52 protein-coding genes and 1 pseudogene (2 of these 53 cut by a window edge) are annotated in these 56641 nt (G+C 64.9%); 20 read left to right on the forward strand and 33 right to left on the reverse strand.

Annotated elements, in window-relative coordinates:
- The 3 genes from ltrA (ACVMDN_RS07900) to ltrA (ACVMDN_RS07910) form a co-directional block, all read left to right on the forward strand.
- Positions 1-259: the final stretch of a group II intron reverse transcriptase/maturase gene (ltrA, locus tag ACVMDN_RS07900; protein ID WP_456835857.1), read on the forward strand. Its footprint begins 1124 nt before the window's first position; the window shows 259 of its 1383 coding nt (coding positions 1125-1383); its start codon lies beyond the left edge, outside the window; it ends in the stop codon at positions 257-259.
- Between the two features lie 537 nt (positions 260-796).
- Positions 797-2173: a group II intron reverse transcriptase/maturase gene (gene ltrA, locus ACVMDN_RS07905; protein ID WP_456835305.1), complete on the forward strand. Its 1377-nt coding sequence runs from the start codon at positions 797-799 to the stop codon at positions 2171-2173.
- Between the two features lie 517 nt (positions 2174-2690).
- Positions 2691-4073 carry a group II intron reverse transcriptase/maturase gene (ltrA, locus tag ACVMDN_RS07910; protein ID WP_456835857.1) on the forward strand — a complete coding sequence of 461 codons (1383 nt, stop codon included), beginning with the start codon at positions 2691-2693 and terminating at the stop codon, positions 4071-4073.
- Positions 4074-4215: 142 nt separating this feature from the next.
- On the opposite strand, the gene ACVMDN_RS07915 is transcribed toward ltrA (ACVMDN_RS07910), so the two are convergent.
- From ACVMDN_RS07915 to ACVMDN_RS07930, 4 genes are all read right to left on the reverse strand, one after another.
- Complete coding sequence (locus ACVMDN_RS07915) at positions 4216-5250, reverse strand: LLM class flavin-dependent oxidoreductase (RefSeq protein ID WP_456835379.1); 1035 nt, start codon at positions 5248-5250, stop codon at positions 4216-4218.
- A gap of 212 nt (positions 5251-5462) precedes the next feature.
- Positions 5463-6386, reverse strand: coding sequence for a glutathione S-transferase family protein (locus ACVMDN_RS07920; protein ID WP_456835378.1), 924 nt, complete (start codon positions 6384-6386; stop codon positions 5463-5465).
- A 109-nt stretch (positions 6387-6495) separates the two neighbouring features.
- Positions 6496-7254: an SDR family NAD(P)-dependent oxidoreductase gene (locus ACVMDN_RS07925; RefSeq protein ID WP_057015277.1), complete on the reverse strand. Its 759-nt coding sequence runs from the start codon at positions 7252-7254 to the stop codon at positions 6496-6498.
- A 37-nt stretch (positions 7255-7291) separates the two neighbouring features.
- Positions 7292-7861, reverse strand: a complete 570-nt coding sequence (locus ACVMDN_RS07930; protein ID WP_057015234.1) for a TetR/AcrR family transcriptional regulator — start codon at positions 7859-7861, stop codon at positions 7292-7294.
- A gap of 104 nt (positions 7862-7965) precedes the next feature.
- Here ACVMDN_RS07930 and ACVMDN_RS07935 point away from each other — a divergent pair, with 104 nt between their 5' ends.
- Positions 7966-8754 (forward strand): crotonase/enoyl-CoA hydratase family protein, encoded by a 789-nt coding sequence (locus ACVMDN_RS07935; RefSeq protein ID WP_456835377.1) that lies wholly within the window; start codon positions 7966-7968, stop codon positions 8752-8754.
- Positions 8755-8760: 6 nt separating this feature from the next.
- Here ACVMDN_RS07935 and ACVMDN_RS07940 read toward each other — a convergent pair whose 3' ends face one another.
- Complete coding sequence (locus tag ACVMDN_RS07940; RefSeq protein WP_168857948.1) at positions 8761-8997, reverse strand: hypothetical protein; 237 nt, start codon at positions 8995-8997, stop codon at positions 8761-8763.
- On the opposite strand from ACVMDN_RS07940, the gene ACVMDN_RS07945 reads away from it, so the two are divergent.
- Positions 8996-9781 carry a division plane positioning ATPase MipZ gene (locus ACVMDN_RS07945; protein ID WP_456835376.1) on the forward strand — a complete coding sequence of 262 codons (786 nt, stop codon included), beginning with the start codon at positions 8996-8998 and terminating at the stop codon, positions 9779-9781. The two genes, ACVMDN_RS07940 and ACVMDN_RS07945, sit on opposite strands and share 2 nt — an antisense overlap.
- Before the next feature lie 15 nt (positions 9782-9796).
- Here the strand turns inward: ACVMDN_RS07945 and ACVMDN_RS07950 are convergent, their stop codons facing one another.
- From ACVMDN_RS07950 to ACVMDN_RS07965, 4 genes and pseudogenes are all read right to left on the reverse strand, one after another.
- Complete coding sequence (locus ACVMDN_RS07950) at positions 9797-11302, reverse strand: hypothetical protein (RefSeq protein ID WP_456835375.1); 1506 nt, start codon at positions 11300-11302, stop codon at positions 9797-9799.
- A 57-nt stretch (positions 11303-11359) separates the two neighbouring features.
- A pseudogene (locus ACVMDN_RS07955) lies at positions 11360-12222 on the reverse strand (sugar phosphate isomerase/epimerase family protein).
- 3 nt (positions 12223-12225) lie between these two features.
- On the reverse strand, positions 12226-13572 hold the full coding sequence (locus ACVMDN_RS07960; protein ID WP_057015237.1) for an MFS transporter: 1347 nt from the start codon (positions 13570-13572) through the stop codon (positions 12226-12228).
- Positions 13573-13712: 140 nt separating this feature from the next.
- Complete coding sequence (locus ACVMDN_RS07965) at positions 13713-14585, reverse strand: phytanoyl-CoA dioxygenase family protein (protein ID WP_057015238.1); 873 nt, start codon at positions 14583-14585, stop codon at positions 13713-13715.
- Between the two features lie 98 nt (positions 14586-14683).
- On the opposite strand from ACVMDN_RS07965, the gene ACVMDN_RS07970 reads away from it, so the two are divergent.
- Positions 14684-15694 (forward strand): LacI family DNA-binding transcriptional regulator, encoded by a 1011-nt coding sequence (locus ACVMDN_RS07970; RefSeq protein ID WP_316398694.1) that lies wholly within the window; start codon positions 14684-14686, stop codon positions 15692-15694.
- 210 nt (positions 15695-15904) lie between these two features.
- On the opposite strand, the gene ACVMDN_RS07975 is transcribed toward ACVMDN_RS07970, so the two are convergent.
- The 8 genes from ACVMDN_RS07975 to ACVMDN_RS08010 form a co-directional block, all read right to left on the reverse strand.
- Positions 15905-16438 carry an NADH-quinone oxidoreductase subunit B family protein gene (locus ACVMDN_RS07975; protein WP_057015240.1) on the reverse strand — a complete coding sequence of 178 codons (534 nt, stop codon included), beginning with the start codon at positions 16436-16438 and terminating at the stop codon, positions 15905-15907.
- Positions 16439-16450: 12 nt separating this feature from the next.
- Positions 16451-17962, reverse strand: a complete 1512-nt coding sequence (locus ACVMDN_RS07980; RefSeq protein ID WP_456835374.1) for a hydrogenase large subunit — start codon at positions 17960-17962, stop codon at positions 16451-16453.
- An 18-nt stretch (positions 17963-17980) separates the two neighbouring features.
- Positions 17981-19429, reverse strand: coding sequence for a hydrogenase 4 subunit F (locus ACVMDN_RS07985; RefSeq protein ID WP_057015242.1), 1449 nt, complete (start codon positions 19427-19429; stop codon positions 17981-17983).
- Positions 19426-20088, reverse strand: coding sequence for a hydrogenase-4 component E (locus tag ACVMDN_RS07990; protein WP_229192882.1), 663 nt, complete (start codon positions 20086-20088; stop codon positions 19426-19428). The genes ACVMDN_RS07985 and ACVMDN_RS07990 overlap by 4 nt, the downstream gene beginning before the upstream one ends.
- The gene (locus tag ACVMDN_RS07995) at positions 20088-21044 is read right to left on the reverse strand and encodes a respiratory chain complex I subunit 1 family protein (RefSeq protein WP_456835373.1); all 957 of its coding nucleotides are present in this window, start codon (positions 21042-21044) and stop codon (positions 20088-20090) included. The genes ACVMDN_RS07990 and ACVMDN_RS07995 overlap by 1 nt, the downstream gene beginning before the upstream one ends.
- Positions 21035-23050, reverse strand: a complete 2016-nt coding sequence (hyfB, locus tag ACVMDN_RS08000; protein WP_456835372.1) for a hydrogenase 4 subunit B — start codon at positions 23048-23050, stop codon at positions 21035-21037. Before hyfB ends, ACVMDN_RS07995 begins: the two co-directional genes overlap by 10 nt.
- The gene (locus ACVMDN_RS08005; protein WP_253603054.1) at positions 23047-23319 is read right to left on the reverse strand and encodes a helix-turn-helix domain-containing protein; all 273 of its coding nucleotides are present in this window, start codon (positions 23317-23319) and stop codon (positions 23047-23049) included. The genes hyfB and ACVMDN_RS08005 overlap by 4 nt, the downstream gene beginning before the upstream one ends.
- A gap of 165 nt (positions 23320-23484) precedes the next feature.
- Complete coding sequence (locus tag ACVMDN_RS08010) at positions 23485-24384, reverse strand: CHAD domain-containing protein (RefSeq protein WP_233475682.1); 900 nt, start codon at positions 24382-24384, stop codon at positions 23485-23487.
- A 310-nt stretch (positions 24385-24694) separates the two neighbouring features.
- Here ACVMDN_RS08010 and ACVMDN_RS08015 point away from each other — a divergent pair, with 310 nt between their 5' ends.
- From ACVMDN_RS08015 to ACVMDN_RS08025, 3 genes are all read left to right on the forward strand, one after another.
- Complete coding sequence (locus ACVMDN_RS08015) at positions 24695-25120, forward strand: MarR family winged helix-turn-helix transcriptional regulator (protein ID WP_168857975.1); 426 nt, start codon at positions 24695-24697, stop codon at positions 25118-25120.
- Between the two features lie 86 nt (positions 25121-25206).
- Positions 25207-25974 (forward strand): enoyl-CoA hydratase-related protein, encoded by a 768-nt coding sequence (locus tag ACVMDN_RS08020; RefSeq protein WP_456784206.1) that lies wholly within the window; start codon positions 25207-25209, stop codon positions 25972-25974.
- Between the two features lie 111 nt (positions 25975-26085).
- A complete protein-coding gene (locus ACVMDN_RS08025; protein WP_456835371.1) occupies positions 26086-26955 on the forward strand; it encodes an aldose 1-epimerase family protein in 870 nt (289 codons plus the stop codon).
- A 12-nt stretch (positions 26956-26967) separates the two neighbouring features.
- Here the strand turns inward: ACVMDN_RS08025 and ACVMDN_RS08030 are convergent, their stop codons facing one another.
- From ACVMDN_RS08030 to ACVMDN_RS08045, 4 genes are all read right to left on the reverse strand, one after another.
- Positions 26968-27168 (reverse strand): hypothetical protein, encoded by a 201-nt coding sequence (locus ACVMDN_RS08030; RefSeq protein WP_456835370.1) that lies wholly within the window; start codon positions 27166-27168, stop codon positions 26968-26970.
- Between the two features lie 83 nt (positions 27169-27251).
- Positions 27252-28253: a tryptophan--tRNA ligase gene (gene trpS, locus ACVMDN_RS08035; protein WP_456835369.1), complete on the reverse strand. Its 1002-nt coding sequence runs from the start codon at positions 28251-28253 to the stop codon at positions 27252-27254.
- Between the two features lie 227 nt (positions 28254-28480).
- Positions 28481-29329 (reverse strand): Npun_R2479 family HD domain-containing metalloprotein, encoded by an 849-nt coding sequence (locus tag ACVMDN_RS08040; RefSeq protein WP_076824479.1) that lies wholly within the window; start codon positions 29327-29329, stop codon positions 28481-28483.
- 1124 nt (positions 29330-30453) lie between these two features.
- Complete coding sequence (locus ACVMDN_RS08045; RefSeq protein ID WP_456835368.1) at positions 30454-31188, reverse strand: SDR family NAD(P)-dependent oxidoreductase; 735 nt, start codon at positions 31186-31188, stop codon at positions 30454-30456.
- A 196-nt stretch (positions 31189-31384) separates the two neighbouring features.
- Here ACVMDN_RS08045 and ACVMDN_RS08050 point away from each other — a divergent pair, with 196 nt between their 5' ends.
- The 3 genes from ACVMDN_RS08050 (at position 31385) to ACVMDN_RS08060 (ending at position 34028) form a co-directional block, all read left to right on the forward strand.
- The gene (locus tag ACVMDN_RS08050; protein WP_016843084.1) at positions 31385-31798 is read left to right on the forward strand and encodes a DUF3830 family protein; all 414 of its coding nucleotides are present in this window, start codon (positions 31385-31387) and stop codon (positions 31796-31798) included.
- Position 31799: 1 nt separating this feature from the next.
- Complete coding sequence (gene puuE / locus ACVMDN_RS08055; protein WP_057015251.1) at positions 31800-32738, forward strand: allantoinase PuuE; 939 nt, start codon at positions 31800-31802, stop codon at positions 32736-32738.
- Positions 32739-32876: 138 nt separating this feature from the next.
- Positions 32877-34028 (forward strand): mechanosensitive ion channel family protein, encoded by a 1152-nt coding sequence (locus tag ACVMDN_RS08060; RefSeq protein WP_456835367.1) that lies wholly within the window; start codon positions 32877-32879, stop codon positions 34026-34028.
- Between the two features lie 13 nt (positions 34029-34041).
- Here ACVMDN_RS08060 and ACVMDN_RS08065 read toward each other — a convergent pair whose 3' ends face one another.
- The 5 genes from ACVMDN_RS08065 to ACVMDN_RS08085 are packed head-to-tail and all read right to left on the reverse strand — an operon-like array spanning position 34042 to position 39417.
- Positions 34042-35574 carry an ABC transporter ATP-binding protein gene (locus tag ACVMDN_RS08065; protein WP_456835366.1) on the reverse strand — a complete coding sequence of 511 codons (1533 nt, stop codon included), beginning with the start codon at positions 35572-35574 and terminating at the stop codon, positions 34042-34044.
- The gene (gene biuH / locus ACVMDN_RS08070) at positions 35571-36254 is read right to left on the reverse strand and encodes a biuret amidohydrolase (protein ID WP_456835365.1); all 684 of its coding nucleotides are present in this window, start codon (positions 36252-36254) and stop codon (positions 35571-35573) included. The genes ACVMDN_RS08065 and biuH overlap by 4 nt, the downstream gene beginning before the upstream one ends.
- A 19-nt stretch (positions 36255-36273) precedes the next feature.
- Complete coding sequence (locus ACVMDN_RS08075) at positions 36274-37200, reverse strand: ABC transporter permease (RefSeq protein ID WP_018270387.1); 927 nt, start codon at positions 37198-37200, stop codon at positions 36274-36276.
- Position 37201: 1 nt separating this feature from the next.
- Positions 37202-38311, reverse strand: coding sequence for an ABC transporter permease (locus ACVMDN_RS08080; protein WP_092082494.1), 1110 nt, complete (start codon positions 38309-38311; stop codon positions 37202-37204).
- A complete protein-coding gene (locus tag ACVMDN_RS08085) occupies positions 38308-39417 on the reverse strand; it encodes a BMP family ABC transporter substrate-binding protein (protein WP_456835364.1) in 1110 nt (369 codons plus the stop codon). The genes ACVMDN_RS08080 and ACVMDN_RS08085 overlap by 4 nt, the downstream gene beginning before the upstream one ends.
- A gap of 373 nt (positions 39418-39790) precedes the next feature.
- Between ACVMDN_RS08085 and ACVMDN_RS08090 the strand changes: the two genes are divergently transcribed.
- The 3 genes from ACVMDN_RS08090 (at position 39791) to ACVMDN_RS08100 (ending at position 42871) form a co-directional block, all read left to right on the forward strand.
- A complete protein-coding gene (locus tag ACVMDN_RS08090) occupies positions 39791-41062 on the forward strand; it encodes an allantoate amidohydrolase (RefSeq protein WP_456835363.1) in 1272 nt (423 codons plus the stop codon).
- Between the two features lie 199 nt (positions 41063-41261).
- The gene (locus ACVMDN_RS08095; RefSeq protein WP_456835362.1) at positions 41262-42500 is read left to right on the forward strand and encodes an ATP-binding protein; all 1239 of its coding nucleotides are present in this window, start codon (positions 41262-41264) and stop codon (positions 42498-42500) included.
- 149 nt (positions 42501-42649) lie between these two features.
- A complete protein-coding gene (locus ACVMDN_RS08100; protein WP_038377517.1) occupies positions 42650-42871 on the forward strand; it encodes a hypothetical protein in 222 nt (73 codons plus the stop codon).
- Here ACVMDN_RS08100 and ACVMDN_RS08105 read toward each other — a convergent pair.
- On the reverse strand, positions 42819-43790 hold the full coding sequence (locus tag ACVMDN_RS08105; RefSeq protein WP_057015258.1) for a LysR family transcriptional regulator: 972 nt from the start codon (positions 43788-43790) through the stop codon (positions 42819-42821). The genes ACVMDN_RS08100 and ACVMDN_RS08105 overlap by 53 nt on opposite strands.
- Before the next feature lie 86 nt (positions 43791-43876).
- Here ACVMDN_RS08105 and ACVMDN_RS08110 point away from each other — a divergent pair, with 86 nt between their 5' ends.
- Positions 43877-44947, forward strand: a complete 1071-nt coding sequence (locus ACVMDN_RS08110) for a YeiH family protein (protein WP_141340943.1) — start codon at positions 43877-43879, stop codon at positions 44945-44947.
- 63 nt (positions 44948-45010) lie between these two features.
- On the opposite strand, the gene ACVMDN_RS08115 is transcribed toward ACVMDN_RS08110, so the two are convergent.
- Positions 45011-46024, reverse strand: coding sequence for a formamidase (locus ACVMDN_RS08115; protein WP_028339439.1), 1014 nt, complete (start codon positions 46022-46024; stop codon positions 45011-45013).
- A 224-nt stretch (positions 46025-46248) separates the two neighbouring features.
- Between ACVMDN_RS08115 and ACVMDN_RS08120 the strand changes: the two genes are divergently transcribed.
- On the forward strand, positions 46249-46926 hold the full coding sequence (locus ACVMDN_RS08120) for a cysteine hydrolase family protein (protein WP_076824447.1): 678 nt from the start codon (positions 46249-46251) through the stop codon (positions 46924-46926).
- Here the strand turns inward: ACVMDN_RS08120 and ACVMDN_RS08125 are convergent.
- The 4 genes from ACVMDN_RS08125 to ACVMDN_RS08140 form a co-directional block, all read right to left on the reverse strand.
- The gene (locus ACVMDN_RS08125; protein WP_456784217.1) at positions 46923-47747 is read right to left on the reverse strand and encodes a carbohydrate ABC transporter permease; all 825 of its coding nucleotides are present in this window, start codon (positions 47745-47747) and stop codon (positions 46923-46925) included. The genes ACVMDN_RS08120 and ACVMDN_RS08125 overlap by 4 nt on opposite strands.
- On the reverse strand, positions 47744-48595 hold the full coding sequence (locus tag ACVMDN_RS08130; protein ID WP_229191509.1) for a carbohydrate ABC transporter permease: 852 nt from the start codon (positions 48593-48595) through the stop codon (positions 47744-47746). The genes ACVMDN_RS08125 and ACVMDN_RS08130 overlap by 4 nt, the downstream gene beginning before the upstream one ends.
- Before the next feature lie 164 nt (positions 48596-48759).
- Positions 48760-50082: an ABC transporter substrate-binding protein gene (locus ACVMDN_RS08135; protein WP_028339434.1), complete on the reverse strand. Its 1323-nt coding sequence runs from the start codon at positions 50080-50082 to the stop codon at positions 48760-48762.
- 115 nt (positions 50083-50197) lie between these two features.
- A complete protein-coding gene (locus ACVMDN_RS08140; RefSeq protein WP_456835361.1) occupies positions 50198-51052 on the reverse strand; it encodes a VOC family protein in 855 nt (284 codons plus the stop codon).
- A 77-nt stretch (positions 51053-51129) separates the two neighbouring features.
- Between ACVMDN_RS08140 and ACVMDN_RS08145 the strand changes: the two genes are divergently transcribed.
- The 3 genes from ACVMDN_RS08145 (at position 51130) to ACVMDN_RS08155 (ending at position 55259) form a co-directional block, all read left to right on the forward strand.
- Complete coding sequence (locus ACVMDN_RS08145; protein ID WP_456835885.1) at positions 51130-52497, forward strand: NAD(P)/FAD-dependent oxidoreductase; 1368 nt, start codon at positions 51130-51132, stop codon at positions 52495-52497.
- A 213-nt stretch (positions 52498-52710) separates the two neighbouring features.
- Positions 52711-53898, forward strand: a complete 1188-nt coding sequence (locus ACVMDN_RS08150) for a 6-phosphofructokinase (protein ID WP_456835360.1) — start codon at positions 52711-52713, stop codon at positions 53896-53898.
- A gap of 215 nt (positions 53899-54113) precedes the next feature.
- Positions 54114-55259: a fructose 1,6-bisphosphatase gene (locus ACVMDN_RS08155; protein ID WP_456835359.1), complete on the forward strand. Its 1146-nt coding sequence runs from the start codon at positions 54114-54116 to the stop codon at positions 55257-55259.
- A gap of 16 nt (positions 55260-55275) precedes the next feature.
- On the opposite strand, the gene ACVMDN_RS08160 is transcribed toward ACVMDN_RS08155, so the two are convergent.
- A protein-coding gene (locus ACVMDN_RS08160) for an ABC transporter ATP-binding protein (protein ID WP_456835884.1) crosses the window boundary here: on the reverse strand, positions 55276-56641 show its 3' portion. 260 nt of this gene lie beyond the right edge of the window; 1366 of the gene's 1626 nt are visible here — the last part of the coding sequence; its start codon lies off the right edge, out of view; its stop codon occupies positions 55276-55278.

Raw genomic sequence — 56641 nt, forward strand, 5'->3', positions numbered from 1 at the left:
GATCAGTGACCAGGCCGATGAAATCAACCTCGTCCTGCGCGGCCACTATGGCTATTACGGCGTCGCCGGAAATCTCCGGAGCCTCGTAAAAGTCTATCGGGCCGTGGAGCGTTACTGGCGCGGAATGCTGCGCAGCCGCAGCTGGGCAGGCCGACGCCTCACTTGGGACGCCTTCAACCAAATCAAAGAACGGACACCGTTGCTGAAGCCTAAGCTGCGCCTCCCTTATCGGGAGCTGCAAGCGCTTGCAGTGCTGTGAACCAACTGTCGAAGAGCGTCGGTGCGGGAAATCCGCACGCCACGTTCTGTGGGAACCGGGGGCGGGCGACCGCCTCCGGTGACCCGGTGGGAGAGTCGCGAGACTCCCCCTATCCCGATTGTGCCGAGTATGAACGACAGCTTGGAGGTGGAAGTCCTCTATCCAGCCTGATGACGGCGAAGGATTAGCGAAGCGCAAGGGCGTCATCGCGAGGTGGGGTCTGAAGACAGCGTGGAGCAAAGCCGCGGCTCGATGGACAATTACCGGATAACGAGGCCTACCCGGCCGGACGAGCGAGCATGTGATCGCGAAGTCCATAGTCATCAAGGGTCGGGGTGGTAAATCCGGCGAGCGTGCGGTGAAGGCGGTCGGTCTTACCTCGGGAGGTCTGTGCTGTGTCCCGGTAACGGGACTGAGGTCGTCGTAAGGCGACTTGACCGCAGCGCAGAAGTCAGCAGCGGGCATAGTAGGCGGTGGCGTGCCGTCGAAGGCCCAAACGGTGGAAGTGGCCAGTAGAACGGTGATCTCGCGCGAGCCATGCGGCAGAAGAATCAGGTCGAGCTGAACTTGGGCACCGGAGCGAAGGGTGAAGCCCCGAACGCCGCCGCCCAAGAGTCCGAAGCGCGCGCGGCGGCCACCGCCCTCGAACGCCCGGCGGCCGCAGGGCCGTCGATGGAAGCGGTAATCGAGCGTGAGAACCTGAAGACGGCGTTGGCGCAAGTGACGCGCAACAAGGGCGCGGCGGGCGTCGATGGGATGACCGTCGATGAGTTGCCGGCCCACCTGAAGGAGCACTGGCTAGCGATCCGAGCCCAGTTGCTTGAGGGCACCTACAAGCCGCAGCCGGTGCGGCGGGTGGAGATACCGAAGACGTCGGGCGGCCTGCGGCCGCTCGGCATCCCGACGGTGCTCGACCGCTTGATCCAGCAGGCGGTGATGCAGGTGCTGCAGGCGGATTGGGACGGGACGTTCTCCGAGACCAGCTTCGGCTTCCGGCCGGGGCGCTCGGCGCATCAGGCGGTGGAACGGGCGCAGACGTACATTGCGGCCGGCCGCAGCTTCGTGGTGGACATCGACCTGGAGAAGTTCTTCGACCGGGTCAACCACGACATCCTGATGAGGCTCGTTGCCAAGCGGGTGACTGACAAGCGCCTCCTGAAGCTGATCCGCGGATTCCTGAATGCGGGTGTGCTGGAGAGAGGGCTGGTCAGTCCGACGGAAGAGGGTACGCCGCAGGGCGGTCCGCTCTCGCCGCTATTGTCGAACCTGATGCTGGATGTGCTGGACAGGGAACTGGAAAGACGCGGCCATCGCTTCGTGCGCTACGCCGATGACTGCAACATCTATGTGCGCAGTCGGAAGGCGGGCGAGCGGGTGCTGGCGGGCATCGAACGGTTCCTCGAAAAGCGCCTCAAGCTCAAGGTCAACAAAGCCAAGAGCGCGGTCGCCAAACCGAGCGTTCGCAAGTTCTTGGGCTTCAGCTTTATCGGTGGGAAAGAACCGCGTCGGCGCATCGCGCCGCAGGCACTTGCCCGCTTCAAGGCGAAGGTCCGAGGACTGACACGACGCACCTGCGGCCGAAGCCTCGCGCAGATTGCCAAGGAACTATCGCGCTATCTGATCGGATGGCGCGGCTACTTCGGCATCTGCCAAACCCCGTCGGTGTTGCGCACACTTGACGAATGGCTCAGGCGGCGGTTGCGCGCCATCGCCTGGAAACAATGGAAGCGCGGTGACACTCGCTTTGCCGAGCTGCGACGCTGCGGCGTCGGCCGGGATCTGGCGGCACAAACCGCCGGCAGCCCGCATGGCCCTTGGCGGCTCGCGAACAGCCCCGCGCTCACCATCGCCATGCCAATCGCGTTCTTCAGGGCACTCGGCTTGGCTTCCGTCGCGGCACAGCAGCCCGCATAATCCACCGAACCGCCGGATACGGACCCGTATGTCCGGTGGTGTGGGAGTTGCGCCTTGCAAGCGCGTTGAAGTCTGCCGTCTGAGATGACGGCCGCGGCAAAGCCTAGCGAGCAGCCGCGAACCGAGTCTTGCGTGGCGTCCGGTAACGGCCGTTGCGAAGCGTAGACAGGGAGGTTGTAGGCCGGAATGAAGTGAACGGGAAAATAGCCCCGAAATCGAACGTGATCGGAGTAGCCGACCCTGTCTCTCAAAGGGGAAGGCGGAACCGCAGGCCGCGACAACGCGAGCGGTCAGAGGTGCTCCCGGGGTTCGTACCGCCAGCATGCAATCAAAGGAAGCAGCGTGAACAAGGGAGATCCATCCGGTTCAAGCGCAAGCTTGTAAGACCTGCCAAGCCGCTGAGGTGAGAAGGGTCTGACGACCGGGTGGAAGTCAGACTGACCGATAGTACTCCGAGGACGGGAGAGCCGGCCACATGGGGAAGCGGTCAGCGGTAGTTGAATTGTTCTTGGGCGACATGGGCTCCATTCAACGGGAGTTACGGCCTTCTATGCAAAGAGAAGATCAGCTGACCATGGAAACGAAACTTGAACAAATAGCAGTGAAAGCTCGGCGCGAGACAAATCTTCGCTTCACCTCGTTGGCCCATCACATCACGCGCGACCGAGTGCAAAAGAATCTATTACAGATTCCGAAGCGCTCCGCCGCCGGGGTGGACGGACAGACGGTGGAGGCGGCGAAGGAGAGCTTCGAGGACTGGATAGGGCCAATGCTCCAATCCATCCATCGCCAGGGATATCGGGCGCCGAACATTCGGCGGGTCTATATCCCCAAGCCCGGTAAGACGGAGAAGCGCCCCCTCGGGGTTCCAACTGTCGCCGACCGGGCGCTCCAGCGCAGCACGGCTGAGGTGCTGGCCGCTATTTACGAGCAGGACTTCTTACCCTGCTCGTTCGGCGGCAGGCCGAAGCTCAGCGCCCATCATGCCTTGGCGACCCTCAATGAGGTGATCGCCGGCGGCATGATCAGCTGGGTGTTGGAGGCGGATTTGAAGAACTTCTTCGGGAGTCTCGATCATGATCGGGTCCTCCGGTTTGTCGAACATCGAGTCGGTGATCCGCGCCTGATCAGCTTGATCCGGCGCTGGTTGAAAGCGGGCATCCTGGAAGACGGAGCGGTGCACCCGAGCGAACAAGGAACGCCACAAGGCGGATCGATCAGTGTGCTTTTGAGCAACCTCTACCTTCATTACGTTCTCGACCTCTGGTTCGAACGCGTGGTGAAGGGTCGGTTGCGGGGCGAAGCCCGACTGGTGCGCTATATCGACGACTTTGTGATCTGCTTCCAATATCGATCGGACGCCACCCGCGTACAGGAGGCCTTGCGTCTTCGGTTGGGGAAGTTCGGCCTCACTCTAGAGCCGACCAAGACCAAGTTGGTCGAGTTTGGTCGGTTCGCGCAAAGACATGCGGGCAAACGCGGCAGAAACCGCCCGGAAACAATCTACTTTCTGGGGCTGACGCTCTATTGCACGCGAAACCAAAAAGGCAACTTCAAGGTTGGGATGCGCACCGAGAAATCTCGGCTAAAGCGCAGCCTTATGTCTCTGCAGGAGCTGATGCGGCAAATACGGCATTACAAGATCAGTGACCAGGCCGATGAAATCAACCTCGTCCTGCGCGGCCACTATGGCTATTACGGCGTCGCCGGAAATCTCCGGAGCCTCGTAAAAGTCTATCGGGCCGTGGAGCGTTACTGGCGCGGAATGCTGCGCAGCCGCAGCTGGGCAGGCCGACGCCTCACTTGGGACGCCTTCAACCAAATCAAAGAACGGACACCGTTGCTGAAGCCTAAGCTGCGCCTCCCTTATCGGGAGCTGCAAGCGCTTGCAGTGCTGTGAACCAACTGTCGAAGAGCGTCGGTGCGGGAAATCCGCACGCCACGTTCTGTGGGAACCGGGGGCGGGCGACCGCCTCCGGTGACCCGGTGGGAGAAGCCGCGAGGCTTCCCCCTATCCCGATTGTCATGCCGGTTCTGGCGCGTCACGCGGCCAGCATCTCGCGCACCATCGGCGCCACCTCGCGGCCATAGAGCTCGATGCTCTTCATCAGCTTGTCGTGCGGCAGCGGGCCCGCCGAGTATTTCAGCTGGAAGCGCGCCGCGCCGAGCGCCTTGACGGTCGCCGCGATCTTGCGAGCAACGGTTTCCGGCGCGCCGACATAGAGCGAGCCGTGCTCGGCCTCGGCCACGAACTCGTCGCGGCCCATCGGCGGCCAGCCGCGCTCCTTGCCGATACGGTCGCGCATGACCTTGTAGTCCGGCCACAGCTCCTCGCGTGCCTGCGCGTCCGTCTCGGCGACATAGCCCGGCGAGTGCACGCCGATCGGCTTCGGTTCGCGGCCGAACTGCTGGTAGGCCCGCTGGTGCAGGTCGACATAAGGTGCAAAGCGCTTGGGATCGCCGCCGATGATGGCAAGCATCAGCGGCAGGTCGTAATGCGCCGCGCGCACCACCGATTCGGGACTGCCGCCGACGCCGATCCAGGTCTTCAGCCGGCCGTGCTCGACCGGTGGATAGACCGACTGGTTCTTGAGCGGTGGCCGCAGCTTGCCCTGCCAGGTCACCGGCTCCTGCTTGAGCAGTTCGGTGAACAGATCGAGCTTCTCCTCGAACAGCTCGTTGTATTGCCTGAGGTCAAAGCCGAACAGCGGGAACGACTCGGTGAAGGAGCCGCGGCCGAGGATCACCTCGGCGCGGCCGTTCGAGACCGCGTCGACCGTGGCGAAGCGCTGGAAGACGCGGATCGGATCGTCCGAGCTCAGCACGGTCACCGCCGAGCCGAGGCGGATGTTTTGGGTGCGTGCCGCGATTGCCGCCAGCACGGTCTCGGGCGAGGAGATCACAAAATCGGCGCGGTGGTGCTCGCCGAGCCCGATGAAATCGATCCCGAGCTGATCGGCCAGCACCGCTTCGTCGACGACGTTGCGGATCACCTGGGCATGGGGCAGCGGCGTGCCGGCGGCGTCGTTGGTGACGTCGCCAAACGTATCAAGCCCGAATTCGACGGAGGTCGTCATGGTCAGTCCGGTTGTCGGCGTGGCGGAGATCCGCCACGGGCCACCCATCGCACGCAGGCCGAAAGGCCGGGTTGCTGCGGATCGATCCGCAAGCCTGCGCTGTGGAGCCTTGGGTTGGAGATAACGGGGAGCTATTGCCGGTTCAGCGGGCCGGCAAGGTCACGCCGCGAAACGCAGCGTTTCCAGGCCCGATATAGAGCAGCCCGCGGCAATCAGCCCGGGACCACCAGGAAGCCGGCGCGCGGGAAATGCACCACAACCTCGCCGACGCGCTCATCCGACCGGCGGATCGCGATGTGTTGCGCCGACAGCGAAACGATCTCGCCACGCACCGGGATCTTGCCGTAGTCATCCGGCATCACGGCAACGACGTCGCCGGGCTTGCGACCGTTCGGGTCGCTGGGGTCGCCGAACACGGGCGACTCCGGCCGCGCCTTCGCCGCGATCTCGAGCGCGTCGGCCGACGACATCTCGGTGCGCGTGCCGTGGCCGATGGCGCGGATGCGCTCCTCCCAAGCCGCAACGCGCGGAAAGGAATTCATGATCTCGTCCATCGTGGCGAGGCTCTGCCGCGCATACCACACGTTCATGTAGGCGCTGACGTCCGCGAGGCTGAACTCGCCGAACAGCCACGGCCGGCCGTCGCCGAGTTGCGCCTCGATCCAGTCGATATTGGCGCGGAACTGGTCGCGCATCTGCGGCAGCGCCGCGGTCATGGCGGCGACGTCGAACTTGCCGCCGCGCAACTTCTCGCGATCCTCGATGAAATCCCGCGGGACCCTGTCGCCGACGAAGCCGAACACGAGGTTGACCGTGTTCTGGAAGAACGGCCGGTCGGCCCACATGCCGAGCGCCCAGGGCACGCCGGCATTGCCTGCCGGAAACAGCGTCGGCGTCGGGTAGCGCCGCTCCAGCTCGCGGATGATGATCTGGGTGTCACAATAGATGTCGGCGCCGATCTGCATCGTCGGCGTGCGGCGATAGCCGCCGGTCATCGGCATCAGGTCCGGCCGCGGCATGATCCGCGAGATCCGCACCGAGCTCCAGGCGAGCTTCTTGAATCCGAAGATGATGCGGATCTTCTCGGAGAACGGCGATTGATCGAAATGGTGCAGGATCGGCGTGGGCTGCGACATGGCCTTCTCCCGGGACAGGGTGCGATCTCGACGGACCTTGCCGCATAAGCTGACAAGATTCCGGCCGATCGCAACCTATATTCACGGGCGGGAGGGCGGCGCAGCGCGTTCAGAACTGCTCCGCCCACGGCCGCAGGTCGAGCTCCAGCGTCCAGGCGCTGCGATGCTGGTGATGCAGCACCCAATAGGCGTCGGCGATGGCCGCGATGTTGAGCATGCCGTCCGGCCCGCGCTCGTCCTTCAATTGCGGACGCATGTTCAGCAGGCGGTCGCCCTCGATCCCGCCATCGACCACGACATGGCCGACATGGATGCCCTGCGGCCCGAATTCCCGCGCCACGCTCTGCGCCAGCGCGCGCAGCGCGGCCTTGGCGGCGGCGAACGGTGAGTAGTTGGCCTTGCCGCGCAGCGAACCGCTGGCGCCCGTAAAGACCAGCGTGCCGCCGCCGCGCGCAAGCAAAGCGGGGATCGCGGCCTGTGCCAGCTGGAAACCGCCGAGCGCGTGTTCGCGCCAGTGCTCCTCGAAGCGCTGCTCGCTGACCTTCAGAAACGGTGCCGGCCGGTTGGAGCCTGCATTGTGCACAGCCATCGCGAGCGGTGCGAGCCGCTCGGCCGCCGCGACGAAGCGCGCGACGTCGGCCGCCGTGGAGGCGTCGCCGACCACATGCGCGACCGTTGCGCCGCTTGCGGCCAGCTCGGCCGCGGTCGCGGCGAGCTTGTCGGCGTTGCGGCCGGCGATCGCGACGGGATAGCCGCCGGCGGCAAAGCGACGCGCAATCGCGGCGCCGAGGCCGTTCGACGCGCCGACGCCGGCAATCAGCACGCTTCCTTGTACGGCGGTCGGCTCGAGGGCGGATCGGTCGTTCATGGCTTGCTCCATCAAGGTGCCCGCGGCGCGGGCGAAATCATTCGTCGGACGCCATCGCGATGATGCTGTCGCGCACGGTGCGCAGGACGGCATCGGACCGCTTCTGGTCGGTGAGGACGCGCGAGATCGCCAGCGCCCCGACCATCGCACTCACCGCGAGGATTGCGTTGCCGTCGTCATCGTCGCCGAACGTCTCGGCGACCTTGGCGATGAAGGATTCGATGTGCGGCTCCATCACCGCGCGGCACTGCGCATCGGCGCGACCGACATCCGAGATCAGCGCGCCGATCGCGCAGCCCGACTTGGGCGAGTCGCGATGGGCGCGGCTGAGATAGCTCCGCACCAGTGTGTTGATATTGCCCGGCTTGTCGGGATCGCGCGCCGCGTGAGCCGACGCTTCGCCTGCGTGCAGCGCTTGTTCCAGAGCCGCGGCGATCAGGTCGGAACGCGAGGCGAAGTGCCCATAGAAACCGCCATGGGTCAGCTTCACCTGCTGCATCAGGCCGCCGATGCTGAGCGCGTCGAGGCCCTTGTCGCGGATCTGCGTCGCAGCCTCGTTCAGAATACGCTCACGGCTCCTGGCCTTGTCGGCCTGGGAATGGCCCATCTCGCCTCGCCCCTGTTTGACTCTCTTTCTGGATTATGACCATCATGCATCTGGATGACAACCATCATCCAGAAATTATCCAGTCACAAAGCAGGGAGGAACTGATGTCCGGCAGCGCGAGCGAAGGGCGGGTCCGCCACGAGCGGCACGACCACATCCTCAAGATCATCATCGACAATCCCGCGAAGAAGAATGCCTTCAGTCCGGAAATGATGGCTGAGCTTTCCGACGCGCTGACGCTGCTCGACAATGACGACGGCCTCTGGGTCGGGGTGCTCTGCGCCGCCGGCGGCAGTTTCACCGCGGGTCTCGACATGCCGAAATTCTTCGGTCCGACGGCGACGCGCAAGCCGCTGCCGGAGGGCAACGTCGACCCGTTCGGATTGTCGAAGCGCTGCCGGAAGCCGATCGTCACGGCGGTGCAGGGTATCGTGTTCACCGTCGGCATCGAGATGATGCTGGCCGGCGATATCGTGATCGCCGCGGACGACAGCCGCTTCTGCCAGATGGAAGCCAAGCGCGGCATCGCGCCGCTGGCGGGCGCGCATTTCCGCTATATCAGCCGCGCCGGGTGGGGCGATGCGATGTATCACCTGTTGCTGTGCGACGAGTTCACCGCCGCCGAGGCGCATCGGATCGGTCTCGTGCAGGAAGTCGTGCTGGCGGGCCAGCAGGTCGAGCGCGCGATGGCGCTCGCGGAGATCATCGCGCGCAATGCGCCGCTTGGAATCCAGGTGACCAAGGAGGCGGGCCGCAAGTTCATCGAAGCCGGCGAGCAGGCGGCAATCGCGATCATTCCGCAGATCCGCGAACGTGTGCTCAACACATCAGATGCGGCCGAGGGTATCAAGTCGTTCGTTGAGCGCCGCGCCGCGGTGTTTCAGGGACGCTAGTTGCGTTCACGATACGTGCTCGAAGAAGCTGTGACAATGATGTCGCAGCTTCTTGATTTCGATCACGACAATGTAGCAGCGACTCTTGTCGAGATTCATCGAATCAGGGAGATTCGATCCATTCATTAAATTCTGTTTCGTCCTGCTTTCACTCAAGCGTCCGGTATGGATTCCCATGACAAACGCACGAGTAATAGTTGTCGGAAATAACAAGGGCGGCTCGGGCAAGTCGACAATTGCCATGCATATCGCCATCGCGCTGATCAAGGCGGGTCAGCGCGTCGCTACCATCGATCTCGATAACAAGCAGAAGTCGCTGACGCACTACGTCGAGAACCGGCAGGACTGGGCGCGGGAAACCTCGCTGGATCTCGGCGTTCCCGCGCATATGTGCTTCGAGACGGTGAGCGGCAGGAGCGGCGAGGTCGAGACGCTCGGGCGCAGCGCGCTTGCCGAGATCGTCGAGCGGCTCGGCCGGTCGCACGATTTCGTCGTCATCGACTGTCCCGGCCATGACACCTATCTGACGACGTTCACGCATTCGCTGGCGAACACGTTGATCACGCCGCTCAACGACAGCTTCCTCGATTTCGACGTGCTCGGCAGCGTCGATCCGAACGAGTTCAAGGTGACCGGCATCAGCCACTATTCGAAGATGGTGGAGGAGGCGCGGCGCCAGCGCAGCACACACGATCAGCCGGCATTCGAGTGGGTGGTGCTGCGCAACCGCCTCTCCACGCTTGGGTCACGCAACAAGCGCTTGGTCGGCGAAGCCTTGAGCGAATTGGCCAAGACGCTGAATTTCCGCCTGGTCGATGGCCTGGCCGAACGCGTGATCTTCCGCGAATTCTATCCGCGCGGACTGACGGCGATCGACGACGTCAGCCAGCTCGCACTCGGTAGCCGGCCGACCATGTCGCATGTCACCGCGCGGCTCGAGATGGAGCGGCTGATGACTGCCATCATGCTCGGCCATCTGGTGGCGCGCCCGCCGGAATCCTCCGACGCCAGCCGCGACGCGGCGTAAGGCGACGTCGGGCCGCTACCGGCAATTGGCGTTGCCGGCGTCGGCGACGATCAGGAACGTGATCGTTCTGGGTGCGAAGACGATCGTTCCGGCGACAGCCGCGTCGCTGTTGAGGGCCGGGATACGGTCAGAGGTCCCGAGCAAGAGCGTCGCGCCATTGAGCTGAACGTTGCCGTCGGCAGGCTTTTCGCTCGCGAGCGTATAACGTTGCGAGGCGGCCGACAGCGTGAGCTTGTGCCGCATCCGCCGGTCATTGTTGATGACGAGCAGGGCTATTCCATCAGGCATGTCGCGCGCGCAATGCGCATAGACATGGAAGCCGTGACGCTCCGCGATACCGGCATCGAGCACAATGGTGCCCATCAACCGCCGCCACAGCAGCGCAGCCCAATAGTTCGGCCGCGGCAGATGCGTGCGCTCGTCCAGCAGCCCGTAGTCGCTCGCCGCAAGCGTGTTGTGCATCACCACCTGGACGCCGGCCTTGGCCAGCCGTCCGAGTTGATCGAGGTAACGGAACGTGTCGGCGAAGGTTGCGGCCAGGCGATTGCCGCCGCATGCGGTCTCGGCCGTCTCGGTCAGCCAGATCGGCTTGCCCGGCGCAAGCTGGTCGCGCAGCGTCTCGTAGAGGGCGAGGCTCTCGCCGGTTCGCGCCAGCCATTCGTCCGACAATGCATGCCTTGCCCTGCGATCACCGCCGCATCGCGCCGACAGCGCGCCATAGTGATGATAGGAGACCGCGTCGACGCCGGCTGCCGATACGGCGAAAAGCGCTTGGGCCTCAGCGCCGGTGCCGATCGTGCCGGGGCCGAGGATCGTCACGTCGGGCGCGGTGTCCTTCATGAAGGCGCGGAACGCTGCAAAATCCCGGCCGTAGGCCGCAGCATCGTAGCGGTTAGGGGCGCTGCCGATGGTCGGCAGATCGGGCTCATTCATGAACTCGGCTGCGGCGATACGCCCGCCGGCCGATCGCGTGAAAGCGAGAAGTTGCCGGGCCTGCTCGGGGCTCCATTGCCCCTCGGCGTCACGCGCGCCCGCGCTGATCGCAAAGGACGTGACGATCGGAGCGTCGACGGCACGCGAGAACTCGATCACGTCCCGCCACTGCCGTCGCGTCAGCACGCCGTTGAAGCCGGCCGGCGGTGCAGCCGGTGGCGTTTCGGAATCTGCAAAGAACGTGCTGTTGGCCCAGGTCCCGCTGACGCGCAGATAGGCAGGGGAGAGCTCGGCGGCGAGCTTGCGCAGCCTGCCATCGTGCAGGTCGATCGGAGTGCGAGCTGCGAACCGCTCCGTCTCTGCACGCCGACGCGTGGCGGCGGTTGCATAGGGCTTCCAGAACCGTCCGCCGGTCACCTCGACCATCTCGATGTTGTAGGACTGAAAACGCGGGTCGATGGTCGCGACGCGCGGCAGGGTCGCGACATTCAGGGCGAGCTCTGCCGCGGCCGCTTTCGTATGCGCGAAGGCTGCCATGGCCGAGACGGCGGCGAGGCATCGAAGCGGATAAGCCCAGCGGTCGCGCACAAGTCCTCGCGGCGTTCCGGATTGTGGCGTTCAGGATGCCGCCGTGGCTTGCTTGAATCAATGCGGGAGCGCGCCTTGCGGCTCGTTCGCGATACGATCCCACAGCGCGCGGATCATGTCCTTCATGACCAGCGCATCCTGCCCCAGCGGTCGGACAGTTCCCTGCCGTCGGGCCCGGTGATGGCATAGGGCGGGGGACCGAGCTCGCACAGGAAGGTCAGGGTCGCGTCGGGACCGGCGCGCTTGCGCCAGGAGCGGATACCGTAGTCCCACCAGCCCATGAACAGCGACACCCAGCCCTGGTGTTGCGGAAAGCCGAGCGAGATCTGCACCTGCTCGCGGCTCGCGATACGGCCATGGATGCCCCAGGCATTGTCGAGGATGCGATGGATCATCGCGTGGTTGACGTCGTCGACCGGCCAGGCGAATTCGCGGCCGACCAGATAATGCGAGAGATCGGCGGTGAGCCGCAGATCGGGAAAGCAGTCGAGCAGGTCGAGCATGAAGAACAGGTCGGTCGTCATGCGGTCGCGATGGGTCTCGACATGCACGGCGATGCCGGCCTCGGCAGCAAGCCACCGCCAGCCTTCGAGCAGGGGAATGCAATCCGCGAGCCGGCGCGGCCGAACGTCCGGCTGCAGATTGACGTGATCGGCGCCGAGCCGGGCGACCAGCTCGAGCACCGGTTTCAGGTCGCCGACGCTCTTCGGGTAGCATTGCGCCTGCCAGATCATGCCATGCGCGCGAAGGAAGCTCGTCGCCTCGCGCGCAAAGACAGGATCGATGAAGCGCACGCCGGCGCCGTCAAACCCGGCATCGCGGATCATCGCGAGCTGGGTTTGCAGCGGCCATTCGCCCTCATCGGCCAGCCGTCGCTCCATCGCCCAGAGCGACTGCAGGACGCGCAGTTGCTGCGCCACCGATCAGGCCCGCGCCGGGATCGCCGCGGGAAGCTCGGCCTGTTCGCCTTCGTCGGCGGCGATGTTCTCCTGGTAGGTCTCGGGCCCGATCCAGATCGCGACGACGGTGCAGGCGGACAGGAACATCGCGTAACAGGCGACCGGCCACCAGGTGCCATAGGCTGCCACAAGTGCGGTGGCGACGAACGGCGCCGGACCACCCGACAGCAGCGAGCCGAGCTCGCGGGCGAAGGCAAAGCCCGCGAAGCGGCGTTGCGGCGGGAACAGCTCGGCGAAATACGCCGCCTGCGGCCCGAACATCGCCGCCGTCACCACGGCGCGCGCCAGGATGAAGGCGAGCGCGATCATGATCCACTCCTTGGTGCCGACCATCCAGAAGAACGGGAAGGCGAGCGCCACGCCGGCCAGCGCGCCGAACATGTAGACCGGCCGCCGTCCGATCCGGTCCGACAATGCCGCGAAGCCGAGGATCGCAAACAGTTCGACCGTGAATGCCAGCATCAGCGCGCTGAGCGCCTCGGCTTTCGGCACGCCGAGCGTGGTGATCACGTAGCTCAGCCCAAACACCGGGAAGAAATAGCCGAGCCCGTTCTCGGCCATGCGGGCGCCGAGCACGACGAAGAAGTTGCGCGGGTGTCGGCGCAACGCTTCCATCGCCGGATTGCTCTCGACCTTGCCGCGCGCGACCACCGCCTCGGTGTAGACCGGCGTCTCGGTGATGCGCATGCGGACGAAGATGCCGACCACGATCAGGAGGAAGCTCGCCAGGAAGGGCAGGCGCCAGCCCCAGCTCATCAAATCCTCGCGCGGCAGCATGGTCACCAGCGCGAAGGCGCCGGCCGCAAGCAGGTTGCCGACGGAGACGCCGAGCGGCGCGAAGCCGCCCCAGAAGCCGCGATGCTTCGGCGGTGCGTTCTCGACCAGATAGATCACCGCGCCGCCATATTCGGCGCCGGCGCCAAGGCCCTGGATGACGCGCATCGCGACCAGGAGGATCGGCGCCCAGATCCCGATCTGCCCATAAGTCGGCAGGAAGCCGATCGCGGTGGTGCCGATGCCGATCATCAGGAGCGTGGAGACCAGCACCGGCTTGCGGCCATAGCGATCGCCGAGGATGCCGAACAAAAGGCCGCCGAACGGCCGCACCACGAAGCCGACGCCGAAGGTCAGGAACGACAACAGCGTGCCGACCACCGGATCGCTCTTCGGAAAGAACAATTCGCCGAACACCAGCGCCGCTGCGGTGCCGTAGAGGAAGAAGTCGTACCATTCGAGCGCGGAGCCGATGCTTGCGGCCAGGATCACACGCAGGCGCGATGTGCGAGCGCCATCTCTTGCCATCTCGGTCATTCGTTTCCCCGTTATGTCTGTTTTTATGGTCGTCTTGATCGGGCACGATCTCCGCGCAAACACGTGCTGTGTTGTCGCGGGGGATCGTGCTCGTGAAAGCAACAATGCCCGCGGCCTGGCCGCGGGCATTGTCTCAGGTCTCAAGCGGCGCGCGTGAAGTAAGATTTCTTCGACGCCGACTGTGTCTCGTAGATCGATCCCTGCCGTTTCGCCGGCGGCAGTGGCATCCGCACCGGTACGTCGGTGAGCCGCGGCGCGACCACCGGCGGCCCCGCCAGCAGGCGGCTGTTGAATTCGTCGAAGTCCTTGACGCCCATCAGCGGCCAGGCGTCGCTCGCGGCCACTTCATAGAGCAGCAGGTTGCGCGGCCGGTTCGACGTGTTGGTTGCCGAGCCGTGCAGCGCGCGCACGTGATGGAACGACATGCTGCCGGCCTTGCCCATGCAGGGCACCGCGCGCTTGATGTCGTCCTGAATCTGGTCCGGATCGATCAGGCCTGCGAAGTGGCCGTCCTCGCCGTGATGATCCCACATCGTGGCGCCGGTGTGCGACCTCGGCGTCACCAGCATCGGACCGTTCTCGATATCGCAATCGTCGAGCAGCACGCCGATCGCGAGGATGTCGTCATTGGTGTGCGGATAGAATGCCCAGTCCTGATGCCACTCAACCGGCGAGCCGTATTGCGCCGACTTCATGTTGAGCTTGGAGCCGTGCAGGCGAAGGCCGGGGCCGATCAGCTTGGTGAGGATCGAGATCACGGCGGGGCTGCGCACGATCTCGTCGAAGATCGGGTGCACCTTGTGCGGCGCCTTGATGCGGCGGACGCGCGGATTGTCAGGCGAATGGCCCGGCTCGAGGTCGTAGACGTCGGTGTGCTCGCTCACGCTGGCGGCGCCGGCCACGAGCTGCGCGAGTACGGTGCGCACCTTCGCCAGGGTTTCCTGGTTGAGCACCTCGGGGACCACGATCACCCCGTCGCGCTTGTAAGCCTGGGCCTGTTCGTCCGAAATCATGCCGCTTCTCCCTTTTTGTTCCATGTTAGCGCTAACATGAGGTAATGCTAGCGCTAACATCATGGCTTGGCAACCCGGAATCGTGCAGGCTTCGGCCCATGAGCTCCGAACTGACCGCCCCCGGGACCGGCCCGGCAGGTGCCGCGCCCACCCTTTCAGAGGTGGCCAAGCGCGCCGGCGTTTCCTCGATCACGGTGAGCCGGGTGGTGCGGATGCCCGACCTGGTCGCGCCGGAGACCCGGGCGCGGGTCGAGCGGGCGATGCGCGACCTCGGCTATATCCCGAACCTGGTGGCGGGCGCGCTGGCGAGCGCACGGACCAATTCGGTCGGCGTGCTGGTGCCGACCATCGCCAACTCGATCTTCGCCGACACGGTGCAGGGCCTGTCCGACAAGCTCGAGCCGCTCGGCTTCTCCGTGATCCTGGCGCAGTCGCGCTATGACGCGGAGCGCGAGGACCGCATGCTGGCGGCGCTGCTGTCGCGGCGGCCCGAGGCGATCATCATGGTCGGCTCGCCGGCGACCGAGGAGGGCAGCCGCCTGCTGCGCAATGCGCGCATCCCGATCGTCGAGACCTGGGATCTGCCGGCAAACCCGATCGACGCGGTCGCGGGCTTCGACAATTACAAGGCTGGTGTCGCCGTCGCGAAGCATCTGGTCGCGCAGGGCCGCAAGCAGCTCGCCTTCATCGGCGGCGACGATCCACGCGGCACGCGCCGCTGGTTCGGCTTCAGGGACGAGGCACTGGCCGGCGGCCTTGCCGAGCCGCGCCGGTTGATCCTGGACCGCAAGGATTCCGGCAGCGTGGCGGCGCACGCACGGCTGCCTGGTGTCGATGCGGTGTTCGCCGCCAACGATGCGCATGCGATCGGCTTTATGTCCGGGCTGCGCAAGGCCGGCCTGCTGCGCGACGGGCCTGCATCGGCGCAGCCGGTCGCCGTGATCGGCCTCGGCGATCTCGAAATGGGCCAGCTGATCTCGCCGACCCTGAGCACGATCAGCGTGCATGGCGACGCGATCGGCCGTACCGCGGCGACGCTGACGCTGGAGCGCGGCGGCGAGCGCCGTGTCGATCTCGGCTTCGAGCTGGTGCTGCGCGACAGCGGCTAGTGTGCTGAATGCGAGGTTCGTGTGATTTCGCGGCAGCCACTTTCACGAACTTCGCATTCATAAAGCACACTAGAATCATAAGTTTGCTAGTGTCCTTATCGAATCCGAAGTTCGCTCCGAAGGTGCGGCAAATGATGCGAACTTCGGATTCGGGACACTAGCGCGCCTCGCCCACGGTGCGGGCGGAGGTGCTCGTTTCTTTCCGTGCCTTCACCTTGCCGCGACCCCGGCGTCGACCGCCTCGAGCAAGGTCACGAGGCCCCGCAGGATGGCGATCGGCGAAGGCGGGCAACCCGGAATATGGAGATCGACCGGAACAACCGCGGAGACTCCGCCAACCACGGCATAGCTGCCGGCGAAGCATCCGCCATCCCTGGCGCAATCGCCCGCAGCGACAACCCATTTGGGATCTGGCGTCGCACGGTATGTGCGCTCCAGCGCCTCGCGCATATTCTTGGTGACCGGACCCGTGACCAGCAGCACGTCGGCGTGACGGGGCGAGGCGACGAACCGGATTCCAAATCGTTCTACGTCGTAATACGCATTGCTTAACGCGTGTATTTCCAGCTCGCATCCGTTGCAGGAGCCTGCATCAACCTCGCGGATCGAGAGGCTGCGGCCGAGGCGTCGTCGTGCGGTGCGGCCGACCATGGCCGCGAGCTCCGCGAGCGCAGCGTCGTCCGGGCGCGGCGCCTGCTCCGTCAATGGCTGGCGAAACAGGCTCTGGAACAGAAGTTTGCGCATCGCCTCAAGCCCTCAGAGATCCTGCCCGGAATAGGAGCAGTTGAACGACTTATTGCAGAGTGGGAAGTCCGCCACGATGTTGCCTTCGATGGCCGCCTCGAGCAGCGGCCACTGAAACCACGACGGATCGCGCAGATGGCATCGCTCGATCCGATCGCCGTTCAGGCGCAGCCAGGCCAGGATGTCGCCGCGGAAACCTTCGACGAGCGCCATGCCTTCGCAAGGCTCCGCCGTATTGTGCAGTGGCACTTGCACCGGGCCGGCCTCGAGGCCGATCAGGATCTGGTACGCCAGCGCGAGACTCTGCTCAGCCTCGCGGATCCGGATCCAGACCCGGGCGTTGACGTCGCCGTCGCTCAGGACGGGGACTTCGAAGCGGAGGCCATCATAGGGGAGATAGCCGGGCTTGCGTCGGGCATCATGATCGCGGCCGCTCGCGCGCCCGACATAGCCCCCGGCGGCGAATTGCCGGGCGAGCGTTGGAGCAACGATGCCGGTGCTGACGGTGCGGTCCTGCAACGAGGTGGTGTTGTCATAGAGCTCGACCAGCGCAGGGAAATGCCGGCGGATCTGGTCGAGCGCGGCCCGGATCGCGTCGGCTCCATGGCCAGCGATATCGCGCGCGACGCCGCCGGGAACGATGAGGTCGCGCATCAGGCGGTGGCCGAATGCAGCGTCGGCCGCGCGCAGCACGGATTCGCGTAGCACGGCGCAATGTGCCTGTATCAGCGCAAACGACGCATCGTTGCAGATCGCGCCGATATCGCCGAGATGATTGGCCAGCCGCTCGAGCTCGGCCATCAGCGCGCGCAACAGCAATGCGCGCGGCGGCACGGCAATCCGCTGCGCGGCCTCGACGGCTTGCGCGAACGCCAGCCCATAGGCGACTGTGCTGTCGCCGGAGACCCGGCCGGCGAGCCGCGCGACCTGCTCGATCGTGCTGCCCGTCATCAGCCCTTCGACACCCTTGTGGGTGTAGCCGAGCCGCTGCTCGAGGCGGACGACCGTCTCTCCGCTCGCGGTAAAGCGGAAATGCCCGGGCTCGATGATGCCGGCATGCACCGGACCGACTGCGATCTGATGCAGGCTGTCCCCCTCGGCCGGAAGGAATTGATAAGGCGCTGCGTCCGCCGATGCATCGCGATGTTCGCCGAGCGGGAAGCGCGTTTGCCAACGGCCGTGATCAAGCCAGGGACGGGAATCCGGTGTGTCTGTCGCCTGCAATCCGAAGAGGTCGTGCAGGGTGCGCTCCAATCGAAGCGCCGGCGGATGATGGGCCGCAACCGAAGGAAATTGGCGATCGGGACAATCCAGGCTGATCACGCCGATATCGGACGTGCGGTCGTCGAGGACGGCCATGTGCACGCGCGAGGGCTCGCCCCACAGCCCGAGCAGGCTCAGGCCGCCATCCGCAAGCGCGTGAGCGGCGGCGCGCCAGGTATCGCCGTCGACCACGGCGCGCGGCCATGGATGATGTCGTTCGATCCTGTGGCCCGCCCGGATCAGATCGATCAACCTCGGCATATCCTGCTCTCCCTCGCGCTAACCCAGCAGGTTGGCGACGTGCTGGAACCAGACGACCAGCGGTCCCGGAAGGTAGATGCCCGCAGTCAGCACCAGTGCGAAATGCGCGAACATCGGCAAATAGGACGCATCCGCCGGCGCGGCATTGCCGCGCGGCTCGCCGAACGCAAGGCTGGTCAGGCGCAGGATCAGCGCGCCGAAGGCGAGCAGCAGGCCGAACACCAGCGGGATGGCGAGCAGCGGCTGGCGCGCGAAGGTGGAGCTGACGATGAGAAATTCGCTCATGAAGATACCGAGCGGCGGCAGGCCGGCGATCGCGACCACGCCGATCACGAGACTCCAGCCGAGTGCCGGATGCGACTCGGTCAGGCCGCGAATGTTGGCGATCCGCTGCGTGCCCTTCACCTGCGCAATGTGGCCGACCGCGTAGAAGATTCCCGACTTGGTGAGGCTGTGCATCACCATGTGCAGCAGGCCGGCAAAGTTGGCGAGCGGGCCACCCATGCCGAACGCAAACACGATGATGCCCATATGCTCGATCGAAGAGTAGGCGAACAGCCGCTTGATGTCGCGGCGGCGGTAAAGCATGAAGGCCGCGAACAACAGCGAAGTCAGCCCCATCGTCACCATCAGCGGGCCCGGCGATATCGCATCCGGATTGGCGGCGAGCAGGATCTTGAAGCGGAGCACCGCGTAGAGCGCGACGTTGAGCAACAGGCCGGAGAGCACGGCGGAAATCGGGGTCGGGCCCTCGGCATGCGCATCCGGAAGCCAGGCGTGCAGCGGCGCCAGGCCGACCTTGGTGCCGTATCCGAGCAGCAGGAAGATGAAGGCCACGTTGAGCAATGCCGGGTCGAACGTCGCCGCACGGTTGATCAACACCGTCCACACCATGGCATCCTGACCCTCGCCGACCACCGGCAGTGCGGCCATGTACACCAGGATCGTGCCGAACAGCGCCAGCGCGATGCCGACGCTGCCGAGGATGAAGTACTTCCAGGCCGCTTCCAGCGCCGCATGGGTCCGGTAGATGCCGACCATCAGCACGGTGGTGAGCGTCGCGACCTCGACCGCGACCCAGATCAGGCCGATATTGTTCGACACGAATGCGAGGTTCATGCCGAACATCATCACCTGATACATGGCATGGTAGAATCGCAGATAGCCCGGCGTCAGCCGTCCGGTTTCGAGTTCATGGGCGATATAGCTGGCGCTGAACACGCTCGTGGTGAATCCCACGAAGGTGTTGAGCACGATGAAGACGATGTTGAGATCGTCGATCAGCAGGTACTGGCCGGGTTGCGGGCGCTCGACCACGAGCAGCGAAAGCGCGGCCAGCAAGGTGCCGAGACTGGCCAGGACATTGAGGCCCGCGGTCAGCCGGTAACCGGGCAGCGCGGCCAGCACCGCCGCGGCGGTGATCGGTATCAACAAAACCCAGGTGACGGCATCCGACGCGGCAGTCATTGGCGCTCCCCCCTGAATTCATCGAGCGCACCGACGTCGACGGTGTCGAACCGCTCGCGAATGCGGAACAAAAACACGCCGATCACGATGAATGCGATCAGGATCGAGAAGGCGACGCTGATCTCTACGACGAGCGGCATGCCCTTGGCGCCGGTCGCGGCCAGCACCAGGCCGTTTTCCAGCGACATGAAGCCGACGACCTGGCTGACGGCGTTGCGCCGCGTCACCATGACGAGCAATCCCAGCAGCACCACCGACAGTGCGAAGGCAAGGTCTTCCCGCGCCAGCGGATCGGCCGCGCCGGTCACGCGCAGCATCAGCACCATGGACAGGGCGACGAGCCCCATGCCCGCAAGCATGGTCGGACCGATGCTCACCGCGGTCTCGATATCGCGATGAATGCCGAGCTGCTTGATGATCCGATGCAACGCCACCGGGATGACGATCGCCTTGAAGACCAGTGCGATCGCCGCGGTCACGTAGAGATGCGGCGCATTCTGGATGAAGGCCTGCCAGGCGACGGAAGCTGCGAGCACCACGGCATGAAGTGCGAAGATGTTCAGCAGCGCATACAGGCGATCCTGGTACAGCATCATGAAGCTGATCAGCACGAGCCCGCCGGCGAGCAGATGGGCGATGTCGAAGGCGAGGTTGTGCATCAGAAGCCCCGTGACACGAACCGAAGCAGCGTGCCGAGCAGGCCGAGCATCAGCGCCGCGCCGAGGAATTCGGGGACGCGGAACACCCGCATCTTGGCCGTCGCGGTCTCGAACACGGCAAGGAGGAAGCTCGCGACCGCAAGCTTGAGGATGTAGGCGGCAACGCTCACGAGATAGGACAGCGGGCCCGCGCCTTCGGTGGTGATCTGCCACGGGAAGAACACGCAGATGATCAGCGAGATGTAGAGCAGCAGCTTGAGGAAGGCGCCGAACTCGATCATGGCGAGGTGACGCCCGGAATATTCGAGGATCATCGCCTCGTGCACCATGGTCAGCTCCAGATGCGTCGCCGGGTTGTCGACCGGGATGCGCGCGTTTTCGGCGAGCGCCACCATGATGAGGGCGATCATCGCCATGCCGAGCGAGACGCGCAGTCCGACTTCCGACGACGCCATGAAGGTCGCGACCGTCGACAGCTGCGTCGAGCCGGCAATCAGCGCGACGCAGAACACCATCAACAGCATGGCCGGCTCGGCGAGCGCGGCAATCATCACCTCGCGGCTGGAGCCGATGCCGCCGAAGCTGGTGCCGACGTCCATGCCGGCAAGCGCGAGGAAGAAGCGCGCGCTGCCGAGCAGGGCGACGATCGCGATCAGGTCGGCGCTCCAGTTGAATTGGAGGCCAGTCGCGAATGTCGGGACCAGCGCCGCCGCGACCCAGATGGCCGCGAACGTCACATAGGGCGTGACGCGGAACAGCCAGGACGCGTTTTCGGCGAGCACGACCTCCTTGCGCAGCAGCCGCAGCAGGTCGCGGTAGGGCTGGAAGATCGACGGTCCTTTTCGCCGCAACAGCCGCGCCTTGATCTTGCGCACGACGCCGGTCAGGAGCGGCGCGAGCATCAGCACAAGCGCCATCTGGCCGAGCTGAACGAGGATGTCCGAGATCACGACCATATCGCGAGCGCCAGCAGCAATGTGACGAGGGTTGCGAACACCAGGCTGAGGTAGCGGCGGATGGTCAGGAACTGGAGCTGGTTCAGCCGATCGGCGAAGAACCACACGAGGTCAGTCACGGGTGTGTAGAGCCGCTCCCAGACCAGGTCGTGCGTATCGACCCTGAGGCGGGCCGGCCGCAGTTCGCCCGGCGCAGGCATGTCGACATGCTCGCGGGCCTGGAAAACCAGCGTGCCGAACACGCGGCGGATCGGCTGCACAAAGCTCACGCCGGAATACTGCGCCGCCGGTGTCGGGTCGGAGAAGCCGCAACCCCAGGCCGGTCCGCGCCGGATCGCGCGCGACGCAAAGCGATGGATAAAGTACACCGCGAGCGACGCCGCGGCGGTGATGAAAGCAAAGACGAGCAATCCGTTGTAGGAACTGCGGCTCTCCTCGATCGGCACGATCGAGAGCCAGGGATCGTCCGCCTGAAGCGGCATCCGGTGGCCGATCACGGTCTGCGCGACCGGTGAAAGCGCGTCGATCACCAGGCCGGGCAGAATGCCGGCGAGGAAGCAGAGCACGGCAAGGCTGAACATCGCGGCGAGCGAATAGCGATCGACTTCGCCGGCGGCTTCCGCGGCCGGGCTCCGCGCGCGGCCGAGGAACGTGATGCCGAAGGCCTTGACGAAGCATGCGGCGGCCAGCGCCGCGGCCAGCGCCAGCAAGGCGCCGACCGCGGGCACCATGATCTTCAGCAGCCATTGCGGCAGGTCGGGGCTCTGCAGGACGGCCTGAAACATCAGCCATTCCGACACGAACCCGTTGAACGGCGGCAGCGCCGAGATCGCGACGCAGCCGACCAGAAAGACGAAGCTCGTGAGCGGCATGCGGTGGATCAGGCCGCCCAGCTTCTCCATGTCGCGTTCGCCGGTCGACGTCAGCACCGCGCCGGCCCCGAAGAACAACAGGCTCTTGAAGAACGAATGGTTCAGCACGTGGAACAATGCGGCCGTGAAGGCGAGGGCCGCCGCGAGGCCAAGGCCGTTCGCCTGAAATGCCAGCGCAAGGCCGAGGCTTGCGAAGATGACGCCGATGTTCTCGATCGTGCTGTAGGCGAGCAGGCGCTTGAGATCCTTCTCCATCAGCGCGTAGAGGATCCCCATGACGGCCGTGGCGCCGCCGAGGATGAGAACCGCGACACCCGCCGACCAGCTTGGCGGCCCGAGCAGATCGAACACGACCCGGATGAATCCGTATATCGCGACCTTCGTCATCACGCCGCTCATCAGCGCCGAGACATGGCTCGGCGCGGCGGGATGAGCCAGCGGCAGCCACACGTGCAACGGGATCAGGCCGGCTTTCGACCCGGCGCCGAGCAACATCAGCGCGAGCACCAGTGCGGCTTCGGACGGGGTGTGCTGAGCAGCGCGGATGGCCGCAAAGCTGTAGCTGCCGCCCGCTCCCGCCAGCAGGCCGAAGGCAAGCAACAGAGCCAGCGTTCCGAAGCTTGCCATCACGAGATAGACGTAGCCTGCGCGGGCATTATCCGCGTCACGGTGATGCGCCATGACGAGCGCCCACGAGGCGAGCGACATGAATTCCCAGCACAAGAGGTAGGTGAACGCATCGTCGGCGAGCACGACGAGATTCATGCCGGCCAGGAACGCCGGGAAAAAGGGAAGGATGCGCTGCGGCGCGGATTCGTGGCTGCCGTAGCCGAGGCCATAAAGACTTGCGGCCGCACCGCCGAGATTGACCACGACGAGAAAGAATGCGGCGAGCGCATCGAGGCGGAAATGCGATCCCAGCCAGGGCAACCCGATCGGCAGAGCCAGTTCCGTCGCGCTGGTACGGGAGATGAGCGAAATCATGGCCCCGGCCAGCGCGATCAGCGAAATCGCGAAAGTCGCGCCGTAGACGATGGCTGTCGATTGGCGCGATCTGCTGGTTGCAATCGCGAGAGCGGTCGTTCCCAGCAGGGCGGCTACACACCAGATCTGCTGAGTGACCGCCGGGATCATGTCCGCACCTTCGGTGAGCCTGATCCGGCCTTCAATCGCACCCCGCGGCCGCCGCCACTGCTGACGGCGCCCTCATTGATGACCTCGACGCCGGCTGTGCCGAGCGCGTCGATCAGTTTCACGAGCGAGTCGACGTTGCCGCGAATGGTTCCTTCGCTCGCCTCCATCCGCTGGATGGTTGGCACCGAAAGTCCGGACAGTTCGGCGAGCTGCCGTTGGTCGATGCCGAGCAAGGCTCTGGCCGCTCGTAGCTGCGCCGCGGTGATCATCGATTGATGGCCGTCGATCTGAGAGTCGCGTCTATTTGAATGTTATTTATGCACATCAAGTAATGATGGCACAATGGCAATAAGTGATGTTTTATACATCATTCCTAGGCGCAGTCCTCAACGCGAGCGGTATCCGCGCGCCGACGGAGTTGCGCTGACGCGCGTTCAGTCGGAGATTTTTCGATAGACCGCCGCGGCGTGGCGCAGCAGCCGGCTCTTGCGCTTTCGTTCGTGCACGCGCTGGTGCTTGGCCTTGCGCTCGTGGGCGCGTTGCGCGGGTGCATCGACGCTCTCGAGCAGCCCGCGACGGACCTCGTCATCGTTCAATTCGCCGAGCAATTGCTGTCCCTTGCGCAGATGCTTCAGGATGATCCGCCATGACGCGTATTCGTCGGGGGGCAAACCGCCCTCCGAGAACTCGATCGCGTAACGCAGCCGCTTGCTGGCGAGACGGACGCGGTGGCGCTTGTTCTTGCCCATGCCTTGCAGCCCGCGACTCTTCTGGCACAGCTTGCCATGCCACCGCGCCAGCCGCCGCGCGTGAAACACCGCGACCGGCACGGCTCGCCGCTGCGCGGCGCGAGGGTCCTGCCGCGTGGTCCAGGGTCCGCTGCCGACCCAGTCCCACATGCCGTCGAACCATCGCCAGTATCGATCGCTTTGCAACGCCTCCTTGAGCGCCTCGAACGCGTCGGTTCGCGCCGTCTGGAGCATGCCTTCTTCAGGCAGGCCCTTGCTGTTCTCGATCGCGACGTCGAGGTCGCGCGTGGCGCCGAGATGGGCGCTCAGCCATCTCAACTCGGATTTCAGTCGCGTCCATTCGGTGTCCGCCACCATCGGCCCATAGAAGGCGATCGCCGCCTTCAGCCGCGTCAGCGCGATACGGGTCTGGTGCAGCGCGGCGGAATCGCCGGAACTTATGGCCTCGTGATTGGTGGCGACTTCCTCGAGGCATTCGGACAGGATCAGGCGAAACGCGGTCTCACAGCGCATGGCTTCGCTTAGATGGCGCGGCCGCTTTGGGCGGACAACACGCTCCTTGGCCGGACTTGCCGCTAACGTCATGACACTCTCGTGACCCCGCCGGTGCCGCAACGCAACCGGGCGGCTTTCGGGTGGGAAGATTTCCCGTTTGATCGATGTCGATCAAGGATTTTCTGCTGGGCCGCAGTGCGACGATCCAGCGACAGGATCAAAATGTCGCAATCAACCCGTCGGCGGGAGCTCATTCCAGTCGATATGCAGGCCGGGCTTTTGAGGGAACACCATGGTTTCGAGCACGCCGCAAAACCAGCCAGCGGACTTCGCTGCAGCACCAGATATTTCGTGCACGAAGTATCTTGATATTTCGCGTGCGAAATATATAACGGACGGCATGAAAGCGGAACACCGGCTGATCTTTCTTCTGACCGTGGCCTATCGCCGGTTGCAACGCGCCATCGAGCAGGAGACGGCCACGCACGATCTGACGTCGGCCCAGGCCGGCGTGCTGTTCTTTCTCGGGCGCAATGACGGCGCGCTGATCGGCGACGTCTCGCAGGCGCTCGACATCGTGCCGTCGGCGATGAGCGGGCTCGCCGACCGGATGGAACGTGCAGGCCTCGTGAAGCGCCGCCGCGATGGCGAGGACGGCCGCAGCCAGCGGCTCCATCTGACCGCGGCGGGGCAGGAGTTCGGCAAACGCGCCGCGACGCGGACCAGGGCGATCAATAACCGTCTGATGGACGGGTTCTCGGACGCGGAGATCGACGTGGTGTCGCGCTGGCTGACCAGCCTGCAAGACAAGTTTCCGAAGGACTAAGACAGCTAGAGCGTTTTCAAGCGAAGTGGCTATCGGTTCGCGTGAAGAAGACGCGTCAAGCAAGAAGCGAGCAACAGGAGTGAAGCATGAGTGAAGTGGTCGTAGCGCTGGACGGCGGTGTCCTCACCATGACGATGGCGCGCCCGGACAAGAAGAACGCGATCACCAACGCGATGTATGGCGCGATGGCCGATGCGCTCGAGCGCGCGGAGGGCGATTCCGCGATCCGCGCCGTGCTGCTGCAGGGCGACGGCGACAGCTTTACCGCCGGCAACGATCTCGCCGACTTCGCGGCGGTGTCGCGCGGCGTGCAGGGCGAGCGCCACGTGACGCGCTTCCTCGCCGGACTTGCCAAGGCGACGCGGCCGCTGGTTGCCGCCGTGCAGGGCAATGCGGTCGGCATCGGCACCACTATGCTGCTGCATTGCGACCTCGTCTACCTCGCGCCGACTGCGCGGCTGATCACGCCGTTCGTCAATCTGGCGCTGGTGCCGGAGGCGGCCTCGACCTATCTGCTGCCGCAGCGCATCGGCTATGCGCGGGCCTATGCGATGTTCGCGCTCGGCGAACCGGTCGAGGCGGAGACGGCGGTCTCGATCGGCCTCGCCAACGCGGTTGTGCCGCTCGCGGACCTGCGCGCCAAGGCACGCGCGGCGGCGGACGCGCTGGCGAAGCGGCCGTTCGGCTCGCTCCAGCACACCAAGGCGCTGATGCGCGACCCCGCCAGGATCAGCGCGCAAATGGCGCGCGAGGGCGAGATCTTCCAGGAGCGACTGATGAGTGCGGAAGCACGCGAGGCCTTTGCCGCCTTTGCCGAGCGTCGCCAGCCCGATTTCTCCAAGATTACCGGTTAGGCCCGGAGCGTGGGCCGCCACGCGTGGGCGGCGCTATTGCTTTGGGGTTGACGGCCTCGCCGGCTTCGAACATCTCCTGTCGGGGCATAGCGCAACCCGGCGAGGCGAGGCATGAGCGACAGTCACACGCTGCGCGGCGAAGGAATCGCCGCGACCATTTCGGCGCAGGGCGCCGAATTGTCGTCGCTCAGAAATGCCGACGGGACCGAACTGTTGTGGCAGGCCGGCCCGCAATGGCCGCGCCATGCCCCCATCCTGTTCCCGATCGTCGGCCGCTTGAAGAACGATACGCTGCGCCACAACGGCAAGACCTATCCGATGACGCAGCACGGCTTCGCGCGGGATCGCCGCTTTGCCTGGGTGGAGCAGGGGCCCCGATCCTGCAAGCTTGCGCTCACCGACGATACGGAGACGCGTGCGCGCTATCCCTTCGCGTTCAGGCTCGAGGTCACCTATACCGTTGATGGCGCCGATCTCGATGTCGCCTTCGACATCGTCAACACCGGCGCCGAGACGCTGTCGGCCTCTCTCGGCGGTCATCCTGCCTTCAACTGGCCGCTGCTTCCGGGATTGGCAAAGGAGGCGTACGCGTTGACCTTCGCGAAGGATGAGCCGGCGCCGATCCGGCGGCTGACGGAGGGACTGATGCGGCCGCAAGCCGAGCCGAGTCCGATCAAGGGCAGCGTGCTGGCGTTGTCGGAGCAGTTGTTCGACGACGACGCCATGATCCTCGATCAGGTCGCGAGCGCATCGATCCGCTTTGCTGCTGCGCAGGGGCCTGCGATCGAGGTGTCGTGGCGCGGCTTTCGCGAACTTGGCATCTGGTCGAAGGTCGGCGGCGCGCCGTTCCTCTGCATCGAGCCGTGGCACGGTTTCGCCAGCCCGGTCGCATACGATGGCGAACTCGCCGGCAAGCCCGGCTTGATGCACATCGCGCCGGGCGCGCGGCAGTCACTGGGCTATCGCATCCGCGTGAGCTGACGAAAGAACAGGTCAATGGGTGCGGGGGCTGAGTGCACTGGTGATCGCGCCGACCGATGGCGGGTTCTCGTTCGCCCAGGCCTCATGTGCGGCCAGGTCGCGGTAATGCTCGGCCATGCGTAGCAGCCGCTCGCGGATGCCGGCGTCTTCCTCGCCCTTGGCCTGATCGGCCAATTGCGCGGCGCGTTCGAGAAGCGTTTTCGGATCGATCACGACAAGCTCCAAATCCGGTTTTCGCCAAGCGGACAACTGCTACAGGCAAGCACAGTTCCTGCCATGGTTTGATGACGGCGCATTCAGAGCTGGAACACGCCGACTCCCGCCATCACATCGCGCTTGGTGCGCTCGGTGATCTCCCGGGCTTTCGAGGTTCCGCGCCTGATCACGTCAGCGACATGGTCGCGATCGCCTGCCAGCTCCGCGCGTCGGGCCCGGATCGGCGCGATCAGGGCTTGCAGGATGTCCTCCAGCCGCCGCTTGACCGCTGCGTCGCCGAGACCGCCGCGCCGATAGCGCGCCTTCAATTTCTCGACGGCGTGCTGGTCGTCATCGAACGCGTCGAGATAGCTGAAGACGACATTGCCCTCAATCTTGCCGGGGTCGCCGACACGCAGATGGTCGGGATCGGTGAACATCGCGCGCACCGCGGCCGTGATGTCACCGGGCGAGGCCGAGAGCGCAATCGCATTGCCGGCGGATTTGCTCATCTTCGCGCGCCCGTCGACGCCCGGCAGCCGTCCCGCGCGCGGTATGACGGCCACCGCCTCCTGCAGGAGCGCACGGCCGGCGAGCGCGTTGACGCGCCTGATGATCTCGTTGGTCTGCTCGATCAGGGGAGCCTGGTCCTCGCCGACCGGCACGACGGTGGCCCGAAACGCGGTGATGTCGGCGGCCTGCGCCACCGGGTAGCACAGGAAGCCCGCCGGGATGTCGCGTCCGAATCCGCGGGCGCGGATCTCGTCCTTGATGGTGGGATTGCGCTCCAGCCGCGCGACGGTGACGAGGTTGAGATAGAGCATCGACAATTCCGCGAGCGCCGGAAGCTGCGACTGCAGGCAGATCGAGGTTCGTTCGGGATCGATTCCGACGGCGAGATAATCCAGTGCGACCTCGATGACGTTGCCGCGGACCTTGCCGATGTCGTGCGCGTTGTCGGTCAGCGCCTGCATGTCGGCGAGCAGCAGGTATTGCTCATGGCTGTCCTGAAACGCGAGACGGCTTCTGAGCGAGCCGACGTAATGGCCGAGATGCAGCGGCCCGGTGGTGCGGTCGCCGGTGAGGATGATCGGTTTGGTCACGGCTTATCTCCATTCGTTTGAATGGGGACACCGCATGCGGGCTGGATGAGGTGAAAGAAAAAGGCCGCCCAATGCGGCGGCCCCGAAATGCATGAACGCGTTCGGCCCGCCTGTCAGTCGGCGAGCCACCAGAGATTGGCGATCAGGATCGAGCGGTTCATGGCGTGAGGCGTAAGGCAATCGAACGAGCCGGTCAAGACGGCATAGCCAGTTATTCTTCCACCCGGCTATGCTCGAGTAATCGCTCCCCTGTGCTCCTCCGAGAACACGTGCGCGTAAAGGTTGGCGATCCATTGCTTACCTTCCTGCGTGACCCGCAGATATCGAAGTGCGTCGCCGATATAGGGGCAGACGGCCTTCCAGAAGAAAGCAGGGTACGCTGCACGTAGATCATCGGGGGTCTGATATCCGAGTTTCTCGCTTGCGCCAGTCTCCCGAAATTCGGCAAACAAGGCTGACGTCTTCCGCAAATAGTCAATGTCGGCCAATTGGCCGATCAAATCCGCGGCACGAAGCAGGCCGGGATAATCCGCCGTACTGGTATGCTCCTCTTCCCCCGGTACCGGAAAGCGCGTGTGCTCGATGTTCGCCTCGATTTCCTTTGTGTCGATGGAGGTCAGGCTCACCTTGCCGAAACGCTCGCGGACAAAGAGCTTGGATCGTGTCACATGATAGGGGGTCAAGGATGCGTCCGTGGCTCCAGCAGATATCCGGACGCGATCACCGTTTTCGTTACAAACATAAAGTCCGTCCCGGTCGCCTCGACATACCCCGCGTACATAGCCGATGTCGTGGCATAAGAGCGAAATCATGAAATGGAGCCAGTCGCGCGGCCTGACGCCGCCTTCGCTCGTATGCTTGCCGAGTAAAATGTTCTGTCCGACCAACGTCACCATGATGGTGTGGTTCATGTCGTGGTAGGCCGCATCGCTATTGGCAATATTCTCCAACGCGAGGCGCCCAACGAAACCGATGATGTCCGGATAGGCGGGCTCGAGGATTCCGTAGATTTGGCCGTATGTACCCTTAAGCTGATCGACAAACGCTTGGATGACAATTTGAGTTGGGTTGAACATGATCGCCTCCAATGCGCGGATGCTATGCCGGTTTGGGTATTTCGTCACCGGGTTGTTGGTCCCGCGAATTGGGCCGGAGCCTGGTGGCCCGGAGGCCTGTCGAGCCCTGGTTTTGAGGGCTACCGGGATGAGGCAAGGCTGAACCACCGCTGATGGCCCATCGCGATCAATGCACCCGACCGCCAAACGGTCCGCTGTGAGGTGCATACCGGATCTTGCCGAGACCGGGCCAAACGGTCGCGATTGGACCCGAAGTGGGCAGTGGGGCCAGTAACGAGGGTGGACCAAAGCGCGCATGTATCCGCCCATGGCTCCCAACTTCCGTCAATTTTTGATCGCCATGTCAGATGTGGAAATTCTTGCCGAAGCGTGGCGATAGGAGTCACGCGATCAATGCTTTCATTCCAAGTGATTGCAGGACGAGTAATGAAGAACGCAACACTGTTGGCCCTTGGTTTGTTGGCGGCGGGAGTTTGGTCACAAGACAGCGCGAGATGTCAGACCTCGCTTTCCCCTCCGCTTTCGCTTGCGCCGCCGCCGCCGGATGAGAGATCGGCATCTCCGGGCGCAACCAACAGCGTCTGGCCGCCGACGGCGACCGCTAAGAGATCGGTACCGCCCCGGGCCGCTGAAGATTCTTTGCCACGCTCCACTGCCCCGCGATCTGCCACTGTCGAACACACGCCGGTAGAGTCAGGCAGCGCTTCGCCAGCACAAGTGATCGACAGGTCGCCGTCGTCGGCTAGACCGGTCCCCGATTACGATGGTTTTAGCGTCGGCATCGACGACGACACGTCAAGCCGGACGACGCGACCCGTCAGGTCACACCGGGCAAAGCAGCCCAAGCTCGATCAAGAAGCGGATCGTGTCTCTCGGCAGCAATCGGTCGATCCCGGGGACGATGACAAACTAAAGGGCAAGCTTACGATTTGCCGCGGCTGCAAGTAGCAGGCACCACTCCGGACGGACATTTGAATTGGCCCGTCATCTTGCGGGACTCTTGCCATGCAAGAGTCCGGAAATGGCCCATCGCGACATGTTCCGATGCTGCACAAATGACCGCTACAAGGACAACGCGGACGTAAGCTTCATCGCATGACGCCACTGTGTTTATGGTACGTGCCCTAGTTGAACGCCATGCCGCCGCTCATCGCGATGGTCTGTCCGGTCATGTAGGGATTGTTGACCAGCAGCATCACGGCTTGCGCGACCTCCTCGGCGGTGCCGAAACGGCCGACCGGGATGCGGCTGACCAGCTCGCTCTGTCCCCTCATCATGTCGGTCTCGATCAGCGAGGGCGCGACGGCGTTGACGGTGATGCCCTCCTTGACGAGGCGCGCGGCATAGCCGCGGGTCATCCCCTCCATCGCCGCCTTGGATGCATTGTAGTGCGGCCCGATCGAGCCGGCGCCGCGCGCCGCGCCGGAGGAGATGTTGACGATGCGGCCCCATTTGCGGGTGCGCATCATCGGCAGCACCGCCCGTGTGCAGAGAAACGCCGATTTGAGATTGACCGTGATGGTGCGGTCGAAATCCTCTTCGGTGAGGTCGTCGACACCCCTGACGATCGCGATGCCGGCATTGTTGACGAGGATGTCGACCGGGCCGAGCTCGGATTTGGCGCGCTCGACCAGCGCGGTGACGGCGGCAGCTTCCGAGACGTCGGCGGCGATCGCGACGGCGCGGCCGCCGGCGGCAATGATGCCCTTCGCCAGCGTCTCCGCCTCGGCTGAGCGCTCGCGATAATTGATGCCGACGGCGGCGCCGGCATCCGCCAGCATCTTGACGATCGCCGCGCCGATGCCGCGCGATCCGCCGGTCACCAGCGCCACATGTCCGTGCAGACTGCTTGTTGTCATCAAGGTCACCCTGTTCGACGTCCCCTCCCAGGCTCGCAAACGGGAAGGCGCGGCGCAACGCAACTCTGCTCAAATCTGCGTTGAAGGCCGCTGCGCGGCGAAAAACCGGCTTCCGGGGCCGGAATCGGCCTTGCGTCCGGCCCGGGCCGGCGGCAATGGTTGGGACATCACTTCTTAGCCCACCCACGAGAGATCGATGAGCAAACTGATTGTCCGCGCCGGCGAGTTCACCTTTGACGCCCGTTTCGAGGAGCAGCTGGCGCCGAAGACGGTCGCCGCGTTCCGCAAGGCGATGCCGTTCGAGAGCCAGGCGATCCACGTGCGCTGGAGCGGCGAGGGCGTCTGGATGCCGCTCGGCGATCTCGACTTCGGCGTGTCCTACGAGAACCACACCAGCTATCCGGCGCCGGGCCAGATCATCCTCTATCCGGGCGGCATCAGCGAGACCGAGATCCTGCTCGCCTATGGCGGCGTGCACTTCGCCAGCAAGATGGGCCAGCTCGCCGGCAATCACTTCATCACGCTGACCTCGGGGCTGGAGAACCTCACCGCGTTCGGCAAGACCGTATTGTGGAAGGGCGCGCAGAACATCCGCTTCGAGGAAATCTGATGTGACCGAGGCCCGCTATCCGCGCGATCTCCGCGGCTACGGCCGCAATCCGCCCGATCCGAAATGGCCCGACGCGGCGCGCATCGCCGTGCAATTCGTGGTCAATTTCGAGGAGGGCGGGGAGAACAACATCCTGCACGGTGATCGCGCCTCGGAAGCGTTTCTGTCCGACGTGCTCGGCGCGCAGCCCTGGGTCGGCCGGCGGCACGCCAATATCGAGACGATGTTCGAATATGGCGCGCGCGCCGGCTTCTGGCGGCTGTGGCGGATATTCACCGAGCGGAAGCTGCCGGCCACGGTGTTCGGCGTCGCGATGGCGCTGAAGCGCAATCCGGACGTCGTCGCCGCGATGCAGGAGGCGGGCTGGGACATCGCGAGCCACAGCCTGCGCTGGGTCGAGCACAAGGACATGTCGGAGGACGAGGAGCGCGAGGAGATCGCCCGCGCCATTGCCGTGCACGCCGAGGCGACCGGCGCGCGGCCGCTCGGCTGGTACACCGGCCGCTCCTCGATCAACACGCTGCGGCTTCTAATGGAGGCGGGCGGCCTGCGCTATCTCTGCGATTCCTATGCCGACGATCTGCCGTACTGGATCAAGGCAGCCGGCACCGAGCCGCATCTCGTGATCCCCTATACGCTCGATGCCAACGACATGCGCTTCATCAACGCGCAGGGCTTCGGCGGCGGCGAGGAGTTCTACACCTACCTGAAGGACAGTTTCGACGTGCTCTATGCCGAGGGCGCAACCTCGCCGAAGATGATGTCGATCGGTCTGCATTGCCGCGTCGTCGGGCGTCCCGGCCGCGCCGCCGCGCTGATGCGCTTTCTCGACTACATCCAGAAGCACGAGCACGTCTGGGCGCCGACCCGGCTTCAGATCGCCGAGCATTGGCACGCCAATATGAAGCATCTCGCCGCGGAAGCGTTTGAGATCGGCTAGCGGTGCCACTCCAGCCGAATTGACGCAACATCCTGCGCATTCGAATTGCATCGGGTGAATTGCTGCGTTGCACAGACGTCAGAAGCGATCCCGGATTCCACGCGTTAGCAGCCTGCAATGCGGGAGCAGGCGGGTTTCATGCAAGACGTCCAGGAGATCGTAACCGGATTGGAACACACATTTCGCTGGGTTCCGGATTGGGTGGTCGGCCTCGTCCTGATCACGGCTGCGATCGCCGTTGCGCTCGTCGTTCACTCCATCGCGCAACGCATCGTCCATCGCATGGTGGGACCAAAGAATTCCGTCGCGCCGATGCTGCTTGACCGGACAGCCGGTCCGTCACGGCTGGCGCTGTGTCTTGCCGCCCTCGCGCTGGTGTTGCCATTGGCGCCGCTCAACGATCTGCTGCGGCTGACACTCAGCCATTTCTTCGGCGTCGCCGTCATCGCGCTGATCGGCTGGATCTCGATCCGCGCCGTCGACATGGCGTCGGCTAGATATCTCGATAAATTTCGCCTCGACGTTGCCGAGAATTTCCTGGCACGCAAGCACGTCACCCAGGTGCGCGTCTTCAAGCGGGTCACCGACACGCTGATCGTCATCATCGCGGTCTCCACCGCGCTGATGACGTTCGACTCGGTCAGGCAATACGGCGTCAGCCTGTTCGCCTCCGCCGGCGCCGCCGGCCTAATCGTCGGTCTTGCCGCAAGGCCGTTGCTGAGCAATCTGATCGCCGGCGTGCAGATCGCCGTCACCCAGCCGATCCGGATCGAGGACGCGGTCATCATCGAAAACGAATGGGGCTGGGTCGAGGATATCGCCTCAACCTATGTCGTGATCCGGCTGTGGGACTGGCGGCGCATGGTGGTACCGCTGTCCTATTTCATCGAGCGCCCGTTCCAGAACTGGACGCGCGACGCGCAATCCCTGATCGGTGCGATTGCGCTGCATGTTGATTATAGCGCCGACGTGCCGGCGATCCGCAAAAGGCTGGAGCAGGCGGCGAAGGAGTCGCGGCTCTGGGACGGCGCGGTGGTCAATCTGCAGGTGATCGACACCCACCCGCGCACCATCGAGCTGCGCGCGCTGATCAGTGCACGGAATGCACCGCAATCCTGGGACCTGCGTTGCGAGATCCGCGAGAAGCTGCTGGCGTTCATCCGTGACGAGATGCCGGACGCGCTGCCGCGCGATCGGGCGATCCTGGCACCCGCGGTCGATGATTTCGGCCGGGCGTTCCTGCGCGGCGCGCCGGCACGGCAGCGCGCGGCGGCGCCGGCGCGCAACTGATCCGTGATTTGCTCTAGTGGCCGGCCATGTGCCGGCCGATCTCGGTGAGGTCGGCCTCGCTGGCGCGGGCCTCATGCACGAACGCGCCGTGGAACATCACGACCAGCCGGTCCGACAGCTCCAGCAGCTCGTCGAGGTCCTCACTGACCAAGAGCACCGCCGCGCCTCGGTTGCGGGCGGCCATGATCTCGGCGTGGATTTGCGCCACCGCCGCGAAGTCGAGTCCGAAGCAGGGATTGGCGGCGATCAGCACCTCGACGTCGCCCGAAAGCTCGCGCGCCAGCACCGCGCGCTGCACATTGCCGCCCGACAGCGCCGCGATCGGCGTCTCCGGCGTGCGGGTCTTGATCTTGTAGCGGTTGATCTTGCGCTCGGCGTCGTTGCGGAAGGCGGCACGGTTCAGCCACCAGCCGCCGCGCGCGAACGGAGCGCGATCGAATTCGCGGAATGCGATGTTGTCGGCGACGCTCATGCCGCCGACGCAGGCGTTCTTCAGCGGCTCTTCCGGCAACAGCGACATCCTGTGGCGCCGCATCTCCGCGCGGCTCGCCGCATAGGTCTCGCCCTGGACGCGGATCACGCCGCTCTCGGCCTCGCGCTGGCCGGCCAGCACCTCCACGAGCTGGCGCTGGCCGTTGCCGGAGACGCCGGCGATGCCGACGATCTCGCCGCTTTTCACGGTCAGCGATACGCCGTGCACGGCAATCGCGCCGGCATCGTCAAGCGCGGTGAGCTTGTCGAGCTCGAGCCGGGCCGCTCCGGTCTCGCCGGTGCGCGGCGGTTGTACCGTCAGCTGTTCGGCGCCGATCATGGTGCGGGCCATCTCGTCCGGCGTCAGCTCGGCGACCCGGCCGCTGCCGGCAAGCTTGCCGCGACGCAGGATGGTCACCTCGTCGGCAAAGGCCATCACCTCGCGGAACTTGTGCGTGATCATCAGGACGGTGAGCTCGCCCGCGACCACCATCGCGCGCAGCATGCCGAGCACCTCGTCGGCTTCGCCCGGCGTCAGCACCGAGGTCGGCTCGTCCAGGATCAGGAAGCGGCGCTTCAGGTACAGCTGCTTGAGGATCTCGCATTTCTGCCGTTCGCCGGCGGAGATGTCGGAGACCTTTGCATCGAGCGGCACCTTGAACGGCATCCGCGCCAGGAAGGCCTCCAGCTCCTTCTTCTCCTTGCGCCAGTCGACCACGGCAGGCACGTCGTCGCGCGCCAGCACCAAATTCTCGGCGACCGTCATCGCCGGCACTAGTGTAAAGTGCTGGTAGACCATGCCGAGCCCGAGCGCATGCGCGTCCTTCGGATTGGCAATGGCCTGTTGGCGGCCGCCGACGAGGATGTCGCCTTCGGTGGCGTGGTAATAGCCCATGATGCATTTGACGAGCGTGCTCTTGCCCGCGCCATTCTCACCGAGCAGCGCGTGGAACGAGCCGGGACGCACCTTGAGCTCGACATTGTCGAGCGCTGTAAAATCGCCGAACCGCATCGTCATGGCGATGGCGTCGACGCCGAACGCGCCTGATGGTGCGGGCGGCTCGCCGATGATCACGACAGCGCCCCGATCAGCTCGGCGGATTTGGTCACCGCGCCGAACACGCCGCCCTGCATCTTGATCATCTTCAGCGCGTGGTCGTGATTGCCCTTGTCGGTCGCGCCGCAACAGTCCTCGACCAGCACGCATTCGAAGCCGCGATCGTTGGCCTCGCGCATCGTGGTGTGAACGCAGACATCGGTGGTGATGCCGGTCAGCACGATGTTCTCGATGCCGCGCAGCCGCAGCATCAGTTCGAGGTCGGTGGCGCAGAACGAGCCTTTTCCGGGCTTGTCGATAACAGGTTCGCCCGGCAGCGGCGCGAGGTCGGGAATGATCTCCCAGCCGGGTTCGCCGCGCACCAGGATGCGGCCGCAGGGGCCGGGGTCGCCGATGCCGGCGCCGATCTGGCGCGAGCGCCAGCGCTTGTTGGCGGGCAGGTCGGCAAGGTCGGGGCGGTGCCCCTCCCGCGTATGGATGATGTGAAAGCCCTGCGCGCGCATCACCGCGAGCAGCTTCCTGATCGGCTCGATCGGCGCCCGGGTCAGCGAGAGGTCGTAGCCCATCTTGTCGACATAGCCGCCGACGCCGCAGAAATCGGTTTGCATGTCGATGATGATGAGCGCGGTATTCTGCGGCCGCAGATCGCCATTGTAGGGCCAGGCGTAGGGCTCGGACTTGATGAAGCGCTCGGGCATGAAATGATCTTTCGAGATGCTATCGGGTGATGGACAATTCGGCGGGCGCGCCGGTCAGCGTGCGCTTCGGCGAGCAGGTGATGATCATGATCGCGAGCGTCAGGATGTAGGGCGCGGCGTTGAACAAATGATAGCCGGAGGTGATGCCGACCGATTGCAGCGCGGGCCCGAGTGCGGCCGCGCCGCCGAAGGCGAGCGAGGCCCACAGGCACAGCATCGGGTCCCAGCGCGCGAAGATCACCAGCGCCACCGCCGTGATGCCCTGTCCCGAGGAAAGGCCCTCGTTCCAGCTGCCGGGATAGAACAGCGACAGGAACGAGCCGCCGATGCCGGCGAGGAAACCGCCGACCATGGTGGCGCGCAACCGGATCAAGAGCACCGAATGGCCCATCGCGCGCGCCGCATCGGCGCTCTCGCCGGCGGTGCGGATCAAGAGGCCCCAGCGCGTGGTCCTGAAGGCCCAATAGAGCAGCGGCGCGATCGCGACGCCGATCAGGAACAGCACGTTGATGCGCAGCGCCGCGCGGACCTGCGGGATGTCGCTCCACCAGCCGAAATCGATCGCGGGCAGCCGGGCCGCCGTCGGCTCGATCAGCGGCTTGCCGAGGAAGAACGCGAGGCCGGTGCCGAGCAGCATCAGCGCGATGCCGACCGCGATGTCGTTGACGCGCGGCAACGAGCAGATGCCGGCATGCAGCGCGCCGAACAGCGCGCCGGTGATGCCGGCCGCAAGCACGCCAAGCCACGGCGAGCCCGACAGATAGGAGATGCCGTAGGCGCTCATCGCGCCCATCACCAGCGTGCCCTCGAGGCCGAGATTGATGCGGCCACTTCGCTCGGTGATGCACTCGCCGAGGCTGACGAACAGGAACGGCGTCGAGACGCGGATGGCGCCGCCGAACACGGCGAGCGGAACGGTCCAGAGCCCGAGCGATGCATCCGCCATGTCAGGACTTTCCCTTCAGGAAGCCGATGCGCCCGTAGAGCGCGTCGCTGGCCAGCACGAACACGAAGATGATGCCTTGCAGCACCAGCACGGAGGCGTCGGGCAGACCGAGCCGCCGCTGCAACAGGCCGCCGGAAGCCGAGATGCCGCCAAGCAGGATCGCCACCGGAATGATCGCCAGCGGATTCTGCCGTGCCAGGAACGCAACGAGGATGCCGGTGAAGCCGTAACCCGCCGCGAGGTTGGCGTTGGTGCGGCCCTGCACCGCCGCAACCTCGATCATGCCGGCAAGCCCGGCGCAACTGCCGGCGAGGAAGCACACGGTCAGGATCAGTTTGCCGACACTGAGGCCGACGATCTTGGCGGCGCGGATGTTACCTCCGGCGACGCGCGCGGCGAAGCCGAAGGTGGTGTGATAGATCAGGATGTAGGCGGCGATGGCGGCGACGAGGCCGAACACCAGGCCCCAATGCACGTCGGTGCCGGGAATGGTGCCGATCATGTTGGCGGCGCCGATCTCGCGCGTCGACGGCTTGTTGAGGCTCGCTGGATCGCGCATCGGCCCCTCGACCAGATGGTTCAGAATCGCAAGCGCGATATAGACCAGCAGCAGGCTCGAGATCGTCTCGTTGACCCCGCGATATTGCCGCAGGCCGCCCGACAGCGTGATCCAGAGGCCGCCGCCGATCATGCCCGCGATCACCATGGCGATCTGCACCACGATCGGCGCCGCGCCCTGCAGCGCCAGCGCCGCCGCGGTCGCCGACAGTGCGCCGATCAGAAGGGCGCCTTCGCCACCGATGATCACCATGCCGAGCTGCGCCGGCAGCGCCGTGCACAGCGCGGTCAGGATCAACGGCGCGGCGCGGGTCAGCGTGTTCTGCCAGGAGAAGGCGGTGCCGAACGCGCCGTAATACATGTAGAAATACAGATCGAGCGGGTTCTTGCCGTAGAGCGCGACAAAGCCGCCGAACACCGCGAGCGCGCCGACCAGCGCCGCGCCCGGGATCAGGATGTATTCGATGCGCGCGCCGTGGCGCTGGAGGAATCCGGGATCGGCGGCCGGAGCGATTCCGGCCGCCTCCACCGATTCCGCCGTCTCGGTCGTCACGCGGTGGCTCCGATCACGCCCTCGACGAGATAGTCCATCTTCTCGAGTTCGGGATCCTGCTGACCGCGATCGGTGCCGGAAGCGATCACCGTCTTGCCCTTGTTGTCGACGAGCGGGCCCTTGAAGATCGCGAACTCGCCGGACATGAACTTGGCCTTGACGTCGTCGGCATGCTTGCGCGCCTCGGCGGACACCATCTCGCCATAGGGCGAGACCTTGACGATCTCTTCCTTGAGGCCGCCGCGATAGAAGTTCGGGATCGCTTCGCCCGCGGTGATCATCTTGACGAATTTCGGGTAGAGCACCTCCCAATTCCACTCGGCGCCGGTGAGATAGGCCTTCGGCGCCAGCGGCGACTGGTTGACGTGATAGCCGCATACAAGAGCGCCGCGGCGCGCGGCGTTCTCGACCATCGTCTTCGGTCCGTCGACATGGCAGGTTAGCACGTCGACGCCCTGGTCGATCAGGCTGTTGGTAGCCTCGGCTTCCTTGACCGGCATCGACCAGTCGCCGGTGAAGATCACCTGCGTGGTCGCCTTCGGATTGGCGAGCCGGGCGCCGAGCGTGAACGCGTTGATGTTGCGCAGCACCTGCGGGATCGGCTTGGCGGCGACGAAGCCGAGCTTGCCGCTCTTGGTCGAATAGCCGGCCACGATGCCGGAGATGTATTGCGCCTCGTCGATATAGCCGAAATAGCTGCCGGCGTTCTTCGGGTCCTTGTCGGACCACAGGCCGCCGCAGTGCTCGAAGCGCAGTTTTGGAAACTTGCCTGCCATCTTGAGGACGTGCGGGTTGTAGTAGCCGAACGAGGTCGGGAACATGAGCGTGGCGCCGTCGAGATTGATCATGGACTCGATCGTCTTCTCGACCGCATCGGTCTCCGGCACCTTCTCTTCCTCGACGACCTTGATGCCGGGAAGCTTCTTCACCGCCGCGGCTCCTTGCGCGTGGGCCTGGTTGTAGCCGTAGTCGTCGCGCGACCCGACATAGATGAAGCCGATCGTGGTTTCCGCTGCCGCCGCGCCACGAATGCCAAGCGTGCCGCCGAGCGCCAGTGCGGCGCTGCCCTGCAATAAATGCCTTCTTGAAATCCTGCCAAAATCCATCGCCTGCTCCCTCCAGCGGGTCCGGCCCGCCTGTCCTTGTCGCAGCCGCCTGACGGCGGAGCTTGGGGGAAGTGTCGCAAGCTTCATGCCAGAGCATGTTTGGCAATCAGTCTTCCGTAAATGATTGAATGTACGTGAGAATGGTGATCGGTCCCAGAAAGCTCGGAAGCCGATTGAGACCGATTTGCCTATTTTGTGAGCGATCGATCGCTGTTGTATGCAATGCCGTTAAGCAGTCGCTAACCGCCGGACAGCCGGTGCGAGCCCGGTCGGGGACGGTGCACGAGGCGCCAATTGCCGGCTGGTGAATCGGATCGGGCCTGCTACGAGTGAAGCGGGCTCCGCCGGACGCGTTGGACTGATGGGAAACAGCATGAGCGAGACAAAACCGTCCTCGAAATCGTCTTCCCTTGGCGAAGAGATCGTGGCGCGGATCGATCAGCTCGCGACGATCTCCGAGACGCCTGAGCATCTGGCGCGAATCTTCCTCACCGAGGAGCACCGCAAGGCGGCCGATCTCATCCTGTCCTGGATGCTCGAGGCCGGCATGAGCGCGCATCTCGACGCCATCGGCAATGTCTGCGGCCGCTATGAAGGCGAGCGGCCGGGCCTGCCGGCGCTGATGCTCGGCTCGCATTACGACACCGTGCGCGACGCCGGCAGATGGGACGGCCCGCTCGGCGTCATCACTGCGATCGCCTGCGTCGCCGATCTGAACCGGCGCGGCAAGCGGCTGCCGTTCGCGATCGAGATCGTCGGCTTTGCTGATGAGGAGGGCGTGCGCTTCGCCTCGACCCTGCTCGGCAGCCGCGCGGTGGCCGGCACGTTCGACGAGAGCGTGGTCAACACGCGCGATCGCGCCGGCATCTCGATGCGCGATGCGCTGGTCGCCTTCGGGCTCGATCCCGATCATATCGGCAAGGCGGCGCGCGCCCGCCGCGAACTGCTCGGCTATGTCGAGCTGCACATCGAGCAGGGTCCCGTGCTGGAAGAGAAGGCGCTGCCGGTCGGCGTCGTCAGCGCGATTTCGGGCGCGACAAGGCTTGCCGCCAGTCTCACCGGCGTCGCCGGCCATGCCGGCACGGTGCCGATGAAGCTGCGGCGCGATGCGCTGGCGGGTGCTGCCGAATGCATCGTTGCGATCGAGCAGTTTTGCAGGTCCGACGAACAAGGCCTCGTCGGCACCGTCGGCTATGTCAACGCGATGCCGGGCGCCACCAATGTGATCCCGGGCAAGGTGTCCTTCACCATGGATATCCGCTCGCAGAACGACATGCATCGCAAGCGCGCCGTCGCCGACATCGTGCGGCAGATCGAGGCGATCGCAAAACGCCGCGACCTCGCCTTGCAGATCGACGTCACCCACGAGAACCGCAGCGTGCCCTGCGCGCCGTGGCTCAAGGCGCAGATCGCCGAGGCCGTCGCGGCCGAGGGCTATGCCGCGTTCGAGCTGCCGAGCGGGGCGGGGCATGACGGGATGGCGATGGTGGATGTCGCCGATATCGGCATGATCTTTCTGCGCTGCCGCGGCGGGATCAGCCACAATCCGGCCGAGCATGTCGAACTCGCCGATGCCGACATCGGCGCGCGGGTGCTGCTGCGCGTCGTCGAGAATTTTCGTCCGCACGTTGCAGTGAATAGCTAAAATTGCGCGCTTCGCAGGCCTGCGCCGAGGGGCGCTTGCTGCCCACGTTGCGTCAGCACGCCGCAGGCACTGGTCAGGGGCCGCTGCCGGCCCGACCCATGCCTGATCCGGACAGATCAGACCACCGTTTCCGGCTCAGCTGGCCTATTTGCGGGCCGGGCGTGAAGCGCTAGACTTGGTGCAACGGGGGGTAGTGGACATGAGGTCGTCCGTCGTCCAGGACGTTCAGTTCCCAAAACAACCGGCGCTGCAGCTGATCTATGACACTGCACCGATCGGGCTCGCCTATCTCTCACCGGATTGCCGTTACCTTCAGATCAACCAGCGGCTCACCGAGATCTGCGGCATTTCGGTCGAAGGTCACCTCGGGCGCACGGTGCATGATTGCGTGCCCGCGCTGGCTTCGGCCGTCGAGGGTATCGTTCGCTCGATCATGGAGACGGGAGAGCCCGTCACCGACGTGGAGGTTTACGGCCAGCGCCCCGGCCACAATGACGAGCGATGCTGGATCACGCATTGGCATCCGCAGCGCGAACCGAACGGCAGCATCGTCGGCGTCAACGTTGCGGCCGAAGAGATCACTGATCGCAAGCGCAGCGAACGCGAGATCCGCGCCGCGCGCGATGCAGCCGAGAAGGCCTTGCACCATCTGCAGGAGACCCAGGCGTCGCTGATCGAGGCGGAAAAGCTCGCGGCGCTGGGCCGGCTGGTGGCCGGCGTCGCGCACGAGATCAACAGTCCGGTCGGCACCAGTCTCACCGTCGCCTCGGTGCTGGAGCAGAAATGCGCCGACTTCGCTGCCGAGGCTGCGCGCGGCAAGCTGAAGCGATCCAGCCTGAGCGATTTCATCGAGGTCGTCGAAAGCGCCTCGTCGCTGCTTGTCGGCAACCTCAAGCGCGCGGCGGACCTGGTGCAATCGTTCAAGCAGGTGGCCGTCGATCGCAGCTATTTCGACCGGAGCCAGTTCGATCTCGGCGCGGCGACCGAGCAGGTTCTCTCGAGCCTGCGTCCGGCCTTGCCGAAGAACAACCTGGCGCTCGAGGTCGATTGCCCGCCCGGTCTTGCCATGAACAGCTATCCCGGCCCCTACGGCCAGGTGCTGACCAACCTGTTCGTCAATTCGGTGGCGCACGCGTTTCCAGATGGCAAGGGCGGCATGATCACGATCCGGCTCCGCGCCTCAGGCGCGGACCAGGTCGAGATCCTGTTCGCCGACAACGGTTGCGGGATGGATCACGACGTGCTGCGGCAGGCCTTCGATCCATTCTTCACTACGCGCCGCGACATCGGCCGCATCGGGCTTGGTCTGCACATCGTTCATAACATCGTCACGAACCGGCTCGGCGGAGAGCTCAATCTCGAAAGTGCGCCGGGTATGGGGACACGCATGCGCATCACGCTGCCACGCGTGGCGCCGCGGCGCGTGACCGATGGTTGATGGCTACAGGGGGCGACGAGAAGGAAATGCTCCCCGGCTTTCGGACCGGAAAACGTCCTTCCAAGTAACCGCCGCAAAAGGCATTCCACTACCCTTGCTTCTGCCCCCGTCGTCGCGACATTCTCAGGGTATTCCTGATGGTTACGACGATGAGCCAATCCGCATTCGATCCCTTCGGCGAGCCGGTCCCCGCGGTCGATCCTTCGATCGCGAGCGAGGGCGTGTCGAAATGGCTGAAGACCGCAGGCACCAGCGTGTTCTGGGTGCTGGTGGTCGGCATCGTGCTGGCACGGGCCGTCTATTTCGAGCCCGGCGTGTTCAGCTTCGAGCATGCCGTTGCCTGGGCGCAGGGTCTGTTCGCCGCGCTCTAGCCGCAGGTCCGCGCGGCGCCGTCCTGGCCCTTTGCGCCTCCCGGATGATCCCCTCGAACGCGACCGCCGCTGGCACCTCGAGCCGGCCGGGTGATTTCAGTTGCCAGAGCGTGCGCTCGATATGGATGCCCTTGATCGGGATCACCTTCAGCTTTCCGAGCTTCACTTGATCGTCGATCGTTGCGATCGACACGATGGCGACGCCGACGCCTGATGCCACCGCCTGCTTGATCGCCTCGGTGCTGCCGATCTCGAGCGTCCGCTGCGGCTCGACGTGGTGGGCCGCCAGCGCCTGCGCGACCACCTCGCGCGTGCCTGAGCCGGGTTCCCGCACGATCAGGATCTCGTCGTTCAGCGACCGGATGTCGATCGGCCCCTGGACCGCTGCGAAGCGATGATCCGGACCTGCGATCAGCGCCATCACGTCGGTGCGCCAGGCTTCGCTGACCAAATTCTCGTCCTCGACCGGCCCCTCGACCAGCGCGATCTCGATCTCGTGTCCCAGCATCAGCGCGGCGATGTCGCTGGTGTTGGCGCTGACGACATGCAGATCGATGCCGGGAAAGGCGCGGTGGAACACGCCGAGATATTCCGGGATCATGTAGGTCGCGATCGTGGTGCTGGCGCCGATCCGCAGCGAGCCGCTGTCGAGATTGCGCAGCGCCTGCAATTCGTCCTCGGCGGCGCGTTCGGCCGCGAACAGCGTCTCGGCATGCCGCGCCAGCGCCGCGCCCTCCCGGGTCGGCCGCACCCCCTTCGGCGTGCGGTCGAGCAGCCGGCAGCCGACCTGCAGCTCGAAATCCCGCACGCCCTTGGAGATCGCCGGCTGGCTGATGTGCAGGAGGTCGGCGGCGCGGGAGAAACTTCCGGTTCTCGCCACGGCCGCGAACAGGCGGAGCAGATGCAGGTTGAGGGACATAACTTCTCTCTATCGGGGCAGTCCGAAAATATATTAGCCAAGAGGGGTGCCATGGCGCATAAAATCTTCTCCGAAAAGAGGATTTTGTGCCGGAACAAGAACAAGACCAGGGGCAGAAGCAGGGGGCGCTGCGGCGCATATTCCAGCTCATTCCGGGGATTCTGCTCTGCGGGGTCGTCACGGTCATCTCGCTCGGCATCCAGGCCGCCGAGGAGCGCGTTTTCGACCATCCCTATATCGAGGCCCTCGTCGTCGCGATCCTGCTCGGCATGGCGGTGCGCACCGCCTGGGAGCCGTCGGCGCGCTGGCGCTCGGGCATTGCCTTCAGCGCCAAGCAGCTGCTTGAGGTCGCGGTGATGCTGCTCGGCGCCTCCATCAGCTTTGCCGCGATCGTGGCGTCGGGCGGGCTGCTGATCGGCGCCATCGCGGTAACCGTCGTGATCATGCTGGCGGTGAGCTATGGCCTCAGCCGGATGCTGGGGCTCAAGACCAAGCTCGCGATCCTGATCGCCTGCGGCAATTCGATCTGCGGCAACTCGGCGATCGCGGCGGTGGCGCCGGTGATCGAGGCCGATGGCGACGACATCGCCTCGTCGATCTCGTTCACCGCCATTCTCGGCGTGCTGATGGTGCTCGGCCTGCCGCTCTTGATCCCGCTGCTGAAGCTGACGGCGACGCAATACGGCATCCTCGCCGGCCTCACCGTCTATGCCGTGCCGCAGGTGCTGGCAGCGACCGTGCCGGCGGGCATCGTCAGCACCCAGATCGGCACGCTGGTCAAGCTGGTGCGGGTGTTGATGCTGGGCCCGATCGTGATCGGCCTCTCGCTGCTGGTGGCGCGGCGGCGCAAGGCCGGCGCCGCCAGGGAGGGCACCTCGAAGGCCGCCTCGATCAGCCCGTTCAAGCTGGTGCCCTGGTTCATCATCGGCTTCCTGGTGCTGGCCGCGTTGCGCTCGTTCCAACTCGTGCCCGATATCGCGATCGCGCCGGTGACCAAGACGGCGGCGATCCTCACCGTCGTCTCGATGGCAGCGCTCGGGCTCGGCGTCGATGTCCGCGTGCTCTCGACCGTCGGCGGCCGGGTGACGGCCGCCGTCACGCTGTCGTTGATGCTGCTGCTGGGCTTGAGCATCGGCCTCGTGCACTTCTTCAAGTAGAGCATGATCCGGAAAAGTGTGGAGCGGTTTTCCGAAGAGATCATGCTCACATCAAAGGGCCGGCTACTCGGCGGCCTTCGCGGTCTTGCCGAACATCCGTGTCGGTGCGGGAAAGCCGCAGGACGTGCCGTCGGTGATCTTGACCTGATCTTCCCAGGGCAGGCGGAAGCGGCCGGACACCATGTCCTGCATGAACGTGTAGGGGCAATCCATCGCGCCGCCCTTCACCGCGACATAGCCGCGGTGCCAGAGCTGATAGATGTTGTTCTCGACGCCCCAGTTGATCCGCGCCTCGCGCACGAGGTCGGGCCGCACCTCGGCGGTGATGATCTCGTCGGCCCGGCCCGTGGTCCCGTGCGCGATGATGCTGCCGTCGAAATTGACGATCATGCCTTCGCCCATCGAGTCGAACGACCCGTCCGAGCCGCACATGCAGACATTGGCCGTCACCATCAGGTTCTGGAACGCGTTGGCCTGGTTGGTGAAGCGCCAGCTGTCGCGGATCGGCGCGGTGTAGCCTGCGGTGCGGATCATGATCTCCGCGCCCTTGTAGGCGCATTCGCGGGCCATTTCCGGGAACATGCCGTCATGGCAGATGATCAGCGCGATCTTCGCGCCTTTCGGTCCGTCGATCACGGGAATGCCGATGTTGCCGGGCTCCCACGGCTCGACCGGAATCCAGGGATGGAATTTGCGGTAGTACAGCTTGATATCGCCGTGATCGTCGATGATCAGCCCTGAATTATAGGGGTTGCCATGCGGGTTGAACTCCATGATGGAGAAGCAGCCCCAGATCTTGTTCTCGATGCAGGCCCGCTTGAAAGCCGCGACTTCAGGCCCGTCGAGCCGGCACATGATCTCCGGATTGGTATCCATCGAGAGGCCGTGCAGCGAGTATTCGGGGAACACGACGAGGTCCATGGTTCCGAGGTTGCGCCGCGCCTTGCCGACCATCCATACGATGCGCTCCGTCTGCCGTGCCAGGTCGGACCTTGTCGCAACCACAGGCAACTGCAGCTGCACCAGTCCGATCACGACGCCATTCGGTGATTTGTTGAGACCGCCAAGTCCATTCATGCCTGTCCTCCCGCCTGTTTGAAATGGGCTGTCATTTCGCGAACGATGATCTTCGTTCGGTCGGGCTCCCAGCTAGCAACGATCATGCCAGCAAGATCGCAGAATGCGCAAATGCAGCGTACGGTCGCATGCTGATCGGGATCGCCGCGATGCGCCGCATCATTGCGCAATGGCACACGGTTTGCTTAATCAATGCGGGTTTTCTCGCATTCGGGGCGTGCGTCATGGCGAATTCAAGCGGGACAATCGCGGCGGAGCCGGCGCCGATCACGCTCGACTGGAGCAGGACCGCGCTCGTCATCATCGACATGCAGCGCGATTTCATGGAGCGAGGGGGCTTCGGCGAGACGCTCGGCAATGACGTCAGCCGGCTTGCCCGCGCGGTGCAGCCGATCGCCGCGGTGCTCGCGGCGGTGCGCGACGCCGGGCTGCTCGTGGTCCACACCCGCGAGGGCCATCTGCCCGATCTCTCCGACGCGCCGCCGGCGAAGGTCGAGCGCGGCGCGCCGTCGCTTCGGATCGGCGATCCCGGACCGATGGGACGGATTCTGATCCGCGGCGAGGCGGGGCACGACATCATTCCCGAGCTCTATCCCCTCGACAGCGAGATCGTGATCGACAAGCCCGGCAAGGGCGCGTTCTACGCCACCGAATTCGGCGACATCCTGCAGAAATACGGCATCGAGAATCTCCTGGTCTGCGGCGTCACCACCGAGGTCTGCGTCAACACCACGGTGCGCGAGGCCAACGATCGCGGCTACCGCTGCGTCGTGATCTCCGACGGCTGCGCGTCCTACTTCCCGGAATTCCACGAGATGGGTCTGAAGATGATCAAGGCCCAGGGCGGCATCTTTGGTTGGGTCACCGATTCAGCTGCCGTGCTGGAGGCGCTCGGGGACTAGCCGCCTTTCACCGCACCCGCCGTCAGTCCCGCCACGATCTGCCGCTGCGCCATCACGGTGAGCAGCAGCACCGGCGCGGTCACGATCAGCGCGGCGGCGGCGAGCGGGCCCCAGCTCAGCTGATCGAACGAGATCATGTTGTAGACCGCGACCGGCAGCGTGCGGGTCTCACGCCCGGCCAGCACGATGCCGAACACGAAATTATTCCAGGAGAAGATCACCGCGAGGATGAAGGCAACCGCGAGTCCCGGCCTGGCGATCGGCAGCGCGACATGGCGGAACACCTGCCAGCGCGTCGCGCCGTCGATCAACGCAGCTTCCTCCAGCTCCAGCGGCGTGGTCTCGAAATAGCCGATCATGATCCAGATCACGATCGGCACCGTGACCACGAGATGGATGATGATCTGCGGCACCAGCGTGCCGAGCAGGCCGAGCCACTGAAACAGCAGGAACAACGGGATCAGATACGACAGGCCCGGCGTGATGCGCGCGATCAGGATCACGATCGCCGATTTATGCGCCGCCATCCGCGCGATGCCGTAGCCGGCGGGCACGCCGACCAGCATCGCAAGCCCCGTGGCGCAGCCGGTGACCACAAGGCTGTTGCTGAAATAGGTCAGGAACCGGTTGGACGCGAACACGTCGGCATAGTTCTTCCAGGCGATATGCTCCGGAAAGAACACCGGCGGGTAGGAGGCGTTGTCGATCTCGAATTTGAGCGACAGCGAGGCCATCCAGAGGAAGAACAGGATCGCCGGCGAGACGATGACGAACACCGACAGCCAAAGCCCGATCCGCCCGAGAATCTGGCGCGGGTTCATGCCTCGCCCCCGAGTTCAGATGTCCACAGCAGGCGCTTGCGCAAGTAAAGCAGCAGTGCCGCCAGCGCCACGATCAGGAGGAAGAACACCACCGCGATCGCCGAGCCGTAGCCGAGGTCGTAATAGACGAAGGCGACGCTGTAGAGATAGACGTTGATGGTCTCCGACGCCGAGCCCGGCCCTCCTTGCGTGATCGCGAAGATGATGTCGAAGCTTTTCACCGCGTCGATCATGCGGATCATGCCGGCGATGAACAGGAACGGCATGATCAAGGGCAGCGTGATGAAGCGGAACACCTGCCAGAAATTGGCACCGTCGATCTGCGCGCTCTCGTAGGGTTCGGTCGGGATCGCGGCGAGGCCGCCGAGCACGATCAGCATCACCAGCGGCGTCCATTGCCAGGTCTCGACCAGCACCAGCGAGGGGATCACCGTCGCCGGGTTGAACACCCAGAGCTGCGGCGGCAGCCCGACCAGCGACAGCAGATAGTTCAAGACGCCAAGCTGCGGGTGGAACATCATGGTCCACACCAGCGCGATCGCCACCGGCGTGGCCATCATCGGCATGATGAAGATGCCGCGCAGGAAACCGCGCGCGGCGAATTTCTGATGGAATACCACCGCCGCCAGCGTGCCGAACACCAGCGGCAACAGCACTGACAGCGCTGTATAGGACAGCGTGTGCCCGACCGCCTCGACGAAGCGCGGATCGGTCGGCAGCCGCAGATAGTTCGCGAGCCCCACGAACACGGTCGGCGAGCCGACCTTCCATTCCTGCAGGCTCATCCAGATCGTGAAGACCCACGGAAAGATGATCACCGCCAGCACCACGACGAGCGCCGGGATCACGAACGGCCAATAGGACGGCGGACGCCATTCACGCGCCGGGGCGGCCTCTCCAGAGCCTGCGGCTCTGGACTCTTGCTTTGACGCGTTTTCTTCACGCGAACCGGTACCCACTTCGCTTGAAAACGCTTTGCTGGCCGCCGCCGGCTCAGTCTGTGTCACCACGCTCACGCTTTTTCGCTACGCTCCAGGATGGGGCGGAATTGCTCGTGCGCCTTTTTCAGCTCGGTGGCCGGATCGGCGCCCGACAGCGTCGCGGTCAGCGCGGCGCCGACGATGTCGCGGAATTCGGCGACCGGGATGATGACGGGCAGGCCGAGCTTGGAGATCTTGGCGGAGTCAACCACCGACTGCAGCCATTCCTTGGTCTTCACGCCCTTGGCGACTTCGGCATCGTCGACGATGGAGTTGCGGAACGGCACGCCGCCGCCGGCCTGCAGCAGGCGCGCGCCCTGTCCGCGCGAGACCACCCATTGGCAGAGCAGATAGGCGGCTTCCTTGTTCTTGCTCGCCGCGGCGATGCCGACGCCGTCGCCATAGGTCGAGGAGAACTTGCCCTTGGGACCGGCGGGTACCAGCGTGTAGCCGACCTTGCCGACGACGCGCGAGGCGGCGGGATCTTCCAGCGGCGGCGCCCAGCCGTCGGCGTCGATCCACATCGCGGACCTGCCCTGCGTGAAGGACGCCATCGACTCCATCCAGTTGAAGCCGGCGACGCCGGGAGGCGCGCATTTTGTCAGCAGGCGCTGATAGAGCTTGGTGGCTTCGATCGCCTCGGGGCCGTCGGTCAGGATGTTGCCTTTGGCATCGAGAAATTCGCCGCCATAGTTCAGATAGAAGTTGGTCCACATCGCCATGTTGGCGTTGCGCAGGCCGCGGCCGACGAAGCCGTAGATGCCTTCCTTCGGATCGGTCAGCTTCTCGGCCGCGATTGCCATCTCCTCGAGCGTCTTCGGGACCTCGACGCCCTTCTTCTGGAACAGCTCCTTGTTGTAGTAGAGGATGAAATAGTCGACCGACCATGGCAGCGACAGCATCTGGCCCTTGTCGTTGCGCGCATATTGGAGGCCGGCCGCCGAGAAATCGCTCTCGACGAGGTCCGGCGGCGTCATGCTCGGATCCTTGAGGTAGCCCGACATGTCGGCTAGCCAGCCGGCCTTCTCGAACTGCCGCTTCTGCACGTGATAGCTGAGGTGCACGACGTCGAAGCTCGGCTTGCCCGAGGACAGCTCGATCACGCATTTCTGGCGCTGCTGCTGCTCGGGGATCTGTTCCGACTCGACCTTGATGCCGGTGAGCTCGGTAAATTCCTTGATGTATTTCTGCAGATTGTCGCCGCGCGGCCCCTTGGCGAGGATCACTTCGAGTGTGGTGCCGGAATATTTCTTCCAGTTGATGTCGGCACGGGCCGGAAATCCGGTCAGTCCAACCGCGCCGGCGGCCGCGGTGCCGGCCAGCATCTGCCGGCGCGAGATCAGGTGATGCGACATGTTTCTCTCCCTGGACGGTTCTTGTTTGCGAGAGATACTAGCGCCTCAACTTTCTGTGCCTAGTCCCACATGCGCGGCACCGTTGCATAACGCTGCGCCGCGCATGGTATGGCAGCTATGCCTTGACGAAAGCGAGCAGGGTGCCGTTGCCGGAAGCCGGCGGCACGGTGATGCTGTTGCCGCTCTTCACGCCGGCTGAGCCCAGCGCTTTCTCGCTCGCGGCAAGGTCGGCCGCGATCACGAGGCCGGCGCCGCCGCGGTCGGACAGGCCATCCAGCGATACGCCGGGATAACGTTTGCCGAGCTGATCCCTGGTCAGGAACACGAAGTCGGCGCGGTTGCCGCCGGACGGCACCGCAACCGCACCGTCGGCGTCGTTCCTGACGGCGACGTCGATCATCCTGGAGAGATGCGCGGCATCGGCTGCGTGATCGGGCGAGACGATCAGCACCTGCTTGAGGCGTTTTGCCCCATTGGCGTGCGTCATCAATTCGGGAATCCACACCGTCTCGCGGGTCTTGTGCTGGCAGGCGAAGATGCGGACGCCGCCGGGCGCCTCCGCGGTCGGCCACTGGAAGGTGCGGAATTTCGCCGCGGAGATCGTGCCGTTCGGCAAGGTCACCGGGCGTTCGAAATCGGTCGGCCCGATCGGCGCATAGCCGCGCGCGCGAATCTCCTCGGCGCCAGCAGGGGAATCCACCGCGGTGAACGCGATGCGTTCGATGCCCTCGCCGCGCTTCTCGAGGAAGGCGCGCGCCGGAGCGTTGTGTTCGGTCGGGGTCAGCACGCCGAGCAATTCCATATAATCGGGGTCGAACATGATGGTGTAATTGCCCGATCCCATATGCGCGCTATGGGTGCCGCGCGGCGACACGGTGAAGCCGAGCCGCTTGTAGTTCTCGGCCGCCTTGTCGAGGTCCTTCACCATGACCACGGCGTGATCGATTCCGATGACGTTCTTGAGTGCCACTTGTTGTCTTCCCGGCTGGAATAGGAGAGTAGAGTAAAGTAACCAGAATGACCGGGCGGCCGCAAGGAAGGATCATGATGAACAGCAATGCCGTGCGCTGGCCCAATTCGCTCTGGGCAGCAGTGACGCCCTCCGGCCCCGATTGTCCCGAACTGACAGGCGCGCAGCAGGCCGACGTCGTCATCATCGGCGGCGGCTTCACGGGTCTATCGACCGCACTGCATCTGCGCGAGGCCAATGTCGACGTCGCGATCGTCGAGGCCGCCGAATCGGGGTGGGGCGCCTCGGGGCGCAACAACGGCCAGGTGATCCCGACGCTGTCGCGCCCCGATCCGGATGACATCATCGCGAGGCACGGCGCGGCCGGCGAGCGCTTCGTCGCGATGCTGCGTGACAGTGCCGCTGATCTGTTCGACGTCGTCAGGCGCTACAACATCGCGGCCGAGCAGGAGCAGGCCGGCTGGGTGCAGCCGGTGCACTCGCCGGGCCGCATCAAGATCGCCGAGCGGCGGGTGCAGCAATGGTCGAAATTCGGTGCGTCGGTCGAATTGCTGTCGCGCGATCAGACCAAGGACATGCTCGGCTCGGATGCGTGGTACGGCGGCTTCTGGAACAGGACCGGCGGTCACGTCAATCCGCTGGCGCTGGCGCGCGGCCTTGCGCGCACCGTACTCGGCCTCGGTGCGCGAATCTATGCCCGCTCGCCGGCACTCAGTTTCGAGCGCCGCGGCGATCGCTGGGTGGTGAAGACGGAAAAGGGTGAAATCTCCGGTCGCGCGCTGGTGGTCGCGACCAATGCCTACAGCGGCGAGTTCGCGAAATCGCTGGTGCCGGAGATCGCGACCGAGGTGATGCCGGTGCTGTCGTGGCAGATGGCGACGCAGCCGCTGTCGGACAATGTGCGCAAGACCATCATTGCCGGCCGGCAGGCGATGTCGGATACCCATGGCGAGCTGTATTTCGCGCGCTACGATGCCCGCAATCGCCTCGTCACCGGCGGTGCCGTGCTCGGTCCGGGCGACAAGACCGGGCGGCTGAAGGCGCGGGTGACCGAGCGGTTGCAGCGCCTGTGGCCGCAGATTGGCGAGGTCTCCTTCGACTATGTCTGGAACGGCTATGTCGGGATGACGGCGGATTTCCTGCCGCGCATGCACCGGTTGGGACCGAACGCCTATGGCTGGACCGGCTGCAACGGCCGTGCCGTCGCGCTGACGATCCCGCTCGGCCGCGAATTGGCGCGCGCGGTCCAAGGCGTGCCGGAAAGCGAGCTGGCGCTGCCGTTCTCCGAGCCGGTGCAGTACATGGCGCACGGCGTGCTCCGCAAGCTCGCGCCCTGGATGCTGGTGCTCTACCGGCGCCGCGATGCACAGGAGTTGGTCAAGGGCGATCGTTTCGAGTTGCTGCGATGGGCGGAGTATTTCCTCGCCTCGCGCCGTTCGCGGTAGGCGCGGAGCAACGTCGCGCCATGCACGCGAGAGGCATGGAGGGGCAAGCCGCCCGAGTTGGGGACTGGTCAGAGGACGTCGCTGGAAGATTGGGGCCCAAGCAGGTTCGGGTGGGCGCCGCGATCACGAGGATTCCGCCGTTGGCGGATAGCGTTGTGGAAACCCCGACGCGACGCAGGCGTTATTGCCAGATAGCAACCCTGGGAGGTGGGCATGGCGAGGAAGCGCATTGGTATTCTCACGGGAGGCGGTGACGTCCCCGGCCTTAACGCGGTGATCAAGAGCGTGACTTATCGCGGCAGTGAGGACGACATCGAGGTTGTCGGTCTCCGCCGGGGCTGGGAGGCCCTCACGCACCTGAACCTCGACGACCCGTCGAGCAAGTCCCATTACATCATCCCGCTGAACCGCGAAAATACGCGCGTCATCGACCGGCGCGGCGGCACCGTGCTGCACTCGAGCCGCACCAATCCCTCCAAAATGAAGAAGTTGCCCGATCATCTCGCGGGCCGCGACTTTCCGGTTTCCCAGAGCACCAAGGGTGGCATCGCAACCACGACGTGGGACCTCACCAACGAGGTGCTTGCGAACCTCGCGGGGCTCGGTATCGAACATCTGATCGCCATCGGCGGCGACGATACTCTCAGCTACGCGGACAAGCTCAACAGGCGAGGCGTCAAGATCATTGCCATCCCGAAGACGATGGACAACGACGTTCGCAACACCGAGTACTGCATCGGCTTTTCGACCGCGATCACCCGTGCCAGCGATGCCATCCAGCGCCAGCGCACCACCGTCGGCTCGCACGAGCGAATCGGCATCTTCCGCGTCTTTGGTCGCGATGCCGGCTTTACGGCACTCTATACCGCATACGCAATCTCGATCCGATGCGCCATACCGGAGTACAAGGTCAATCTCGACAAGCTGATCCAGCTTCTCCTCGATGACAAGCACGGCAACCCAAGCAACTACGCGTTGATCGTGCTCAGCGAGGGCGCCGAGTGGGAGGGCTACAAGGTGCAGGAATTCGGCGAGCCTGACGCCTACGGTCACCGCAGGAAGGCGAGCGTGGCCGAAGCATTCGCCGACGAGATCAAGCGGCGCACCGGCGAGGGGACCATCGTCTCTGACCTCACCTACGACCTGCGGTCAGGCGATCCGGACTTCATCGACAAGCTTGTGGCGCTGACGTTCGGCAACATGGCTTACGATGCGATCCTGGAAGGCAAAACCGGCCTCATGTCGGCGCTGGTCGAGGGCCGATACGACCTCGTGCCGATCCCCGACGCCAAGCTCGGGCCACGCAAATTGGACGTCGCAAGCGCGTACAACACCGAGCGCTACCGTCCTCTCTATTCCAACAAGCGGGGCCTGCCGATCTTTCTCAACCGCGCTTCATAGGGCGGGTGGTAACCCCATCGGGCAGTGCGAGCTATTCCAGATGCGTCGATAGCCCGTATCGACACGCGGTGACGGAGGGGCCATAGTTCCGCAAGCAATATGCGCAGGGAACCTGTCGCACCACACGACGTTCTTTTTTGCAAATGAGCGCGCCGTCGCCCCCGGCGCAGCGAGCGCCGAGGCGAAGGCGCTGCGCTGCGGTCGGAGGGATGCTCATGAAACTCACCATTTCGGTCATCAAGGCTGACATTGGCTCCGTCGGGGGCCACACGAAACCATCTGCGCGCATGATGGCGGCTGTCGAAGGGGAGGTCGCGAAAGCGATCGAAAACGGTCTCCTGATCGACGGTTTCGTGCGCCATACCGGCGACGATATTGCGATCATCATGACGCACACGCGGGGCGAAGGGAGCTCCGAAGTCCACCAATTCGCCTGGAAGACGTTTCTCGCGGCCGCTGCGGTCGCGAAGACCTCCGGGCTCTACGGCGCCGGCCAGGATCTTCTCGTCGACGCCCCGTCCGGAAACGTTCGCGGCGCGGGCCCGGCTGTCGCCGAGCTCAGCTTCGACCACAGCCTCTCGGGCGCGAGACCCGCGGAGTCCTTCATGGTGTTCGCCGCAGACAAGTGCGGCCCCGGTGCCTACAACCTGCCGCTCTATCTGGCTTTTGCCGATCCCATGTATTGCGCCGGGCTGATGCTGCCCCCGATGATCAAGGGCTTCCGTTTCCATATCATCGATATGGACAACACGGCCGGCGACAGCGTGATCGAACTCGATGCGCCCGCGGACGGCTACCACATTGCGGCGCTGCTTCGCGACAACGAGCGCTTCGGCATTGATCGCATCGTCTCGAAAACCTATGGCGAGGTCGCCGTCGCCGTTTCGGCGCAGCGCCTTCACTCCATCGCAGGCAAGTACACCGGCAAGGATGATCCGGTCGCGGTCGTCAGGAACCAGGGCATTTTCGCGGCGCCCGAAGAAATCATCTCGCCGTTCACCAAGGCGCACTTCGTGGGCGGCGATGCGCGCGGCTCGCATGTGATGCCGCTCATGCCGGTGCCGCTCAACACCCCGGTGACGGGGATGTATTGCCTGCCGATCGTGTCCTGCGTCGGCTTCTCGATCGACCGGGACGGGAAGTTCTCGGAGTCCTATACCGACTTCTTTGACAACCTTGCCTGGGACGAGGTTCGCCAGCGCGCGCAGCGCAAGGCGATCGAGATGCGCAGCCAGGGCTGGTCCGGCGCTGCGATGCTGCCCTATTCAGAGCTGGAATATGGCGGCTTCCGCGACACGGTATCCGGATTGCTGAAGCGCTTCCGGCTGCGCGAGGAGCCTAAGCCACAAGCGGCGGAGTAGGGCCGCGCGTGCCCGGCTACACGGTTGCGATGCCGTGCTCGCGCGCAAACGCGCCGCCGGGGATCGCCGACAGCAGCGCCTGCGTATAGGGATGCCGCGGCTTGCCGAACACCTCGGCGGTCAGCCCTTGCTCGACCACGGCGCCGTCCTTCATGACGGCGACGAGATCGCAGATCTGGGCGGCGACGCGCAGATCGTGGGTGATGAAGATGATGGAGAGGCCAAGCTGCTGGCGCAGCCCGGCGAGCAGCTTCAAGACCTGCGCCTGCACCGAGACGTCGAGCGCCGAGACCGGCTCGTCGGCAACCAGCACATCCGGCTTCAACGCGAGTGCCCGGGCGAGCCCGATGCGCTGGCGCTGGCCGCCGGAGAATTCGTGCGGGTAGCGGTCACCCGCGGACGGATCGAGGCCGACCAGCTCGAACAGCTTTCGCGCTTCCGCGATCGCGGTGGCGCGGTCGGTGCCGTGCACGATCGGTCCCTGCGCCACCAGCTCGGCCGCCTTGCGGCGCGGATTGAGCGAGGCGAACGGATCCTGGAACACCATCTGGATGTGGCGGGTCTCGCGCCTGATATCGTCGCGGCCGAGCTTTGCCCAGTCCTTGCCGTCGAGCACGATCGACCCGGTGTCCGGATCGATCAGCCGCACGATGCAGCGCGCGAGCGTCGATTTGCCCGAACCGGATTCGCCGACGATGCCGAGTGTCGCGCCGCGCGGCAGGTGCAGCGACACGTTCTTGACGGCCTCCGTGATCCGCGCGCCGCGGCCGAGGAAGCCGCCGGTGCGGTAGGTCTTGGAGACGCCGTCGATGGTCAGGATATCCTTGCCGGAAAGGATGCGCGGCGGCGGCGCCTTCAGCGGCGGAACGGCTGCGATCAGCTGCTTCGTGTAGGCATGCTGCGGATCGTTCAGCACCTCATCGGCCGCGCCTTGCTCGACGATCGCGCCATGCTGCATCACCACGACGCGGTCGGCGATCTCGGCGACCACGCCGAAATCATGGGTGATGAACAGCACCGCGGTCTTCTTGCGCTGCTGCAAATCGCGGATCAGCTTCAGGATCTGTGCTTGTGTCGTCACGTCGAGCGCGGTGGTCGGCTCGTCCGCGATCAGAAGCTTCGGGTCGAGCGCCAGTGCCATCGCGATCATCGCGCGCTGGCGCTGGCCGCCAGAGAGCTCGTGCGGGTAGGCTTTTGCGGCAGCCTTCGGGTCGGGGATGCGGACGTCCTCGAGCAGCGCCAGCACGCGAGAATTGATCTCGGCCTTCGAGAGAGCGGTGTGGATCGCAAACATCTCGCCGATCTGGTCGCCGATCGTGCGCAGCGGATTGAGCGCGGTCATCGGCTCCTGGAAGATCATCGCGATGCCGGCGCCGCGCACA

The sequence above is a fragment of the Bradyrhizobium sp. USDA 4510 genome (assembly GCF_054059095.1).

Bases quoted from the DNA above. Each gene is read 5' to 3' on its own strand.
- ACVMDN_RS07920 (WP_456835378.1), bottom strand. From the start codon at position 6,386: ATGTCGCAGCCCACGCCGATCCTGCACCATTTCGATCAATCGCCGTTC.
- ACVMDN_RS07960 (WP_057015237.1), bottom strand. From the start codon at position 13,572: ATGACCGAGATGGCAAGAGATGGCGCTCGCACATCGCGCCTGCGTGTG.
- ACVMDN_RS07925 (WP_057015277.1), bottom strand. From the start codon at position 7,254: ATGAACGACCGATCCGCCCTCGAGCCGACCGCCGTACAAGGAAGCGTG.
- ACVMDN_RS08150 (WP_456835360.1), top strand. From the start codon at position 52,711: ATGGCGAGGAAGCGCATTGGTATTCTCACGGGAGGCGGTGACGTCCCC.
- ACVMDN_RS08050 (WP_016843084.1), top strand. From the start codon at position 31,385: ATGAGCAAACTGATTGTCCGCGCCGGCGAGTTCACCTTTGACGCCCGT.
- ACVMDN_RS08120 (WP_076824447.1), top strand. From the start codon at position 46,249: ATGGCGAATTCAAGCGGGACAATCGCGGCGGAGCCGGCGCCGATCACG.
- ACVMDN_RS08125 (WP_456784217.1), bottom strand. From the start codon at position 47,747: ATGAACCCGCGCCAGATTCTCGGGCGGATCGGGCTTTGGCTGTCGGTG.
- ACVMDN_RS07980 (WP_456835374.1), bottom strand. From the start codon at position 17,962: ATGCCGAGGTTGATCGATCTGATCCGGGCGGGCCACAGGATCGAACGA.
- ACVMDN_RS08115 (WP_028339439.1), bottom strand. From the start codon at position 46,024: ATGAATGGACTTGGCGGTCTCAACAAATCACCGAATGGCGTCGTGATC.
- ACVMDN_RS07965 (WP_057015238.1), bottom strand. From the start codon at position 14,585: ATGATTTCGGACGAACAGGCCCAGGCTTACAAGCGCGACGGGGTGATC.
- ACVMDN_RS07975 (WP_057015240.1), bottom strand. From the start codon at position 16,438: ATGCGCAAACTTCTGTTCCAGAGCCTGTTTCGCCAGCCATTGACGGAG.
- ACVMDN_RS08020 (WP_456784206.1), top strand. From the start codon at position 25,207: ATGAGTGAAGTGGTCGTAGCGCTGGACGGCGGTGTCCTCACCATGACG.
- ACVMDN_RS08145 (WP_456835885.1), top strand. From the start codon at position 51,130: ATGAACAGCAATGCCGTGCGCTGGCCCAATTCGCTCTGGGCAGCAGTG.
- ACVMDN_RS07995 (WP_456835373.1), bottom strand. From the start codon at position 21,044: ATGGTCGTGATCTCGGACATCCTCGTTCAGCTCGGCCAGATGGCGCTT.
- ACVMDN_RS08135 (WP_028339434.1), bottom strand. From the start codon at position 50,082: ATGTCGCATCACCTGATCTCGCGCCGGCAGATGCTGGCCGGCACCGCG.
- ACVMDN_RS08090 (WP_456835363.1), top strand. From the start codon at position 39,791: ATGAGCGAGACAAAACCGTCCTCGAAATCGTCTTCCCTTGGCGAAGAG.
- ACVMDN_RS07945 (WP_456835376.1), top strand. From the start codon at position 8,996: ATGCATATCGCCATCGCGCTGATCAAGGCGGGTCAGCGCGTCGCTACC.
- ltrA (WP_456835857.1), top strand. From the start codon at position 2,691: ATGGGCTCCATTCAACGGGAGTTACGGCCTTCTATGCAAAGAGAAGAT.
- ACVMDN_RS08155 (WP_456835359.1), top strand. From the start codon at position 54,114: ATGAAACTCACCATTTCGGTCATCAAGGCTGACATTGGCTCCGTCGGG.
- ACVMDN_RS08105 (WP_057015258.1), bottom strand. From the start codon at position 43,790: ATGTCCCTCAACCTGCATCTGCTCCGCCTGTTCGCGGCCGTGGCGAGA.
- ACVMDN_RS07935 (WP_456835377.1), top strand. From the start codon at position 7,966: ATGTCCGGCAGCGCGAGCGAAGGGCGGGTCCGCCACGAGCGGCACGAC.
- ACVMDN_RS08075 (WP_018270387.1), bottom strand. From the start codon at position 37,200: ATGGCGGATGCATCGCTCGGGCTCTGGACCGTTCCGCTCGCCGTGTTC.
- ltrA (WP_456835305.1), top strand. From the start codon at position 797: ATGCGGCAGAAGAATCAGGTCGAGCTGAACTTGGGCACCGGAGCGAAG.
- hyfB (WP_456835372.1), bottom strand. From the start codon at position 23,050: ATGATCCCGGCGGTCACTCAGCAGATCTGGTGTGTAGCCGCCCTGCTG.
- ACVMDN_RS08025 (WP_456835371.1), top strand. From the start codon at position 26,086: ATGAGCGACAGTCACACGCTGCGCGGCGAAGGAATCGCCGCGACCATT.
- ACVMDN_RS08015 (WP_168857975.1), top strand. From the start codon at position 24,695: ATGAAAGCGGAACACCGGCTGATCTTTCTTCTGACCGTGGCCTATCGC.
- ACVMDN_RS07990 (WP_229192882.1), bottom strand. From the start codon at position 20,088: ATGCACAACCTCGCCTTCGACATCGCCCATCTGCTCGCCGGCGGGCTC.
- ACVMDN_RS07915 (WP_456835379.1), bottom strand. From the start codon at position 5,250: ATGACGACCTCCGTCGAATTCGGGCTTGATACGTTTGGCGACGTCACC.
- ACVMDN_RS07940 (WP_168857948.1), bottom strand. From the start codon at position 8,997: ATGGCAATTGTCGACTTGCCCGAGCCGCCCTTGTTATTTCCGACAACT.
- ACVMDN_RS07930 (WP_057015234.1), bottom strand. From the start codon at position 7,861: ATGGGCCATTCCCAGGCCGACAAGGCCAGGAGCCGTGAGCGTATTCTG.
- ACVMDN_RS08060 (WP_456835367.1), top strand. From the start codon at position 32,877: ATGCAAGACGTCCAGGAGATCGTAACCGGATTGGAACACACATTTCGC.
- ACVMDN_RS08040 (WP_076824479.1), bottom strand. From the start codon at position 29,329: ATGTTCAACCCAACTCAAATTGTCATCCAAGCGTTTGTCGATCAGCTT.
- ACVMDN_RS08045 (WP_456835368.1), bottom strand. From the start codon at position 31,188: ATGACAACAAGCAGTCTGCACGGACATGTGGCGCTGGTGACCGGCGGA.
- biuH (WP_456835365.1), bottom strand. From the start codon at position 36,254: ATGCCCGAGCGCTTCATCAAGTCCGAGCCCTACGCCTGGCCCTACAAT.
- ACVMDN_RS08005 (WP_253603054.1), bottom strand. From the start codon at position 23,319: ATGATCACCGCGGCGCAGCTACGAGCGGCCAGAGCCTTGCTCGGCATC.
- ACVMDN_RS07970 (WP_316398694.1), top strand. From the start codon at position 14,684: ATGAGCTCCGAACTGACCGCCCCCGGGACCGGCCCGGCAGGTGCCGCG.
- ACVMDN_RS08100 (WP_038377517.1), top strand. From the start codon at position 42,650: ATGAGCCAATCCGCATTCGATCCCTTCGGCGAGCCGGTCCCCGCGGTC.
- ACVMDN_RS07985 (WP_057015242.1), bottom strand. From the start codon at position 19,429: ATGACTGCCGCGTCGGATGCCGTCACCTGGGTTTTGTTGATACCGATC.
- ACVMDN_RS08095 (WP_456835362.1), top strand. From the start codon at position 41,262: ATGAGGTCGTCCGTCGTCCAGGACGTTCAGTTCCCAAAACAACCGGCG.
- ACVMDN_RS08010 (WP_233475682.1), bottom strand. From the start codon at position 24,384: ATGACGTTAGCGGCAAGTCCGGCCAAGGAGCGTGTTGTCCGCCCAAAG.
- ACVMDN_RS08085 (WP_456835364.1), bottom strand. From the start codon at position 39,417: ATGGATTTTGGCAGGATTTCAAGAAGGCATTTATTGCAGGGCAGCGCC.